This is a genomic window from Streptomyces sp. NPDC059832 (assembly GCF_042731715.1).
Lineage (GTDB): Bacteria > Actinomycetota > Actinomycetes > Streptomycetales > Streptomycetaceae > Streptomyces.
In genome coordinates this window covers 1-55315 of record NZ_JBHWIY010000029.1, presented here as the reverse complement: position 1 = coordinate 55315, position 55315 = coordinate 1, and the positions used below count along the sequence as shown (strand labels likewise).

Below are 55315 nucleotides of genomic sequence, written 5' to 3'. Positions count from 1 at the left end.
CAGTTCCGCGTCAACGTCGGGCGCTTCAGCGCCCCAGCCGCTCGGTGATGCGCCGTTTTCGGACATTGGCTCAGCCTAGGCCACGCCTGGTCACGACGGTGACCCGACGGCCGGGGCACACGGCGATCCGCGTGACCGCTTCCACCCCGCACCGAATCGGTCGCACACCAGTACCAGGTGTCGGCCGGTGCCACCCGGGCATGGGTGCTGCCCGGGTAGCGCCGACGATCGAGTGGACGACGGATATTTGCCGGGTTACGAGCGATTCAACCGTTGGATTGATAATGTCCGTAATACGAATTTTCAACCGATGTATTCGGGCTGAGGAACGTGGGACGCGGCACCACGGCCACCGGACGCAGGTCGGCAGATCCTGCGCCCCCTGCCGGACGCCCCATCCCTCTCCGAACCTTCCCGGGCACGGTACTGACGTGGACTCACGTGGACTCACCGGGGCCTTCGGCCCCCCTCCCGGATTACTCCCGGCGTGCGGCGCCCTGATGTCCGCAGGCACCGCACCGGGCACCTCGCGTCGTGCCGGCCCAGGGCCGAGGCACCCCTGCCCCCTGCGGGAAGGCCGGGACAACCTCTCCGCGTAAACCCTCCACTCCACTCGCACCCTAGGAGTCCCATGAGCACGACGGACGAGGCACCGACCGCCGGACAGGCCGCCAAGCTGACCGTTCCGACACTCACCGCGATGGTGGTCGGCTCCATGGTCGGGGCCGGTGTGTTCTCCCTGCCGCGCCGGTTCTCCGAGGAGACCGGAGTTGCCGGAGCCCTCATCGCCTGGGGGGTCGCGGGGACCGGCATGCTGATGCTCGCCTTCGTCTTCCAGGCACTCGCGGTCCGCAGACCGGACCTCGATGCCGGCGTGTACGCGTACGCCAAGGCCGGGTTCGGCGAGTACCTCGGATTCTTCTCGGCCGTCGGCTACTGGGCCAGCGCCTGCGTCGGGAACGTCACCTACTGGGTGCTCATCATGTCGACGATCGGCTCCGTCGCGCCCGCTCTCGGAGAGGGTGACACTGCGCTGGCGATCGTGCTGTCGACGGCCGGCCTGTGGGCGTTCTTCTTTCTCATCCGACGTGGGGTCAAGGAGGCCACGGCGATCAACAGGATCGTCACTGTCGCGAAGATCGTCCCGATCCTCGTCTTCATCATCCTTGCTCTCTTCTGCCTCAAGCCCGACGTCTTCGCCGAGAATTTCGCGGGCGCCGACTATGCCGGATCCCTCTTCCACCAGGTCCGCGGCACCATGCTGGCGACCGTCTTCGTCTTCCTCGGCGTGGAAGGCGCCAGCGTCTACTCCCGCCACGCCAAACGACGCGAGGATGTCGGTCGCGCCACCCTGCTCGGCTTCATCAGCGTCTTCTGCGTCTTCGCCTCCGTCACCGTCGTCTCCTACGGCATCCTGCCCATGCACGAGATCGCCGAACTCCGACAGCCGTCGATGGCCGGCGTCCTCGAGGCAGCCGTCGGCACCTGGGGCCGGGTCTTCGTCAGCGTCGGGCTCATCGTGTCCGTGCTCGGCGCCTATCTCGCCTGGACCCTCATGGCGGCCGAAGTGCTGTTCGTCGCCGCCAAGGACGACGACATGCCGCGCTTCCTGCGCCGGTCCAACCGGGCCGATGTGCCGGTTCCTGCCCTGCTGATGACCACGGTCCTGTCCCAGGTCGTCCTGGTGGTCACGGCCTTCTCCGAGGACGCCTTCAACTTCGCCCTCGACCTGACCAGCGCGCTCAGCCTCATCCCGTTCCTTCTCGCCGCCGGCTACGCGGTCAAGGTGGCGGTCGGCCGGGGCGGCGCGGACCGATCGCCCCGCCCCGGGCGCGAGCTGACCATCAGCATCCTCGCCACCGTCTACACCGCATTCCTGATCTACGCCGCCGGCCTGAAGTACCTCCTGGTGTCGCTCATCATCTACGCCCCGTCCTCCGCGCTGTTCGTGATGGCCCGCCGCGAGCAGGGCCGCAGGCCCTTCTCTCCGGGAGAGGTCGTCATCCTCGCCGTCTCGGCAGCCGGCGCCGTCGTCGGCATCGTCGCCCTGGCGGCGGGATGGATCAGTATCTGATCCCAACTCGTCATGTCCGTAACCACCTTGAAGCGCCGTCACCGAAAGGGCAGCCATGACCAATCCCAGCGTCCACCCCGCCACCGCGTACGGCGTCCACTCCGAGGTCGGCCGACTGCGCAAGGTCCTGGTCTGCCGGCCCGGACTCGCCCATCGCCGCCTGACCCCCACCAACGCCGACGACCTGCTCTTCGACGACGTGATGTGGGTGGAGAACGCCCAGCGTGATCACGCCGACTTCGTCAACAAACTGCGCGGACGCGGCGTGGCGGTCGTCGAACTGCACGACCTCCTGGCCGAGACCATGGCGCTCCCCGACGCCCGGTCATGGCTCCTGGACCGCAAGGTGATCCCCAACGAAGTCGGCCTGGGCCTCATCGACGGCACTCGTGCCTTCCTGGAGTCCCGCACCCCCCAGCAACTCGCGGAGTACCTGATCGGCGGCCTGGCCACCGACGACCTGCCTGAGGAGTACCGCTCCGGGTACCTGGCCCTGGCCCGATCCTCCGCCGACGCCCGCGAGTACCTCATGCCGCCGCTGCCCAACACCCTCTACACACGGGACACCACATGCTGGCTGTACGGCGGACTCACCCTCAACCCGCTGTACTGGCCCGCCCGGCACGACGAGACGCTGCTGATGAAGGCGCTCTACACCTTCCACCCGGACTACAAGGGATCGGACGTGTGGTGGGGTGATCCCGAACAGGACTGGGGACAGGCCACGTTCGAGGGCGGCGACATCATGCCGATCGGCAATGGCGTCGTCCTGATGGGCATGAGCGAACGGACGTCCCGGCAGGCCATCACCCAGGTCGCCGCAGCCCTGTTCGCCGCGGGCGCGGCCCAGCACGTCATCGTCGCCGGGATGCCCAGGCTGCGGTCCGCGATGCACCTCGACACCGTCTTCACCTTCGCCGACCGAGACATCGTCACGCTCTACCCGGCCATCGTCGACGCCATCCACACCTTCTCCCTCCACCCGGCCGACAGAGCACTCGGAGTGGAGGTCGTCGACGAGGGGAAGGGCACGTTCGTCAAGGTGGTCGCCAAGGCACTGGGACTGCCCGGCCTCCAGGTCGTCGAGACCGGGGGCGACGCCTACGCCTCGGAGCGCCAACAGTGGGACAGCGGCAACAATGCCGTCGCCGTCGAACCCGGCGTGGTCTTCACCTACGACCGCAACACCCAGACCAACACCCAACTGCGCAAGGCGGGCGTGGAGGTCATCACCATCGTCGGCGCCGAACTGGGCCGCGGTCGCGGCGGCGGCCACTGCATGACCTGCCCGATCATCCGCGAACCCGTGGAGTACTGAACCCGGGCAGCCGGCGGGAGATGTTCCGGAGGCCAGGCCGCCGCACAGAGTTCCGGGCCCGCGGTCGCCCGTGCGTACGCTCCGGCATGGGCCCGGCTGCCGGCACGGCGAGCATGGCGAGCACGGCCTGGAACTGCTCGCGTGCCTCGCGGAGGCGGGCCGCCTTGAAGTGGGTCTGGTCCGGTCGGCAGCGCAGGTCCGTCTCCCGCCGGTCGTGCCGCGGTTCCGTGAGCGGGTCGAGAAGCCCGTACCGGGAGGAGCGCCTCATGGTGCAGGACGGCTTGTGTCGGCACACTCGCCACCGACCTGGCCCTCAACACACCGAAGAACGACCCCGTCCGGTCGGGAGGGGCCAGGCGGCCACCGGGGTTCCGTTCGTAGCGGTGATTCAGGCGGAGCCGAGGCCGCACGGGACAGATCGATCAGGCGCTGCCCTTCGAGGGACTGGATCACATACTGGTGCGCCCGACCCCAGAACCCGGCACGGGGCCGGGTGACGAGGCGGCGGTGCACGGTCGGGGTGGTGGGACAGCGGTTGGGACATGTCCGGGACGGGCCGAACCCCTGGTCACTCCCGCCGATGAACGTCCAGAGTGGGCGGCAGCCAAAAGGGCGCACCGGTACAACCGACGTTCCCCGGCTTGTTCAGGGTTGTTCCGTACTGTCAGAAGGAGACTTTCGCCATGCGCAAACGCACTGCCGTTCTTGGTGCCTTCGGCGCCGCCGCTCTCGCGCTGTCCGTCTCGACCAGCGCCCAGGCCGCCACATGGACGCCCACAGAAGCCACCAAATACGCCAACATCCGAGAGTGCTATCGCGCTACTTGCGCGCCGACAGGCGTCATCTTCCCGGAGATGCCCGTCTGGTGGTCGCACTATGCGTACAACGATGCGGGCAACAGGTGGTACTACGTCAAGAACGACAACGGCAATACGGGCTGGGTGTACTGCGAGAACGTCACCGCAGGCTGCTGAGGGCCCGCCGATGCCCTGGTGACGACGCGCATCGGTCCAACTGGCCGGCCGTCACTCAGACATCGGTGAGAGACGCTCGCCGCGCGTCGCACGGCGGGACCAGGACACCGGCAGCTTCGGTGCCGGGCAGGTAGGCCGGGGCGACTTCGGGCATCAGTTCCCCGAGCCGGCGGGTGCGGGCGGCGAGGCCGTCGACGACGCGGTGGGGAGCGGCCGGTGCCCTTCGTCCCAGTGAATGGACCAGCCGTACAGTCCGCACGCGAAAACCGGCGAACCCCACACAAGGGGGCGTCCGGTCCGGACGCCGCGCGATGAATCCGCCGCGTCGTGACGTCCGGTGCGCCCACGCTCTTCACGTACATCGAGCAGTCCCGGCGCACCGGACGTCATCCTTCGCAGGAGTACTCCGCTTGCCGGCAACCGTCACCGTCACGCCCACCAGTCGACGACGAGGAAGTGATCACCTGCACGGCAGACGCCGGCGCGCTCCTGGCGGCGTCTGCTGCGGCCGGACCTCACTCGCCACAAGTGCGTGTGCGCTGTTGATCCTGAATCATCACCAGCAGTCAACCGCCCGCAACCGCCGGGCCACTCACTGATCGTCACCAGGCCCACCACATACCAGAAGGGCCACCCCACTGATTCGGGTGGCCGGTCACGTTGCCGTGACGGTCCGGGGGAGCAGGGCCAGTTCGTCGGCGAAGCCGACCAGCAGTGCGCCACCGTCGACGGGAGTCACGCTGTGCACCCGGTAGGGGAAGCGCAAGGCACGGTGAATCCGGGTGTGGGTATGCAGGTCCCAGGCGCGCACGGTGGCGTCGTCGCCGCCGGTGACGGCGATGGTCCGGTCGTCGAGCGTGGTGAGGGCCAGGTCGGCGATCCGGTGGTGGTGGCCGTACAGCGGCTCGCCGCGCTCCCGGCCCGTCGTGAGGTCCCAGACCCTCGGGTGGGGGTCGTACCCGGCGGTGGTGACGGCGACGGGCGTACCGTCCACGAGGGCCGTCGCGACACGCTCCACCGCGCGGGCATGGCCGTGCAGCGGCCGACCGAGCGAGGCACGGTCGCTCAGGCGCCAGATCCGGACGGTGCGGTCGGCGTGACCGGTGACGAGGGTGGTGTCGCCGTCGACCGGAATGGCGCCGACCGCTCGTACCCCCTGGTCGTCACCGGTGGCCAGGGGCGGTCCGATCTCCTGCCGTCCGGCCAAGTCCCAGATCCGGACCGTTCCGGTCCGGGTGCCGACCAGGACGAGAGTCCGATCGTCGACGACGGCCGTCGCGAGGGCGGCCGGCTCCGTGTCCCGGCAGTCGAGCGGTGCCCCGCACGTCTCACGGGTCTCCAGGTCGGCGATCCGCACGAGCCCGTCCCGGCCCACGGTGAGCAGCAGGGTGCGCCCGTCCACGACTGCCTTGGCCATGCCCGCGGCCAGAACCGCGTCGGTGTGGCCGGGCAGGGGCTGGTTGGTGCGGGGACGCGCGAGGTCCCAGAGGTCGACCGTCCCGTCGTACCGGCCCGTGGCCACGAGCCGGCGGCAGCCCATGGTCGCCGTGGTCAGAGCCGCAGTCTCCCGGCCCGGACCGTCGACGGCATCGCCGCCGTGGCGGTGTCCGGTGAGGTGCCAAGTACGCAACAAGCCGTCGGAGGCGCGGGCGACCACGACCGGCCCCGTGTCCGAAGCAGTGACCCCCACCTCGCGCACCGGCTGGTCGTGGCCGGTGAATGCGTCGACAAGCTGCGCGCCGGTGAGCAGGTCCCATACCCGGACGGTGTCGTCCCAGCCGCCGGTGACGGCGAGGGCACGGCCGTCCACGCGGGCGGTGGTGACCGCGCTGACACGGTGGCCGTGGCCGGTGAGCGGGGCGCCGAGTTGCTCGCCGGTGGCCAGGTCCCAGACGCGCGCCGTGTGGTCCTCGCTCGCGGTGACCGCCAGGGCCCGGCCGCCCGCGTGGGTGGTGGCCACGGCCAGGACTGGTGCGGTGTGACCTGTCAGCGGCCGACCGATGGGGCGGCCACTGAGCAGGTCCCGGACCAGGACGTGATGGTCGTGCTCCCCCGCGGTGACGGCGACCGGGCGGCCCGCCACCCTCGCCGTCGCGACGGCGGTCACCCAGCCCTGATGTCCTCCGACGGGCTCGGTGACTTCCCGGCCGGTGGCCGGATCCCAGACCCGGACCAGCCCGTCCCAGCCACCGCTGACCAGGAGCACCCGGCCGTCCATCTGCCCGGCCGCCACCGTGGCGAGGCGGCCATGCGCCACGGAGAGCGGCTCGCCCACCGGCTCGCCGGTGCTCAGGTCCCAGGCCCGTACGGTGTCGTCGGGCCCCTGCCGGTCGGTGTTCCAGTGCCGGTCGCGTGCCTCGTGGCCGGTGAGGACGAGTATGCTTCCGCCCGCCTCGACCGATCCCACCAACCGGGCGTCCTGCGGGGCCTGGAAAAGGTCCGTCGAGGTGCCGTCGAGCACGTCCAGGGCCTTCACCTCGCCGAACGGACCGGCGTCCACGGCAACCAGGCGCCCGTTCCGTTCGGCGAGCACCGCGTGCACGCCGTCGCAACGCATCACCCGCACGGTCCGCTCGTCGGCCCGCCGTCCCGTGGCCCAGCCCACCTGCCAAGGCGCGGTCGGCTCCCCGGACGGTGCGGCCGCGGCGAACCGTTCCGCCAGGCCGGGCCATCCGAACCGGGCCGCCTCCAGGGACAACAGCTGGGCCCGGCCCACGCCGTCGGCCCGGCTGAGCCGCAGGGAAACCGAGCGGTACACGGCAGCGGTGCGCCGCTCGTCCTCGTCGGCCGGTGGCGGTGCCGTACGCAGTACCTCGCCCGGATCTGCGTGGACCAGGAAGGCCGTGTCGGTCCACATCAAACCGCTGCCCCTCCGTCACCTCGGATCCGCAGGTGGCCCCGCGCTCGGGGACGGGGCCGCGAACGGTCCCGGCGTCCACCGCGAGCATGGTACCGGGCGGTGCGCGTGCCGACGCGGACGATTCCGTCGGTGTAGGCGGGATCGGTGCCGGGCCGTCCAGCCTGTGCCACCACAGGACCACACTGGTGCCCGGACTGATCTCGAACAGGCCGCGCCCGTGCTGGGTGCTGACGAACCATCCGAGCGGGCCGCCGGGGCCGAAACGGCGTTTGTGGTTCGGCAGGCGCCACACGAGCGGTCCGTCGTCGCCGTCCGTCGCGGACGAGACCGCCGGGCGGACCCGGGACCAGGCACCGTCCGCGCCGCTCACGAGGTCGAACGTCTCCTGTCGCCCGTCCGCGCAATGGACCCGCACGCCATCCCGGCTCCGGTGATCCCCCGGTGCAGCGACCGCAGCCGCTCCAGCAGGGGCACGGCCGCATCCCGGTCTCCCACGTTCGCGGCCGTCACCGCGACGACCAGCAGCAGGCCGAGTGTGTCGGTCACAATGTGCCTCTTGCGGCCCGGCACCTTCTTCCCGCCGTCGTACCCGCTTGAGGCCGTGGGCACGGACGCGGAGGCCTTCACCGACTGCGCGTCGATGATCCCGGCCGTCGGTTCCGCCTCACGGCCCTCCCGCTCACGCACCCGTCCGCGCAGCCGGTTGTGGAACTCTGTGATCAGCCCATGCTCGCGCCAGCGGCGGAAGAAGGCGTAGACCCGGCCCCAATCAGGGAAGTCCGTGGGCATCGCCCGCCAGGAGATCCCGCCCGCGACCAGGTAGCGGATCGCGTCCAGCATCTGACGGTGGCAGTAGCCCTCGGGCTGTCCGCCCCGGCCTTGAAGCCTGGCCGGTACCGGTAGCAACGACCGCACAGCCGCCCATTCCGCGTCCGACATGTCCGAGGGATACCGGCGTTCCCGGCCCGGATGGTCGGCCGCGTTGCCGTACACATGCGCGAGGCAATCACACTATGGAGCAGCCGAGTTGAACTGAACGTGCTCGGACGCGTACAACAACGACACCAGGGCCTCCCGGTCTTGCTCGGTCAGATTCGCATCCCCGAGCTACCGAGAGGCCCTGCCCTCATGCGCCGACCGGCCGTAGATCACCCGCGCGGGAACCCTGTTCGACCCACACGTTCCAAGACCGGTTGAGATACGGCTTCTCACCGCAGGCCAGGCAGGTGACGCGTCAGCATCCGAGGCGGTCATGGCGAGGATTCGGGTTCCGCGCACCGGGTTGGGGAGGCCCGGAACCCGACCGGCGTCCATCCTCGCGGATCTCACCTACTCGTCCCCCGCAATCCATGTGCATCTGTGCCGACGAGGCGCTCGGGCAGATAATCCGCAGCCCGCCGATCAGGTCGGCCACCGTCTGCGGCGAGGCCGCGCGGGAGGTCACCACCCAGCTTCGATGTTGAGGCCTACAAGCAACGCAACACTGTGGAGCGGTGCATCAATCGACTCGAACAGCGGCGCGGTCCGGCCATGCGAACCGACAAGCTCGCCATCTCCTGCCAAGCCGCACTCCACTTCGCCGCCCCACTCGTCTCGGCTCGGCGACAGCGCCGATTTGTCGCCGGATGGCCATGACAGCATGAGGCTATGGCGTCGTCCGCCTTCACCGGCGAGGTGGATTTTGCTGGTCGGGCTGCCCCGGGAGCACCCGAGCCCCTCGTCGCGGCGGTGCTGCCGGGGCGTGCGAGCCGGCGGGCCCCGGCGGTGCGCCTGACGGGGGTCTGCTGCCTCCACGGTCATGAGGTGCGGACTGCAGCCGCCAGGCCAGTCGGGCTGAAGGCAGCGACGCAATCGCCCTCGTCAGGCGTCGAAGCGGCGGCGGGCGGCCTCGATGTGACCGAGGTACTGGCGGGTCCAGCCACACATCCCCTCAGCTGTCGCCCGTAGGGCTCGACCCGACTCGGTGAGGGTGTACTCGACCCGCGGCGGCACAGTGGGGTGCACGGTCCGGTCGACCAGGCCGTTGCGCTCCAGCATGCGCAGGTTCTGGGTGAGCATCTTGTGACTGATGCCCTCGATCCCGTTGCGCAGCTCGCTGAAGCGCAGGGTGCCGTCACCGAGAGTCTCGATGATCAGGAGCGCCCACTTGTTGGCGATGTCCGAGAAGATCTCCCGCGCCAGGGAGTCCGCGCGCGTCAAGTCCGCTTCGTCGGGCAGTCCCTTGAACTGCTTGGTAACCATGAAGTTCCCCGGTCACTGAAAAGTGCGTTCTTCCATGTCAGCGGTCACTCTCCTACGGTTTCCGAGTAACCACAAGAGACCGAAACGATTGCGGTTCGGTGCAAGCGAACCTTCGGGCTCTCATGACAAGGAGGCGGGCAGCATGGCCATCACCCTGGTGAACCCCGACGGACTGCCGGAGATCGATGCCTATCGGCAGGTATCGATCGCGACTGGTTCGAAACTGGTCTTCGTCGCCGGGCAGGTCGCCTGTGATGCCGACGGGGCCACGGTCGGCGAGGGTGACCTCGCCGCTCAGGTCGAGCAGAGCTATCTCAACATCGGCACCGGCCTGACCGCGGTCGGTGCTTCCTTCGAGGACGTGGCGAAGCTGACTGTGTACGTCGTCGACTGGGCCCCCGACAAGATGCCCCTGTTCCTGGAAGGGGTCTCCCGGGCGGCCGCGAAGTTGGGGGGCACCCCGGTCGCGCCGGGCACGCTGCTGGGTGTTGCGGCACTGGCCGCACCCGATTACCTGGTCGAGGTGGAAGCCACCGCGATCATCGACGGCTGATGTCCTGCCGCAGCGCAGTCGGCAAGCGCACGCTACTCACCTGAGCTGTTGCCGCGCTGCTGGAGAGGTTGGGCTCGCTGTTCTCACACGACATGGCATTCACGGAGGAGGCGTACAGAGGTCCTTCCTTACCGGCTTCGACCGACGAGGGAATCGCCGAGCCGAACGCTCAGCTGGGCACCCAGCTCCCGGAACCCCAGCGCCACAGCCACACGCCGCGAAGAATAGGGCCGTGCTCTCCACTGCGGCAGCAACGCGGCGCCAAGGGCATGGGCCACTGCCGCGGACGCCACGGCCCGCGCCAGCCGTCGGCCTCGACAGTCCGGGGCAACCAGCACACTCAGTTGGGCCACCGACCGCGGCCAGGACCGGTACCCGGCCGCGGCCACCACTTCGTCACCCCGCCGAATACAGAAGGCAGGAGAGGATATGTCCTCCAGACCGCTCTCACCGGCCTCTTCCTCCCCGGCCAGGGTCAGCAGCGCGGCCAGGCTGCCGTCACCGATCGGCAACTGCTCGACCCCGGTGCCTTCATACGCAGGAAGAAAGCCCTCCCGGTCCAGATAGAAGAGCGAAGCCGGTCCGAGGACATCGAGCACAGGTAGCACCGCTCGCAGACAGGCAATGTCGAAAAGCTCTTCCTGGGACATCGTCCGCACTGCGTCGGCCACCATCCCTGCAACCCGCACACTCGGAGCAGCGACGATGGCTGCGCCACCGATCCGTACGATCCCGGTCCACGACGGCGGACACAATCGAGATCCGGGCGCGACCACAACTTGCGCCCCTCCCGACGGACGGAACTCGACCGGTGTGCCCGCCAGCTCCACCCACAACTCCCTGGCGCGAAGGAACAAGAGATCGTCAGTCATGAGCCGCATCCTTTCGGCTCCGCGTCCGGAGCGCGACAGGATTCCTCCCGGACGGACGGCGCACACCGCAGAACTCAACCCGCCCTGATCCATGAGAGGCCGTCATATCTGGTGAAATACCTTGAGAATCTGTCGACTTGGACGAGGCAGGATGTCTGAAGTGACGTGTGCGCGAGCAATTCGAAAACTCTTGGAATCCTGTTCCGAGGCAGCGGGGGCGACCACGGCTTGGTAGTGGCGGGTTCGCTTGTCGTGGCGAGAACGGAGCCTGTGCCGGTGCGCGGCTACTACTCCGGCCGCACATGGGTTCCGGGTCGACGACAAGGACCTGATAGCGACCACCAGGGACTATGCGGTGAGCGCGGCGGGTTCGCGCAGGTGAGCAGCCGCTGTCCGCCACGCGTTGGTCACCGCGGTACGGGCCTGCGCCGTCCGGACGGCGCGGTCGCCGGTCAGCTCCAGTGGCGTGCCCATGTGCACGTGGAGGTCCGGTCGGCGCAGAGGCGCCGTGACCAGGCCGACGAGCTGCTTGGCGGTGCTGCCCGAGGTAATCCGACGGGCCCCGGCCTGGCCCATGGGTATGACGGGGGCGCCGGTGCGCTCGGAGAGCCGGGCCAGGCCGCTGCGGAAGGTTCCGGGTGCCGCTTCCGCAGCGTCCCTGCGGCGGGGCAGACCCCCCTCGGCATAGATGAGGACCAGCCGTCCGCGTTCCAGCGCTTCTGCTGCGATGTCCAGCGCGGCCGCGGCGCGCCGATCTCCGCGGACGACGGGGATGTGTCCTTCACGGGCGAGCGCGCGACCGAGGAGCGGTACGTGCCACAGCCCTGCGGCCGCCATGATGACCGGACGGGCGCCGAAGCGGTGCAGTGCGGCAACCACGATCGCAGGATCGGCCAACGACGTGTGGTTCGCGGCGACAATACTGCCAGGCGCAAGTTCGGCGCCGGGGTCGGCTGTCACCGACAGGCGGCCGACGGTGGGCACCAAGGCGTCGGCGACGCGACTGAGCATGAGCGGTCTCCCGGTCTCGACGATGTTGATCTTCATCGTCGGGGGCAGGCGCCGACTGCGCGTGAGCTTTCATACTCATCTTCTCGGCAGATTTTCCCAATACTGCGCCGAAGCCCTGTGCTGGTGGGTGTCTTCAATGGGGCCTGATCCAGAGCAGCAGTGAAGTGAGGGTGACTGGCACCTGGCAGGACTCGGGGTGTTGCCGTATCCGGTGGTCACGGCTCGGCACCGGTCGGGTAGCCGGGTCATGTTGCCATGATCCTGTTGGCGAAATCGGCACCAGCGCGTGACGTCGGCTTCCGCGATCAGGTTGTGATCGCGGAAGCCGACGTTGTGTCTGGGGAGCGCATAGGTGTCGCTGCGTGGTGAGGGATTGGACAGGGTGCCGGCGGAGACTGTGGAAGTTGCGCGGGCTGCATTCCCGCAGGGGAGCCTGGCGACCAGAATCCGGGACGAGCTGGAACTTCTGTTCCGGGACGAGGACTTCGCCAAGTTGTACCCGGCCCGCGGTCGACCCGCGTGGACCCCTGGGCGACTGGCACTGGTTCTGGTTCTGGTGATGCAGTTCGTCGAAGGGCTCACGGATCGACAGGCAGCGGAGATGGTGCGGGCCCGGATCGACTGGAAGTACGCCCTCAGCCTCAAGCTGACGGACCCGGGGTTCCACTACTCGGTTCTGTCCGAGTTTCGCGACCGTCTCACCACGACGGAGGCTGGCCAAGAGGTGTTCGACCGCATCTTGGCTGCGACCCAAGACAGGGGCTTGCTCAAGAAGCGGGGGAAGGCCCGTACGGACTCGACCCACGTGCTGTCCGTAGCACGGCAGCTGACCCGGCCAGCCATGCTCGGGGAGACCCTCCGTGCTGCGTTGCATGCCGTAGCCGCTGTGGCACCCACATGGCTGGAGCGGATCGCGTCTCCGGAGGTGCTCGTCGCGATCTTCAGTCCGTGGCCGGTCAGGACCTTGCAGATCGGCTCGACTCCGAACACCTGCCGGTGGGCGTCGATGAACGCTACGAGCGCTTCGACGGCCGGTCGAGCTCGGCCGCGAAGAAAGCCGAGGCCGCCTTGAGGATCTCGTTGGCCCGGCGCAGCTCGGCGTTCTCGGCTCGCAGCCGCTTGATCTCCGCGGCCTCCTCCGAAGTCACCCCGGGACGCCGGCCAGCGTCGACCTCGGCCTTGCGGACCCACGTCCGCACCGTCTCAGCGGCACCGATGCTCAGCTTCGCAGCGACCGCCTTCATCGCGGCCCACTCGGTCGGGTAGTTGGGGCGGACCTCCGCGACCATGCGCACCGCACGCTCACGAAGCTCGGCAGGATGGGGGGACGGACGGGCCATGACTCGATCCTCTCAGGGAATCGAGCCTCCATCAGACCCGGAGCGCTTCAGCGACCACGCCCGCCGTTGTATCAAACGCATCATTGTTGCGTCCGTATCGAGCTGCGCTAGTTGTTCTGTCCACGGAGGTTGGTGACAGGGTTCACGGCTGATTGATCTTGAAATGGGTGAGGGCCTTCTGGCCTGGTGTGGATTGCGACATCTGCACCGGCGACCAGAAAGGCCCTCGTGCTCCACCGTAATGCACCCCTGACCGAGACCGGACGGCTACGTCTGGCCCGCTGCGTGGTCGAGGACGGCCGGCCCCTGCGGAGGGCCGCCGAACGCTTCCAGGTCTCCCCGACCACGGCCAGGCGGTGGGCCGACCGCTACCGCGAGCTGGGCCAGGCGGACATGAGTGACCGCTCCAGCCGCCCGCACCACAGCCGGCGCCGGACCCCGACCCGCACCGAGCGCAGGATCATCAAGGTCCGCGTCCTGCGCCGCTGGGGACCGGCCCGCATCGCCTACCTCCTGGGCCTGAACCCGGCCACCGTCCACCGGGCCCTGACCCGCTGCCACCTGGCCCGCCTGACCCACCTGGACCACGCCACCGGCCGCGTCATACGCCGCTACGAACGCAACCGGCCCGGCGCACTCGTACACATCGACATCAAAAAGCCCGGCAACATCCCCGACGGCGGCGGACACAAAGCCCCCGGGCGCCAGGCGGGCCGCAAGACCCGCTCCGGCACCGGCTACAGCCACCTCCACAACGCCGTCGACGACCACTCCCGCCTCGCTCACAGCGAGATCCTCGCCGACGAGAAGAACGAGACCGCCGTCGCCTTCTGGCAGCGGGCCCACGCCTTCCTCACCCAGGCCGGGATCACCGTCGAACGCGTCCTGACCGACAACGGCTCCTGCTACAAGAGTCACCTGTGGCGCAACTCCCTCACCGCTCAGGGCATTGCACACAAGCGAACTCGCCCCTACCGGCCCCAGACCAACGGGAAGATCGAGAGGTTCAATCGCACCCTCCTGGACGAATGGACCTACGCACACCCCTACCGGACCGAGGCCGACAGACGCGCCGCCCACCCGGCCTGGCTGCACACCTACAATCACCACCGCGGACACACCGCGCTCAAGGGCCAACCACCCCCCAGCCGCGTCCCCAACCTCACGGGTCAGTACACCTAGTCAGTCGTGTGCGGGAGCTCCGGGCGTTCCCTCATCAGGGTCTCCGATCAGCCAGGACGTTCATGGTGAGGCTCTACGAACCGTTGCAACCAAAGCAATTCATCCTGTTTCGTACCATCACCCAGCCGCGCCGTCCTGACGGATAGCTCGCGCCGCCACGCTTCGCGACGATTCCCTCGATGCCCTGCTTGTTTGCGCGGTCGGGCTGTCCCTGCTGGTCATGTCTCTTATGGCGAAGTGCTGCTGGCGGGGCGTGTCGGTCTGACTGCGGAAAGTGTCGCGTTGCGAGGGGGATGAAAGTTCGCTCCGGGGATCTTCGGTGCTGGTGGCAGCCGTGTCAGTCGGGTCGGGGAGGGCTGATGATGCGGCAGATGTTGTCGGCGTCGCTGCAGGACTGCGGGACGGTCTCGGCGGCTCGCTGGGCCAGGTCGCGGAGTGCGGTGCGGGTCTTGCGGAGCTCGGCCATGCGGCGGTTGATCTCGTCAAGGTGCTGGTTGATGAGGTCGGTGACGTGGCTGCAGGGGGCTTCGCCGCTGTCGCGGAGGGTGAGGATGCCGCGGATTTCGGCGAGGGTGAGACCGGCGTGCCGGGCGTCGCGGATGAACGCCAGACGGGCCTCGGCGGTGGGCAGGTAGTCGCGGTAACCGTTGATGGTCCGGGGCGGCGGGGGCATCAGGCCGGCCTGCTCGTAGTAGCGGATGGTCTTGGTCGTCAGGCCGCTGGCGATAGCGAGGTCTCCGATGCGCATGCTCTGAGGCTAGCTCTTGACCTTCCAGCGCACTGGAAGGTCTAACGTCGGCATCAGAAAGCTATGAGCAGGGAGGATGACGCTATGCGGATCACGGTGCTGACTGTTCCGGGCTGCCCCAACGGCCCGGTCGTGCAGGAGCGGATCATCGCCGCTCTGGCCGGGCGGCAGGCCGAGGTGGAGCTGGTCGAGGTGTCCGACCAGGAGGAGGCCGAGCGTGTGGGGATGACCGGCTCGCCGACCGTTCTCCTGAACGGTCTCGATCCGTTCGCGCAGGCAGGGGCGGCGCCGAGCGTGTCGTGCCGGATCTACCGGGAAGCTGAGGGCAAGACGGGCGGGGCGCCGAGCGTGAAAGCTCTGGGCGAGGCCCTGGCCGTGGCGGGGCTGACCGGGGCGGCGGACGAGGGCTGCTACGGATTGGACGCCTTCGACCTGGTGGGCCGGGACGGGCGGGGCCGTGTCGCGCCGGTGGACGGCGGGCTGCGGGCAGTGCATCAGGCGGTGCTGCGGCACTTCGCTGCCACTGGCTGTGCTCCCGCGCCGGATGTGCTGGAGCCGGTCGCGGCCGATGTCGGCCGGAGGGCGGCGGACGTGCTGGCCGACTTGGCCAGGGAGGACTTCCTGACCACCGACCAGGACGGCTGGATCCATGCGGCGTATCCGTTCTCCGCGGTGGCGACGCCGCATCGGGTCACGCTCGCGGGCGGCGTCCGGGTGTGGTCGATGTGCGCGATCGACGCGGTCGGCATCCCCGCGATGCTGGGTGCGGACGCGGTGATCTCCTCGGTGGATCCGGTCAACGGCGAGAGCGTCGGCGTCACCAGCGAGAACGGGCAGATGGTGTGGGAGCCCGCTTCGGCTGTGGTGTTCGTCGGCCGCCGGGGCTGCACGGGCCCCGCGGCCGAGGTGTGCTGCGACACCTTGAACTTCTTCACCAGCCCTTCGTCCGCCGAGACGTGGATCAAGCAGCATCCCGAGGTGACCGGCGCGGTCGTGGACCAGGCCCGTGCCGAGGAGATCGGCAGGCGCACCTTCGGTCCGCTGCTGCAGGCCAACTGACCGGCTTCTCCGGCCCGTTCAGACCAGGGCCCGTTTGTCCGGGTGCTGCGCAACGTCCCAGCAGATACAGGAGGCCGGATACCGGCCCGCAAGGGCGCGGGACCGGGTCACTGACTGCGCCGCCGCGAAGTCCGGCCGACCGTCCCGCCAGATCACGGCCGCCCCGTCCAGCACGGTGCCGGGGCGCAGTTCCATGTTCTCTTGGGGTCGGACTGTTGCGCAGGTTCGGCAGGGGTAGGTCTGCACAGATCAGCGCTGTTTCCATCCACCGTATCGAGTGCAACAGGTGTGCTGTCCCTGGTTCGGGTGGTGCTGGCGCCTGACAGGGGTCGCGATGTCCTCGCTGGCAGGATGACGAAGCCGAAAGCTGCCGCGGTGTTTTACAACGGCGTTGCGCCGGCGGAACGCCGCTCGGCGCAGAATTCTGCATGCTCTCGGCCCGGCCGTGCGAGGATCCCCCGATGCCCTCGCCTCTGGACGTCGCCCTTCCCGCATCCGCCGAGATCGAGGCCCTGCTCACGGCCTCCGTCGGGGCCCGGACCACCATCGAGCGCATCGAGCCGCTGCACCATCCCTGGGTGCTGCGCGCCCACCTGGCGGAGGCGCCCGGACTCCCCGAAACGGTCATCGTGAAATGCCTCCGCCCCGAGGGATACGGCCTCCGCTCCGCTGAGGAGCTGACGCGGTGCGAGCACGCCGCGCTCGCCTTCATCGCCGACGACCTCCGCCTCGATCTCGCACCAGGCCTGCACGCCGCCTCACCGGACTCCCGCCTGCTCGTGCTGGAGGACCTGTACCCGCGCACCGAACTGGCCGAAACTGCTGCGCCGCGACGGCCACACCCCGGCCCTGGACGCCGAACCGACCGCCTTCGCCTCCTCGATGGGCGAGCTGGCCGCCGCATCCGCTGGTCGCGCCGCGTTGTTCAACGCCCGCCGCACGGCACTGGGCACCGGCGCTGACCGGCTGGGCGACTGGGAACACGCCCACACCAGCCTCTGGCGGAATGGGCTCGCACGGGCCGCCGCCTTCGGCGTCCCGCTGCCCGCCGCTGCGGAGCGCGATCTGGAAGCGGCCGTGGCCGAACTGACAGATCCCGGCCCATTCCTGGCCCTGACCAACGGCGACACCGAGTCACACAACTTCCTGACCGGGCCGAGCGGCGGCGGCCGGCTGATCGACTTCGAGGGGGCGGGCTTCCGCCATGCCCTCACCGCCGCGACCAGCTTCGCAGTCCCCGGCCCGAACTGGTTGGGAGTATCGGGGCCGGGCCAGGTCGAGGCGTTCCGCCGAGCTCTTGCCCGGACGGTCCCCGAGGCCGAGGACGACCAGCGGTTCGGCTTCGGCCTGGCTTCGGCTTCCATGGTCTGGGTGATGATCCGCACCGGCCGGCTCAAGACGCTGGACGCACGCAGCCCCGGCAACGACTCCCGCACCCAGATGGTGGCCCTGCTGGAATCCGGAGCCCGCACCGCCGAGGCGCACCGGGTACTCCCCCACCTGGCGGCCTGGTGCCGGTCCACGGCGGCCCTGCTGCGCCGCCGCTGGCCCGACACCGACATCGACACCGCCGCCGTCGCCCCCTACACCTGGCGTGAACGGTAGCGCGGAGAGCCGGGCGGTGACCGCCGTGGAGGTACCGATCATCCGCAGTGGTTCAGGGATCGGGTGAGTTCGCGGGGCGTCCCGCAGCCGGGACCGGCTCGGATACAGGTAGGGGCGGGCCGACTCAGGATGCTTCTGGCCCAGCAGGGCCTGGACCTCGTCCAGCTTGCCTCCGGCATCCGCGACATTGCCGGCCATAGCGTGACGGCACATGCGCGAAGTGATCAGCCGCCGAGACCGGGCCGCCGGGACAACGACTCGCACATCTCCCCGAGCGCACCCGTTGTGACGGGGGTGCCGAGGGACGGCTGGAAAAGGTCGACGAGGAGAAAGTCACTGCCCGCCGGCCCCCAGCAACTCGTTGCGCTCCAGGACGCATTGGTCGAATGCCTGCACCACCAGGAAGTCCACCGGCATGACCCACGACTTCCTCGACTTCGACCAGGCACCGTTCTCGTTCTGCCGACGGGCGACATGCATGTGGGCGCCCTCGATATCGCAGCCCAGCGAGCGCGAATCCATCATCAGATGCGGATCGGTCCGACGAAGCCCCGCTGCCTGACCCGGCCGGAGCCCGACATGGGACAGCAGAAGCAGCGTCAGCCGGTCCCGGGCCGACCGGCAGGCCAGGAACATCGCGATGATCTCCTCATCGCTCGCCCGGTCGATATCGGTCTCGGGCTCCTGAAGCCGATGACGTGCCCGCAGCCGGTAACGCATCCCGCCGCTCTCACCCCGCGCTTCGAGCGGCAGATCGCGGCCGTCCCCGACCTCGTAGAGCTGTTCCACCACCCAGCCCGGCTCCGTCCACGGACATGCTGTAGGCGCCGCCCGGCGGCCCTGCGACCGCTCACCGTCGCCGTCGGGCTCGACCGCGCCCCCCAAGGCGGGCTCGGCTCACGGTCCGCGCCAGAGGTTGGCGAAGGCCGCGTTCTCGATGGTCCGCCTCTGGCGTACGGCCTCCAGCTCCATCACCGCGTCGTGGACGGCGGCCACCACGGTCGTCACCGCCTCGTCATCGAGGCCGGTCTCATCATCGGATCGTTCGTCGTCGATGCCCACGACCGAGGCGAGGGCGGCCAGGACGGGTTCCTTCTCTTTCCAGCGGTCGGCTGCACGACGGCGCGCGGGCGTATCGACCGGTTCCACGCGTTCGGAGCCGAAGGACAACCGGCCGCCTCGCTGCGGCTTCAGCTCACCGTTCTCCTCCAGGGCGGCCTGGTACGCGGCCGAGAGGTCTCGGCCCCGGCGCCACAGCCAGTCCTCGATCCGCTCGTAGGGTGCCTGCCGAGTGAGCCCTGCCGCAGCCTCGCCCATGAGCCGATCGTCCAGCGTCGGCGGTGCATTCGGCACGATGCGGTCGCCGTCCACGGCGACCGCCCCCGCACCGATGAGATCGATCAGCTCGGCTCCCGCGAGTGCGAGGGACAGGTCGCCCTGTCCCACGGAATGCTTCGGGTCCATGGCGATGATGAACAGGTCTTTCGCCGTGGTCATGAACGGCTCCTCTCGGAGACATCGACAAAGGTGCGTCCCCCACCGACCGGGCCCGCGCCCGAGGCCGGCCCGGCGGCGGGGCGACTGTCACGATCAGTATCGCCCCGCCCACGCGGCCGAAGCACTTTCGCAAGGCGGCGGGAGTCTCTGCCGACGACGTCACAACGGCGGGTCCTCGCTGTGCTGGATCCCCGAGCCGCTTCGTCCGCCTGTCCGCCGAGCGGCTGCGAACGGTCGAAGGGAACAAGATCATCAGGCCCGTGACGGCTCCGCACGAGTCCTCCCACATGGAGGGATGAGACATGTTGAAGCATCTGGAGAACCATCGAACTCAAGGCTCGTACCACCAGCCCGGTCCGTCGGGCAGCGTCGGAACCGCCTGGGCCAGCGCCACCCTGGTCTGGAACTCCACAGACCGATCCTGCGAGCCCGGCGCCCCCGAAGCGCGCCGGGCGGTCCATACGGCCTACGCCTGCTTGTGACCGAAGTAGGTCCTCGCACTCACGATGGGTTCTCGTCACCGGCGAGCCGCATGCTGATCGCCGTCTCGAGCTCAGTCATCGTGCGGCAGAAAACGGTCTCCAGATCGACGTCAAAGCGGCGAGCCAGGATGAGCACCGACCACAGACAGTCCGCGAGCTCGTGCTCCAGCGCCGCTCGCCCACCCGGCATGTCCCGAGCTCCCTCTTCGGCCATGACCAGCTTGGCCAGATCGCCGACATCACCCATGAAGCCGAGCATGAACTCTTCCCGTGTCCAGACCCGGCCCCGTTCACGCCAATTCAACTGGTCGTACAGACCATGTACTCGCATCGCCTGCTGCAGCAGCCCATCCAGGCTCATCCATGCCTCCCGCCGGTCTACTCGGAACCGCACTCCGCCAAGCCGGGGCGCTCAGCCGCACTGCTCCAGCCCCGTCCCGGGCTTGCAGATCCGGCACGGCTCGATGTCCGCCTCCGCCAGGGCGATCAGTGTCTCTTCGCGGTTGATGTACCCGAGCTCGCTCTTGTACATGCTGCACCCGCCGCAGTGCAGCATCGCGGTGTCCCCGGACCGTTTCGGCCGGACCTTCCAGGACTGCTCTGCCCTGGCCGCTGCCGGGCGCGCAGCTCCTGGCCCTCCTCGATCTCCAGCTCCCGGATCCGGTTCCGGACCTGACGCAGGGGAACGCCCAGGCGTACATACTGATCGCCGAGTGGATCACCACGGAGGCCGAGGAGGCCCAGAGCGTCGCCGCCCCGAGGGCACAGGCCCGGCAGACCCCCTACGCCCGTGCCATCGACGCGTCCGGCCGCGACGGCAACGCCGTTCTGGCCCGCCGCGTCGGGAAGTGCGAGCCCACGGTGAAGGTCATCGCCGACCGCGGCCGCGCAGTCCTGGACACGCAGTCCAAGGAGAAGTTCTCCGTCTCGCTGAACGAGGTCAAGGCAGGCGGCCTGTACCTGTAGAGGGCCGACGACACCGCCTTCCGGGCCACGGGTGCCGGCGCGGAACAGACCTGCGGCCCGTTCACCGAGGACGTGACGGCCTGGCGGGCCCCCGACTGGGAGCCCAACGAGAACGAAGGCCGAACCCCGATCTACGGCATGAACCTTGCTCCTCCTGCGAAGAGCGGTCGACGGGCCGGACGACCTGCCCTCAAGCCGACCACAAAGCCGCCTACACCGGAAAGCCCGCGGCCTGGCCCGATGACCGCCGAATCAGCGATCAGACACCCGTACCCGCGGCTTCCTCAATGAGGTCGGTGTCCGGGTCCGGCCGAGAGGCCAAAGAAGCATGGCCGGCATCCAGTTCGAGGGTCCTGCGCGGGTTCATACGCTCAGCCATGCGACGCTCGTTATCGGGGTGGACATGCGGTCGCTGGTGGAAATCTGGTATCGGCTCGGCTTCGCGCGCCAGGCCGGCGCGGTGACGTTGTCGCCGAACGTCGATGCCAGCGGCGCCTTCTGCGTGACGGCCATGACCAGCGCCTCCTCCGCCGACAGGTCCTGGGCGAAGCTCTCGTGGAACTTGTCCTGCTTGACCCACAGGTAGCCGTCGGAGTCCGGAGCAAGGTTCTCGAACGCCGCCGGAGGCTTCTCCTGGCTGATCTGGCCCGGACTCTCGCCGGCGTCCGGAGCGAACGCGGCGATGTAGACCAGACCTGTGACGTTGGGCAGGTCACCCGCCTCGGTGATGACCGCGCCCCCGTAGGAATGCCCGACCAGCACCACCGGACCGTCGATCTGCTTGACCATCTTGCGGGTGCGTTCGGCGTCGTCCGCGAGCGAGGTCAGCGGATTCTCCACCGCGTGCAGCGACCCAAATCCGCGATGGTGCAGCTCGGTGATGACCTTACCCCAGTGGGCAGCGCCGCCGCAGAAGCCGTGGACCAGCACGATTGCGGGCTTCTCAGCCATGAGGTCTGCCTTTCACGAGCCGGGAAGAATCTGCCTCTCCAAGAAGACCGCAGCCCTGTAGCCACCGCACGCCGAACTCATCCCGCAGGTGGATGACCCAACGTGCGCACAGCCGGGTTGGAGAGCACTCACTAAAGCAACCGCATTGGCCCGGCCTCCGGTCCGATGCAACGGGCTGGCCACCGCGGCCCGGGGGGAGAGTGCCTGCGGTGAGCACGACGTCGCGATGGAGGAGCACCGAACGGACCGACGCTCGCGTCTCAAAGATCATTTCGTTAGAACTCCCAAAGAGGTCATCCCTTTGGCGAGCACTCTGCGGCCGTACGTGACGCAGGGCCAGGCGGCTTCGAGCGTTGGCCCGGCATGCCGGAGACGGGCTGCAGGGTCTTCACTTGTGGTCGCGCAGGAAGGCGGGGATCTCGTCGCGGGCCGGGTAGTTCGGCAGGGGTGCGGGCTTGTCCTGAAGGAATGCGGTGATGACGGCGGCGGCTCGGTCGTTGTTGTCGTCAAGGCCGTTCCACATGTGATGTCCGACTCCAGGCATGTACTGCGTGCGCTGGATGGCGGAATCATCGGCAAGGACGGCGGTCGCCCATTGACGGACCTGGGAGGAGCACTCGGCGATCATCAGCATCGCGGGGGTCTGGGAGCGCTTCAGTTGCGGAGCGATGGAGGGTGAGTCCTTGACCGTCTGCTGGACGCGGAGGCTGGCGGCGGGGCTGAAGGAGAAGTTCTGTGCCGTGTCCTCAATCGGGATGCGGTGCGCGTCGCGCGCGCAGTAGCCGGATGCGGTGTCGCTGCCGAGGTCGGCGGCGGTGAACGCGTTGTCGCCTTCGGCCTGTCCGATCAGCCCGGTGTCGGGGGTGAGGAGTCCGAGTCGCATGAGGCCGAATGCGGCGGCGTACCGCGGGATGCGCGTCGAGCGCGGTCCGGTCACGGCCGGCGCGAGGCCGCGCGCGGATAGCTGGCCCTTGTGCCCGGTGATGTGCGCGGTGGGGCCGTCCATCGGGCCGGGCTCGGCGATGATCGTCCGGTGCAAGCGTGCAGCGACGCGCGGGTCGGCCAGGGCTCGTGTGAGCACGACTGCGCCTGAGGAGAATCCGAGGATGTCGACCCTGCCCTTGTCCAGGCGGTCGACGAAAGCGGCAAGGTCGCGCACCGACCTGGAGATCGTGTACTGGTCCATGGGGAGCAGGTCGCTTCGTCCACCGCCGGCCTGTTCGTAGGCGTAGACGTCGTAGCCCTGTCGCGCCAGGAACTGCAGGAACCGGTGGTCGAGAACCGAGATGCCGCGAACTGGTCCGCCGTTGAGGTACACGAACGGAATGGGGTGTCGGGTGCCGGCGTTCGCAGGCGGGTAGTGATACACCGCGACCTGGCTGCCTGTGGCCAGGCTCCAGTGCTGTGTGGCCACGAATGGCAGGGCAGGCGGGTAACGCCGGGCCGTGGGCACGGTCGGGATGCAGACCGACGCTGTCAACACCGCCGCGACGACCACTGGCAGGAACGGCACGAGCCGCGCCGCCCGAGTACGACGCCGGCCCCGCCACAGTGCGGCGACAGCCCCGGCTCCAAGGGTCGTCAACCATGCGCCGAACCCCGAGCCCGCCCCGTCCGTGAGGACGATCGTAACGAGAAAGACGACGACCAGCGTCGCGACGGCGGCCAGGGCCGGCACCAAGCGTCCGGTGAAGTGAGCAAGGCGTATGGCGAACGTGGGCACGACGGCCTCCAAAGTTTCAGAACACTGTTTCAAAACGACGTTACCAAATGAGGTAGGCTTCTCGTCATGGGTAGGCCGAGAACAAACGACGCGACCGTCAAAGAGCGACTCGTGAAGTGCGCGACCGAGCTGCTCGCCACCCGTCCGCAGGAGTCGGTCACAGTCCGCGCCGTGGCCACTGCCGCCGAGACGTCAACGGCGGCGGTGTACTCCCTGTTCGGCGATAAGGAAGGACTGATCGCAGCAGTACGCGACAGAGCCGTCGCCGGCCTGTTCCAGGCCCTGACGGCGGTGCCGACCTCCGAGGATCCCCTCGCCGACATCTACGCACTGGCCGCCGCATATCGACGCTGGGGACGCGAACACAGCCACCTGTACTCAGTGCTGTTCGGTGGAGTGCAATCCTTCAAGCCGTCAGGAGCGGTCGGTGCCGGTGACCCCGTCCGGCCGCTCATCGCGGCGATCGGGCGCGCCGTGACTGAGTCCGTCCTCGACGGCGAAGCGACGGCGATCGCCGTCTCGCTCTGGGTGAGCCTGCATGGGCTTGTGACACTCGAACTCGCCGGGGCCTTCGACGCCCCCACAGCAGAATCCGCATTCCGATCGACGATCCTCGCCACGCTGCGTGGCTGGACGGCCCCCGCGGCCTTCGGCACGACGAGCCCGCCTTCTGGCGGAGAGCGCAACCGACCCTCCGTTCAGAGGGTTGAGAAGCGCCTCGCACGGGAGAGGCGCCGGCAATGAGTCACGGGGTCGTTCTGACTGGCGAGAAGCAGCATGCTCGATTCCTTCAGGACGGCCGGTCACGCACGGACTCGCCCCGAGAACCTGATCCAGGTCGATGCCGTCGGAGTCGTCGCACCCTCCAGCGAGGAACGCCTCCACATCCGCAGCGGCGGCGAGCCGGGCCCGCCAGGCATCCACGACAGCGTGCAGCGGGGCGAGGCTGTAACTGTGCCTGGCGTCGTCCAGGGCACGCGCCCAGTCCTGCTCGAACGCGGCACCCGTGCACCGGCGCGGCGGTCGGTCAGCAACTGAGCGAGCAGTTGGGCGGCGACGGCCGGGGGCCGGCGGGGCGGGGCTTCTTCGGGCTGCGCGCTCATCGGCGCCTCCTGGCGGGTCGTACGGCTACCGTACGTGCGCTGCGGGACGGTTGGGGACGGGCATGAGGCAATCCCTTCTGCCAGCTCGCGGTGACAGCGGCCTCGGGACTCGTGAGGTCTCATGTTGATGCGTCGCGTATACGTCAGTGGAGGCGGGTTCTTGTCCTGAGGGTGTGACAGATCGTGATCCTTGGAAACCTTGCCTCCGCTGTTCGACCGCGCATCGTGACCGCGAGTTCCGCTTACTCAAGGTAGAGAGCTGCCAAGCGTGGCAGACGGCGAGTCATTTCGCCTCGGTCGTCGAAGTCGAAGCCCCAAGCGAGGTCCAGCTCCGGGTATCGGATGGTGAACGCGTCGTCAGGGAGTTGCTTGCCGGTCGCTGTGATGTGTGCGTCCCAGACGATGCTCAGCGTCTCCTCACAATCGAGATCGATTCCGTCGGCTGCTGAAGCTCGCACGACAGGAACTTCCGCGAGGGCATCGGGGTCAGCGACCATGCGCTCGAAGACCTCGCGTCCCTGCACGATCAACCAACCGCGGAAGTAGTCGAAGCCGTCGTCGGAGCATCCGCCGTTGATCACGTACGCAGCGGCCCACAGAGGATTCGTGTAGGAGTCGGCCATCAGGTCCCACAACACCTGCTGAGCGGCAACGATCTCCTCGGCCGGTTGTGCGGCCAGCAGCGAGGTTGCCCGGCGGGCAACCTTCTCTCCTTCCTTCGGGTTGGACACCTGGTTGCGAGCTGCCTCGACGAGCTGCCAGAACTGCTGTTTGTTCATGGCGCCAGAGCATGCCACCCGGTACTGACACCGCGCCGATCCCGGGAGGTCGGCCCGTCAGAGCACCGCCTCGCCCCGCTCAGCGTGTGTGGTCGCCGGGGGCATATCGGCTCCAAGTTCCGCTGGCTTCGGTGACCAACCGGTAGCCGTCTTGTCGTGATGGCCGAGGGCCTTCGCAATGACGAGTGCCGGGGCCCGAAGGACGAGCTGGCGGATCATGGAGGTCCTGCCGCGCTGCGGAGGGAAGCCGACCTCTCGCAATCGGCGTGGTCCTCACCTGTATGCCCGTGCAGCACTCGGGATCACCACCCGGCTTCATGTCGGCCAGCGCCCGACGTGAAGCCGGGCGGGGTACGCCCACGCTCTGCTCTGCCTCGCGAAGGGCGAGGCCGAAGAGCTCAGATCCACAAGTTTTGACAACTTCTCGTCACCATCCGGGGCATGCCCATCAGCCGTGAGACGCGCGCTCACTCTTCGCGGACCTGACGCGGAGCGCCCCGGCCACGCTGGATCCTGACGAGCTCGGCGTGCCCGTTGCAGTGCCCGGTCGGCTGTCCGCAGACATGCTGGCGACGGCCCACCGGTTGGCCGCAGGAGGGCGCTCTTCGGCTTGAACGGTACGGCCGAGGTGGGCAGGGCCAAGGCGCGGGCGACGGCGAAGGTAACGGAGGCGGCGTGACGCCGGGCGAGCCCGTGCAGCCGTTCACGCAGGGTATGGCCGAGCGGGAGTGCCCAGCCGTAGGCGAGGCAGCGGACCGCCCCCGGTGCATGCCGCAGCGGGCCTTCTTGACCTTGCGCCGGGCGCGGCCCGGGGTGCGAGTCGGCCCCGGCCGTACTGCGTCCCTCTTGGGTTCTATCGATTGTCGGAGCGGGTGCTCCCAAGGACGAGCGGAGCCTCGACCGCCCATGGGACACGATCCGAGGGACCGGGCCTCACGCCCTGCAAAGTCATTCACCGGCGACCAGTTCGCCGAGCGAAGGCGTGCCGACATCGGCTGCGGGACGCGCGAGATGCAGTGCGGTGTGGAAGTGGCCCGCCGATTCCTTGCCGTCCGGGTCCTGCCCATGGGCGGTCACCGCGTCGATGGCGTACTGCTGCTCGGCAGCGCCGGTGAAGCGGCGTTGGACGAAGGTGCGCCCGGCGTACGCCTCGGTGGTCAGGCCGTGACCGGCCAGGTGCTCGGCGATGGGCGCGTAGGAACCGGTACGCAGGACGAAGGCGGCAACCCACGGCAGTGTGCGGGCGCTGTCCAGGAGTGGCTGGAATGTGGCCCGGGACAGGAAACTGGCACCACCAGTGACGGTGATGAGTCGGATTCTCCGGGCCGCGTCCAGCAGGTCCCGGGTCGGCCGGGCGGTCTCCAGGTTCTCGGCGAACCCGGCGTCGAGCAAGCCGACCGCTCGTGCGTAGGCGATGGCGTTGGGCGCTATGTCGAGGCCGATCACCGGGACGGCGTCCCGTCTGCGACGGGCGCGGAAGAAGGACCTGTCGTGCTCGGCCAGTTCCTCCGCGGTCATGGCCACCGCCTGCGGCGACGTGTAGTGGGCGTACAAGTCGTCCAGGGTCAGCTCGTGGTTGAGCAGGGCTGCGTTGATGCCGTACGAACAGCACAGGTCCAGCACCGCTTCGCCCGGGGCCCGCAGCCGTAGTGCTGCCAGGCGGCGGAAAATGCGCTGGGCGTGATGCGGTGTCCGGTAGCCGAACGCGCCAAGTTCGCGGAAGAAGGCGCGGGGATCGGCCTGGTCGTAGATGTCGTCGAACGGGGTCATCGTGCGCTGCGCGGGCTCCCCCGCGTCGTCTTCCCGTACCTCGGCCATCACATGCTCCGTTCTGCCGGCCGGGCCGCCGTCCGTGGTCGCCACAGCCTCCCGCACGGAGCGGGCCGGGGAAACAGGCCGCTGACGGATCCGGCCATGCCCGGCCGAACGGCGGTGGGTAGACCTCGGGCTGTTCCGCGGTCACGGTCTTGGTGTCCTCGCTCGGCGCTCGGACGGCGTTCGGCCTTGACGGCGAGCGCGTTGCGCTCGACGACTGACGACGTGACGGTCTTCTGACGTTGTGCCATTCCCCGTCCAGGGGTCCTGGGATGTCGCTGGCCATCGGCGGTCAGTCGGGGTTGGCAGCTCTGGAGCTCACGAGGGTGTCGAGTCGGACGGCGAGGTCGGGGTGGACTCATCGAGTGCGGGCCGCTGCCCGCCCGGCGCGGGACACACGAGCCCTTCAAGGAACTCATCACGGGCCTTGAAACCCCCTCGCCCTGAACGCAGACCGGCCCGGTACCCTCTCCCCCGCCACGCCGCCTGTCTCCATCAGCGCGCCGCGGGCCGGATCGGGATCCTGACCCGGCTGATCCGCCAAGCCGCGATCACCGCGATCCTCGGCGCCACCGAAAGAACTACCCAGACCCTCCTCAACAGCGTCCGGCTCGACCACCTCGCCGAACAGCACCACCGCCCCACCCCGATGAACTCGGCCACGTCCGCGCGGGCCGCGCCGTTTGGAGCGATGTTGTCGAAGAAACACTCCGCCGTGACGCTCCCATCGCGGACCTGCCGATGCGGTACCCCATCGACGACATCGCTCTCCCCGACGGCACCGTCATCACCACCGGTGACCCGATCCTCGCCTGCTACAGCGCGGTCGGCCGTCACCCCGGAGGGTACATGCCGGACGCCGGCCGGTTCCTCCTGCTGCGCGTGAAGAGAGAGCACCTCGCCTTCGGATACGGCGCCCACATGTGCCTCGGGGCACCCGTGGCGCGCGTCGAGGGCGAGATCGCCCTCGCCAAGCTCTTCGTCCGCTACCCCCGCGCACGTCCTGTCGGCAGCGACAGCCGCGCCCCGGTGCGCAGCTTCGTCCCCAACACCACCACGCGCCTGGACATCGTCCTGGAGCCCCTCCCCGGGGAGGCTCACGATGGGCACGCTCACCTCGGCTGTCACGGCACGTGGTCGGGCTCCTGTCACCGCACCGTCCGTCGCAAAGCTCACGGACTGGCTGCTCGGCGGCAGGCACCACCTCCCCGCGGATCGGCAGCTGGGCAGGCTCGTCCTCCTCGAAGCACCCTGGTTCGAGGACGCCGTACAGATCAACCGCCTGTACGCACACGAGACGGCAGCGATGCTCGCCCACGACTTCGGTATCACGCAGTTCATCGACCCGGGCCGCAGGTCGACTGTCGCAGTTACCGTTTTCGTGGTTCCGCAATAGGGCCTCCGGCCCTCGGGTCCGGCATGACCTCTACCCCGGCGAGGCCAAGACGGACGCAGAGGACGCGTTCATCATCGCGGCTGCGTCCCGCGCGATGCCCCCGCACGCTGCAGGCCAAGCTGCTGGCCGGGCGGATCGAGGAACTCCCGGAGGCCCATCCTCTTCCGAAGGTCCTGGCGTCCATGCCGGGAGTCGGCTCAGGACCGGAGCCAGGATCCTGATCGAGGTCGGCGACGCCAGCACGCCACCGTCCTGCGGGTGTTCAGGAATGTCTGACGAGGGCTTCCGGGGTCAACGTGCGGCCCATAGGGATCCCGGTCTGCTGGTACCAGCACTCGGCCGCCTCGGCCTCACCGAGGGCGGCGCCGATCCGCCACGGTGTGCGCCGCGGTTCGCGAAGCCGGCCGACCGCCCCGTACCGCCCGACCTCGCGGATCAGGCACCGGCAACTCGTCACGCGTCAGCCGGCAGGCTTCTGGAGAGGGGTCGGTTTGGTGGTGAGCAGCGTGGTGATCTCCTGGGCAAGCTCCGGGCCGAGTTCGCCCCAGCCGTCCTTGTAGCCATAGACGCTCGCCAGGGTGCGGGCGTCGTAGTCGCCGTTCATGATCTCGATGTCGTTGGTGGTGATGAGTGCCGGGTGGGCGACGCCGACAGCTCCCGAGACCTTCAGCAGTTCCCTACGCAGGGTGCGCAGGTAGACAGCGGCCCGAATGGCCTTCGAGGGCGCATCGACGCCGCGCACCAGCCACGGGTCCTGGGTGGCGATGCCGGTGGGGCACTTGTCGGTGTGGCATTTCTGCGCCTGGATGCAGCCGATGGACAGCATTGCCTCGCGGGCGACGTTGATCATGTCGACACCCAGGGCGAAGGCGACGGCGGCGTTCTCGGGCAGGCCGAGCTTGCCGGAGCCGATGAAGGTGAGGTCGTCGGTCAGACCTCGCTCGGCGAACGTGCTGTAGACGCGGGAGAAGCCCATCCGGAACGGCAGCGACACCGAGTCGGTGAAGATCAGGGGAGCCGCCCCGGTGCCACCCTCGCCTCCGTCGATGGTCACGAAGTCGACCCCGCGATCACCACGAGCCATCAGCGTGGCCAGCTCCTGCCAGAAGCTCATCTCCCCCACAGCGCTCTTGATCCCGACCGGCAGACCCGTCTCGGCAGCGAGCAGCTCCACGAAGTCGAGCATCGAGTCGACGTCGTGGAACGCGGTGTGCCGGGAAGGGGAGGCGCAGTCCTTGCCGGCCGGGATGCCGCGGATCCTGGCGATCTCGGGGGTCACCTTCGCGCCCGGCAGCATCCCGCCGAGCCCCGGCTTGGCGCCCTGGGAGAGCTTGATCTCTATTGCCTTGACCGGGGCGCCTGTGACCACGTCCTTGAGCTTGTCGAGGTTGAAGGTGCCGTCCTCGTTGCGGCAACCGAAGTACGACGTCCCGATCTGGAGGACGAGGTCACCGCCGTTGCGGTGGTACTGCGAGAGGCCGCCCTCACCCGTGTTCTGCATCGCGCCGGCCAGCGCCGCGCCCTTGTTGAGCGCCGTGACGGCCGCGCCGGACAGCGATCCGAAACTCATCGCCGAGATGTTCACGACGCTTGCCGGCCGGAACGCCTTGGCGCGCCCGCGCGGGCCGCCCAGCACCTTGGCCGAGGGCAGCGGGGCCTGCGGGTCGTGCAGATCGGGCAGCGTGCCGGCGAACGTCCGCTGCTTCACGTACGCGTGCCCTTGCACGTGCTCGACGTCTACGTCGGTTCCGAACCCGAAGTAGTTGTTCTCTTCCTTCGCCGACGCATAGATCCAGGTGCGCTGGTCACGGCTGAACGGGCGCTCTTCCTCGTTGGACGTCACTACGTACTGGCGCAGTTCCGGCCCGATCGTCTCCAACAGGTACCGGGCGTGCCCGATCACGGGGAAGTTTCTGAGCAGTGCGTGCTTCTTCTGGACGAGGTCGCGGGCAGCCACCAGCGCCAATGCTGTTGCGGCGGCTGCGCCGATGCTCCGAGCGCGCATGAACGTTCCTCTCCTCGGCTGCTTGATACCCGACTCCATCGCTGTGCGGCGGACGTCGTGGGCGTTGGGCGGCGGACACGGCCAGGCAGGCATCGGCGTCCGACGACGAAACGCCACATGATGTTAGAGGTCTCGCGAATGGGCGGACGGGGCAGGGTGCGTGAGACCGGCCGCGCCACCGGCATCCTCGAGTAGGGCTTTGCTGCTGAGGTTCTCTCTTTGTCGTCGGGTGGTGACTGTTGGTGATCCCTGCGGCATGCCGGTGAGATGCGGCATGCGGAGAGTGGGGGCCTGACTGCTGAGCGGCGGGCGTTTCATGAACAGGTGCGGCTGGAAGCCGGCGCGCGGTTCGCGGCGGGTGGGAAGACCGCGGTGATCGCGAAAGAGTTGCGGGTGAGCGAGCGTTCGGTGGAACGCCGGCGCCGGGCTCGGCGGGAGGGTGGTCCGGAGGCCCTGCGTTCCGCTGGGTCGGCGAAGGTGCCGAGGATCTCGGTTGCCCAGTCTGCAGTGCTGGAGGAGGAACTGGGCAGGGGCCCGGCCGCCCATGGCTTCGAAGATCAGCGGAAGATCAGCGGTGGACCCTGGGCCGGGTTCAGGTGGTGATCGCCCGCCGTTTCCAGGTGAACGCGATGGCTCGACACCCTGCGCCGGACGGACGGACCCGCCCTGACCGCATCCGAAGGAGACCGTGAACCGTGAGGATATTCGTCTGGCGCTGCGGGCTCGGTGTGCTCGCCATCCTGATGGCGGCGTTCACCCCGCACGTGTTCCGTGCCGAATCGACGTGGCAGGCCATCGCCTGGTCGGTCGTGCTCATCGGCACGGTCACCTTCGTCGCCACGCTCATCCGTGCCGAACTGCTGCTGCGCCGCCTGGGGCCGGCAGGCGGACAGCGACACCTCCGAGACCTGATCCTCATGGCTTCTCCGGGGGAACACGGCGCCCCGGACCGAACGCGAGGAGAGCATGACCCTGCCCACCGGGTGAAATGGTCACCGCATGTCAGTGGCCCGGCCCTGGGTCAGATCGTTTGATAGGGGACAGCGTTCGTGCCCCCCCCCTGAGGCCTTGTGGGCCAAGGGGGTTGGAGACGGTGGACAAGGCCCGCCTGTACCAGCACGGCACAATCGGTGAGAAGGCCTTCGCGCACGAGATCGACGACTCGCCGACGGCGGCGACCGGTTCGGCGTGAACGTCTCCACGGTGCTGCAGCTGCTTCCCCCACTGATCAACAGCGCGGTCGTCATCTCCCGGTTCCTGCAGAAACACGACTACGACGCCGACGTGGTCACCCAGCTCAAAGTACGCCGCCCCGGTGAGGCCGAGGCGATGGGCTGGGATGAGTTCTGCCACGGCCCCGCGTCCGGCGACCATGCCCACCTGCACGCGCGTCTGACCACCGGGGCAAAGCCCCCTGCGGGACGCCCTCGAACAGGCCCACGGCGAGAACCTCGACCTCCGACGCGAACTCGCCCGTCGCGGCGGACCCACGCCGACCCCTCAGAGACGGCCCACCTGACCAGCCATCCAATCCGCGTGCTGACGGATTCGGACCACGTCATCGGGACAGCAGCTCTCCCAGCCCTCGTCCAAACGCATCCAGGCCGCCGGCTGCCCGGCCTCCGCGACAAGCGGGGTGGCCACATCAACGACTGCGGCATACGACAACCCCAACGTGACCGGCCAATCCGGGTGAAACGAACGAACCGCGACTGCCGCCGGCTCAGACAGCAACTCCGGCTGAAGGCCCACTTCTTCGAAGAGTTCCCGGCTCGCGCCCTCTCGCGGCGTCTCTCCGGCCTCGACCTTCCCACCCGGCGGAACCCAGCCCCGCCAACGGTGCTTCACCAACACCACCCGAGCAAGGTCCTCGTCAAACAGCCAGACCTCGGCTGCAAGCGGCTCCATCGGCCCCTGCCTGGCAGAGGCCAGCCACTGCCGGGCTCCGTCGAACTCCGCCACCGCCCGCCGGCTATCAACGACTGCCGCCTCGACGGCCAGCTTGTCGACCACTTTCCGTATCACCGGGACAAGATAAGGGGACGCGCTGACATCGCCGTGGCTCTCGCGGTCGCGGCCTGCCGGGCCGGCTGTTCTACTTCACCAGCCTCGACGAGGTGGTCCGCGACCTCAGCACCACCAAATCCGCAGGGCGCCTGACCAGCAGACTCGGCAGCCACCTCCGGCCGGCCGTCCTCGTTCTGAACGAGGTCGGCTACCAGCCCCTCGCCCTGGGCGAGTGCCAACCCGGTCTTCCAGGTGATCTCGAAGCGCCACAAAAGGGGCTCGATCATTCTGACTTCGAGCAAAACTTTCGGTGAGTGGGGGCAGGCGTTCGGGGACGAGGTCCTCGCCACCGCAATCCTCGACCGTCTCCTCCACCACCGCGGAGTCATCTCCGTCAACGGCCCCAGCTACCGCCTCAAGAACCGACTCGCCGCCATCGAACAAGACCGGGACGACACAGCCTGAACCAGGCATTTCAACCCTGTCCGGTGACCGGCAGAGGGCCGGCTGCCGCCGGAACTCAGAACAGCCCGAACGCCCTCATCCCAGTGGTTGCAAGGAAGATGACACCGGGTACCCCAAAGACGCCTCGCATGATGCCTGGCGAGAACCTTGGATCGACCACGCCACCAGGTGACCGCTGGGCTATCAGAGGGCGGACTGTAAGTCTTTGTCCGGTTCTCCGTTGTGTGTGGATGAGGCGCAGTGATCAGTGGTTTGGGGCGTGGCCGATACCGGGTGCCGAGCGACGTAACTCAGTGGGCAGGAACCGGCTCCGACGACGGCCGCCACTCCCGCCTGATCAGCCCGTAGACCCACGAGTCGGAGACCTCGCCGTTGACTACGCAGTCCTCCCGCAACGTCCCTTCACGCGCGAAGCCGAGCTTCTCCAGCACGCGGGCAGATGCCACGTTGCGCGTATCGGTCTCAGCCTGGACGCGATTCAGCTCCAGCGTGTCGAATGCCCACCGCAGCAAAGCGCGCGCGGCCTCGGTCGCGTAGCCGTGGCCCCACGCTGCATCGTCGAAGCAGTAGCCAAGCGAAGCGCTGCGGTAGTCCGGATTCCACCTGTTCAGGCTGCACCAGCCGATGAACGCCCCGTCGGAGACACGATCCACGGCCAGCCGCGCCCCGGTGCCCTCCTGTGCCATCTGCCGGCAAGCCGTGATGAACTTCTCGGCGCGCACGCGTTCGCTCCACGGTGGCGCGTCCCAGTAGCGCAGCACGTAGGCGCTGCTGTGCAGTGCGAAGAGGTCGTTCGCATCCGCGTCTTCGAATGCACGCAGTCGAAGGCGAGCGGTGTGCAACGAGGAGATGGGCAGCGACATACTCATGTTCCCTTCTCTGATCGGTGGCCGATCATCAGACATCCGATGCGGGTCACTCGCAATGGGTTTTCTCGGCGGGCTGGCAGAACGACGTGTCCGCTCATCGGCGCGACCGAGCGTCTCTCCGTGTGGTTGGGAGCGGACCGCGACCGCGTACCCGAGTTCGAGGGTGCGGCAGGTGCGCCGCAGGTGGCGGGTGCCGTAGACCTCGTCGGCCGCGAAGAACGCGGCCCGTTTCCCGCCGGCCACCGCCCGCGTGAGCAGGGCCGCGGCGAGTTCGGGCTTGGTGGCGAGGCACACCTCCTCGGGAGCGCCGGCCGGCTCACGGCGTTGCTCGTCCCCGGCACAGTCCCTGGGCAGGTACAGAGCCCGGCCGGTCACCATGGGGCCGCGGTCGGTGGCGAAGGTGAGGTGGACGGCGACCTGGCACACCCCGACCCCGCCCAGCGCGCCGGAGTACTGCGGGCCGGCGCCGACCGCGTCCGCGGAAGACTTCTCGTCCCCGGTCTCCTCCGCGATCGGCACACCGTCACCGTCGTCCAGCACTTCCACGGCCCAGGCCGCCGTCCGCTCCAAGACGCGCTCCTGGTCCCAGACCGCGCGGGAGAGCAGGTCCTGCAACCGGTGCGGACCCCGATGCCCGATCGCCTCGGCCGGCGTCCAGCAGTTCACGTCCTCCAACGCCATCAGCAGGCCCTGGGCCATCTCCCGGAACGTCCCGCGGCTCTCCCGCCGCGGGAAGCAGTCGGCCACCCGGCCCATCAGGCCCTCGCACCGCTCCAGGTACTGCCCGCCGCGCTACTGTGACAGCGGCCGCCACTCTCCGATGGGTCATGCCTCGTCATGATCGCGACAGCCATCATCATCTCCGAACCCGGCCCCCACCTCGCCAACCAGCGCCACCCAGATCACGAACTACAGCTGCCGTGAGAACACGGAAACCCTGCTCAGCAACCAGAAAGCGCTGCTCGTGCCGACGCCGTAGGCGAGGTGGGTGGTCAGATCATCACGCAGCGTCTTGGCGTCGTATGTCCAGATGGGTTTGTAGAGTCCCGCGATCGGAAGCAACACGTATCCGCTGAGCCACACGAGCGCACCGTACGGGAGCCCGTAGAGGACGTGGGGCTTGCGCAGCGAGGCGCTGACGACGCCGTAGAAGGCCGCGTTGCCCACTCCATAGGCCCAGTGCATGAACGTGCTGACGGGGAACGCCGCGCTGTCCGGCAGCTCGCGCCGGGTGAAGGCCTCGGCCAGGCGCTTTCCGAGCTGCCCGGGATCCGGCGCCTCCTGCCAGGTGCGGACCGGGGCGAACTCCCAGTGCAGGGCGTTGTGTTCGCCGCCGGCCCGGCGCTGGCGCAGGAACCGCACGGTGTCCATGCAGACGGTGCCGATCACTCCCGCCGCCAGACCCGCACCGACAGCGCCGAGCGGAGTCAGCTGCTTGCGAGTGCGCATAGGTCGATCACTCCCGATCCCGGTACTTTCAGAAGCCGGCGCTCTGGCCGCCGTCGACGTGCAGGATCTCGCCGGTGACGAACGAGGCCTGTTCGAGGTACATGATCGCCTCGACGACGTCGTCGATCTCGCCCATCCGCCCGAGCGGGTGCAGCGCGGCGAGCGTGCCGCCCGGGTCGTCCGGGTGCATCGGAGTGCGGATGACGCCGAGTGAGACGGCGTTGGCGCGGATGCGGCGCGCCGCGTATTCGATGGCCAGCTCCTTCGTCGCCGCGACCAGGCCGCCTTTGGTCAGCGAGGCGAGCGCCGCGGGTATGCGCGCGTTGGCGCGGTCGACCAGCGACGTCGACACGCACAGCACGTGCCCGCCGTCGCCGCCCGCGAGCATCACGGGGATGGCGCTGCGCGTGACGTCGAAGAAGCCGCGCAGGTTGACGCCGGTCACCAGGTCGTAGTCGGCGTCGGTGTAGTCGGTGAATGGTTTCTCCCGGTAGACGCCGGCGTTGTTCACCAGCGTGTCGATCCGGCCGAAGCGGTCCAGCGCCTGCTCGACGATCTGCGCACCGGTACCGGGCCGGCTCAGGTCGCCGGGCACGGCGAGTACGTCCGGATCGTGCGACGAGGGAATGGACCGGGAGGTCACGACGACGGCGTACCCGCGCCTGCGGTACGCGTCGGCGACGGCCGCGCCGATGCCTTGTGAAGCACCGGTGACGATTGCCACCTTCTTCTCCGAGCTCATGGGTATGTCCAAGCTGAGGTTCTCGCGCTGGAGGTCTCCGGCTCACGGCGGGCCACACGCGGCAACGGCGCCCACCGACTCTCACTCTACGTGTCGCCGAGCCCCGGCGCCGCGTAGAGCTCTTCGGGTGCGGTCGGCGGCCGACCGTACGACGCTGGAGACACCGGCCTGTCGAGCGCGGGAGGAACACAGGTCATGGACGCTCTGATCGCCGTGAACGTCGGCATGCCCAAGGACGTCCCCTGGCACGGCATGACCACCCACACTGGCATCTGGAAGCGCCCCGCCGCCGGGCCCGTGATGGCGCGCCGCCTCAACCTGGACGGCGACGGGCAGGGTGACCTCGCCGGGCACGGCGGCGAGCAGCGTGCCGTGCTGGTCTACCAGTTGAGCTCCTATCGCCATTGGCAGGAGTACCTGAAGCGGGACGACTTCACGTACGGCCAGTTCGGCGAGAACCTCACTGTGGACGGACTCGCCGACGACGAGGTGTGCATCGGTGACCGCTACGAGATCGGCGGTGCGGTCTTCGAGGTCACCCAACCCCGCGTGACCTGCTATCGCGTGGGGTTGCGGCTCGGCGAGCCGCAGATGGCCGCCCTGCTGGTGTCCCATCGCCGTCCGGGCTTCTACATGCGGGTGCTGACTGAGGGACGGGTACGGGCCGGGGACGAGATCGCGAAGATCGCCTCGGGCCCCGAGGAGATGACCGTCGCGGAGATCGACGCGCTGCTCTACCTGCCCGGCCACGCCCGGCCGCAGCTCGAACGGGCCCTGCGCATCCCCGCGTTGAGCCCCGGTTGGCAGACGTCGCTGCGAGCCCTGCTCGACGACGCGGATCGCGGCTCCGGCGCCGTGGGTGGAAACCGCGGGCTGACCACCAGCAGCCCGCCGCCGGCCTGGCCCGGGTTCCGTCGGCTCGAGGTCGCCCGCATCGAGCCGGAGAGCGCGAGCATCTTCTCGATCACTCTGGCGGCAGTTGACGGTGAGCCGCCGCTCACAGCCGCTCTGCCGGGGCAGTTCCTCACGGTCCGCCTGCGGCCGGGCCCACAGGCCTCCCCGGTCATCCGCAACTACTCGCTCTCCGGCCGACCGGGCGCCGAGACGTACCGCATCAGTGTCAAGCAGGAGCCACACGGCGTCGCCAGCACCTACCTGCGTCAGCACGTGAAGGTGGGTGACGTTCTCGATGTCGCCGCTCCCCGCGGCACGTTCCTGCTCGCGGACGCGGACACTCCGGTCCTGCTGCTGTCCGCCGGTGTCGGTGCCACCCCGGTCCTGGCCATGCTGCACGTTCTGGCCGCGGAGCGCTCGCAGCGCGCGGTGTGGTGGCTGCACGCGGCCCGGGACGGCGAGAACCACCCGTTCGCCGGCGAAGTGCGCGCACTGCTGTCCCAGCTGCCCGCAGGCCGGTCGTTCGTCTCCTACAGCCGTCCGTCCGGCGTCGACCGCCCAGGTGTCGACTACACGGTCAGCGGGCGGTTCAGTCCCGAGCGGATCCGCAGCCTGGAGCCGCCTCCGGACGCCGACGCCTACATCTGCGGGCCGAGCGCGTTCATGCGGGACATGACCGGAGCCCTGGAGGCCTGCGGCCTGCCGTCCTCCCGGATCCACACCGAGGTCTTCGGGGCCACGTCCGCCGTCACCCCCGGTGTGGTGACCGGATCCGCCCGGACACCGCACCAGCCGGCCGCTCCTCCCGGCGGCCGCCCGGGGCCGTCCGTAGCCTTCGCGCGCAGCGGGCTGATCGTCCCCTGGCACCCCGACTACGGGACGCTGCTCGGACTCGCCGAGGCGTGCGACGTGCCCGTGCGCTGGTCCTGCCGCACCGGAATCTGTCACACCTGCGAGACCGCGCTTCTCTCCGGCCACGTCGAGTACGCCCCGCAGCCCCTGGAGCCCCCCGCCGGAGGAAGCGCGCTCATCTGCTGTTCGACGCCCCCGGCCGACGTGGTCCTGGACATGTGACCGGATGCGTCCGTGGCCGAGGGCGCCACCGCCGACGGCGCGATACGCGTCCGAGGCCGCCGACGGAGCACCGGGTTGCGCGCGGTCGGCGCAGCTGCCTAGCGTGGTTGCGTGGGCAGGGGGAGAAAACCGGCGGGGCGGGTCGGTTTCGTGGGGCGTCCCGCCGAACCCGCTCCTGGCATGCGTCCGAGAGGGGATTGCTCCCATGGCAAAGGTGCTTTTCATCGTCAGCGGAGCCACCTACTGGGTGTTGAAGGACGGCACACGGCACGCGACCGGCTACTGGGCCGAGGAGTTCGCGAACCCGTACAAGATCCTCACGGACGCCGGTCACGAGGTCGTCGTCGCGACGCCGAACGGTGTGACGCCGACCGTCGACATGATGAGCCTGCGCCCCGAGATGGTCGGTGGAAACGACAGCGCCCTGGAGCTGGAGGCCATCATCCGTTCCGCGGAGGTGATGCGTCGACCGCTGCAGCTGTCGGACGTGCGCCTGGAGGACTACGACGCGGTCTACCTGCCGGGCGGTCACGGTCCGATGGCGGACCTGGCGTGGGACGCCGACGTGGGGAGGCTGCTGACCCAGCAGTTGGCCTCGGGCAACCCGCTGTTCATCGTCTGTCACGGTCCCGCCGCAATGCTGGCCACCAGGATCCACGGTGAGTCGCCGTTCAAGGGCTACAACATCACCTGCTTCACCGACGAGGAGGAGGACGGCGTCGGACTGGCCTCCAGGGCGCCGTGGCTGCTGGAGACCGACGTGAAGGCGAAGGTCGGGGTCAACTTCAGCCGTGGTCCGATCTGGGAGCCCTACATGGTCGAGGACCGCAACCTGGTGACCGGACAGAACCCGGCCTCGGCCGCGGTCCTCGGGAACCGGATGCTGGAGATCCTCAAGTGACCTGTCCTGGAGCGATCCGGCCCAGGCACGCGCCGGCGTCGCAGGACGTCGGGCGCGTGGTGCACCGAGCCAAAGGGCCATAGCGACGGTTGCCCAGGCTCTGCTGGATCGGCCCATGGCTGCTGCTGCGGCTACTCGTCCTGCCACCGCCCCGGCGCGCCGCAGAGCACGTCCTGCACTGGTCCAGCTGGCGCCGACACCACCAGCACCGAGCCCGAACCTGCCATCTCGCCTGGCACGCCTACGCCGACACAACGCCCTGACCAGCGACAGCACCACCCAGATCACGAACTACAGCTGCCGTGCTTCAAGCACCGTTTTCAGAGGGCGGTACCTGAGGTGATGCCCGGTTTGGCCTTTCGGTTGGGCTGGGCAGGCTGGTTGCGGCCCGCCGGTGGGGCCACGGACGTGGCAGGGTGAACAGCCCTTGCTCGGTCTCGGCCAGGATCCCCCGCTCGGCGAGCCGCTTGAGCTTGAGACGGACGTTGTCGATATTGCTGGGAGCGATCTCCAAGTCCATGGCCTCACACACCGCCCGTGCCCGCAGCGGGGCATCGGCCGCGGCGTATACCGGCATGATCTGCTGGTAGGCCGGACGGTCCGGCAGCTTCGCGGCCGTCGGCACGGGTGGTGGCGGATCGGGCAGCTCCAGCAGCGTCTTGCGAGTGATCCGGATCTCCTCGGCGGCGGTGTCGAACCCGTCCAGCAGCGCGGTCAGCTCCGCGATCCTCCCCCGGGCCGCCTCGGCCTGCGCGCCGATCTCCCGCTCCCGCTCCTGCAGCCGCGCCAGTACCGCCCCCAACGTCGGCTCCCCGCCGCCAGGCGATCCACAGCTCCTCGCGCAACTCCCCCAGGGGCAAACCCGTCGCAGCGGCTCCACGCGGGACAGCCAACGCTCCAGCGGCCGGACAGTGTAACGGAGAGGTGTGGCACCCTCCGGGCCTCTGCGCCGCTTGTAGTAGCTCAGCGGGATCGTCGGATCAGCGGCCCATTCGATGTCACCCAGCCCCAGGTCCGCGATCCTGTCCGGGACGGTACCGCTATACATGCCGGACAGCAGCAGGACAAGAAGGTGCTTGTCGGGAAGCTGCTGCTCGACAACTACGCCCGTGACGCGTGCGCCTATCACGTACCCGACCGCGCCGCCGTGGAGCGCATGCACGCCGCTCTCGTACGCCAGCACCACGCCCGCCGGTTCGGCGCGGGCTCCTGATGGCCGCTCACATCGCCGAGGACTGCATCAACTGCGGTGCCTGCGAACCCGAGTGTCCCAATGAGGCCATCGCTGAAGGCGATGAAGTCTATGTCATCAACCCCGCCCAATGCAGCGAATGCGTCGGCTTCTACGACCACTTCGCCTGCCAAGCGGTGTGCCCGGTAGAAGCCTGCCTGCCAGATCCGGCGCAACGGGAGTCGGAGCAAACGCTCTACGACCGCACCGTCGAGCTTCATCCCGACACGACGTTTCCACCGCTGTCCAACAGCACTCCGTCCCACTTCAGGAAGTAGCGCCTGGCCTCGATGGCGGTCCGCGCAATCTCATCGCGCGGGCCGCTGGAAGCCCGGCCGCCCCTCGGCATCCCGGAACGCGCCGCCGCCGCGGCCGGGTGGCGCGCTTCGCCGCATGCGGCGCAGGCGGAGTGCTGGCCTATCGCGCCGCTGCACGCCGCCGTCGGCGCGCCGAGGCATCCCCGTCGTTGACTTGTGGTGCGTGCCCGACCGCTCGCCGGTGGTGCAGGCGCACCGCTTCGGGCCGGATCTACGCCGGCCGGCTGCGGATCGAGCAACTCCAGCAGCGTGTTGCGGGCGATCCGGACCTCCGCGGCGGGCCAGAGCTCGTCCGGCCGCGCGGTCAGCTGCGCGATCCGCTCCCTCATCGTCTCGGCCTGCGCGGCGATCTCATCGCCGAGCACCACCAGGTCCCGCTCGCGCCCTCGCACTGCGGTTCCCCTGCGGACGTGTGAGCGGAGCTGCGGGCCGTTGCCGGGGGACGCAGCTGTACGCATCGGCCTGTCCATCGCATGCCTCAACAACCCGGTGTTCCCGCAGACCGGCAAGGCCGTCGTCGCCCTTCCGGAGCGGCTCGGTCACGACATCGGCTTCCCGCAAGCCCGGACGTGCTGCAGGCAGATGCGCTTCTTCACCGGCTACCGGCCTGAAGCCTTGCCCATGGTGAGCCGCTTCGCAGAGGCCTTTGCCCGGATACGACACCGTCGTCACGCCCTCCGGATCCTGCGCCGGCCTGACCTGTCACCATGCTCCGTCGCAGCACTGCCGATCGGGACGCGTGATGCCCGACGACGCCCGGACCAGGGAAGTCCTGCGGGAGGCGACCCCAGTCCGCTGCCGACATTGTCGACCGGCCCAGCCGCGTACACGTCGCGCCGGCTACTCCACGACCGAGGCGAGGGGCTGCTCGCTCCAGATGGTCTTGCCCCGCTGGCCGTAGCGACTGCCCCAGCGGGTGGTGAGCTGAGCCACGAGGTAGAGACCGCGGCCTCCCTCGTCGGTCCAGCGGGCCCGGCACAGCCGTGGCTGGGTGTTGCTGGGATCGGACACCTCGCAGATCAGCACGTTGTCGCGAATGAGCCGTAGAACGATCGGGCCGCCCGCGTAGCGGATGGCATTGGTGACAAGTTCGCTGACGATGAGTTCTGTGGTGAATACGAGGTGGTCCAGACCCCAGGCAGCCAATTGCCCTGTGGCGGCCTCCCGGGCCTCGGCCACGATGGCCGGGTCGGCGGAAAACTGCCAGGCAGCGGTCGAGTCGTCCGGCAGCGCCCTGGTGCGCGCGAGCAGCAGGGCCACGTCGTCGCGGGACGGCACCTCGGTTGCCCGGGAGAGCAGGGACCGGCCGACCTCGTCCAGGGACGGCACCCCGTCGCCATCACACAGCGTCGCGAGACTTTCGACCAGCTGTGACATACCGTCTTCGATGTCCTGCCCGTTGAGGGTGACGAGCCCGTTCGTGTACAGGGCGAGGATGCTGCCTGGTTCCAGTCGGAGGTGCGTGACCTCGAACGGCATGCCGCCCACCCCGAGGGGTGGGCCGGGGGCGATCTCGATCACCTGGGCCGTGCCGTCGGGGTGGAGCAGAACGGGTGGCGGATGGCCGGCGCTGGCCAGCGCGCACTGGCGGCTGACCGGGTCGTACAGCGCGTACAGGCAGGTCGCGCCCGCGACACTCGGCTGGGCGGGGTCGGCTTCCTCGGCGAGTTGCTGGACCAGGTCGTCGACGTGAGTGAGTAGCTCGTCGGGATCCAGTTCGAGATCCGCGAGGGTCTGCACCGCCGTACGCAACCGCCCCATGGTCGCGGTGGCGTGCAGACCGTGGCCGACGACATCCCCTACAACAAGCGCCACGCGGAACGACGGCAGCGGGATCACGTCGAACCAGTCACCACCGATGTCGGCCCCGCCTCCGGCGGGCACATAGTTGCCCGCCGCCTCGACCGCAGGAATGTCGCTGGTGGTACGGGGCAGCAGGCGCCGTTGCAGTGCCACGGAGGCGCGGTGCTCCCGGGTGTACCGGCGGGCGTTGTCCACGCTCAGCGCGGCACGGGAGGCGATCTCCGCCAGGAGTCTCCGGTCCTCCTCGACAAAGGGGTCGGGCCGGTCGGTTCGCCAGACCACGGCGGCGCCGAGCAACAGGCCGCGCGCGAACAGAGGAGCATAGAGGACCGAGTGACCGCGCTCGGGGACGAACAAGGGAGCCAATTCAGGTCCCAATTGCTCGCTCGCCTCCTGTACGGAGGCCAGGACGGTCTCTCCGCACCGCAGCCTCCGCAGAACGGGTGGGTCGGGCAGCGGGGGGACCGCCCTGCCCGGTTGCAGGAGGCCGCTGGGGACGGATCCGGTCGCCGAGACCACCACGGCGCGGCGCAGGTGCCACAGTCCGGCGCCGACCAGCTTGGGGGGATCGTCGCCCTGGAACACGGCCTCCGCGAGTTCCACCCAGGCCATGTCACCGAGAGCCGGGACGAGGACTTCGGCCAGATCCTGGGAGGTGCGGAGGACGTTCAGTGAGGTGCCGATCCGCTCGGATGCCTCGTGAAGCAGATCCAGGTGGTTGAGGTCCCGCTGCTGGGCGGCGGAGGGGGTGAGCATGGTGGCGACACCCGTCGGCTGTCCCTGGGCGTCCTCCAGCCGGAAGGCGGACAAGGCCCCCTGTCGGCCGCGAACCTGTGGGGGCCCCACCCACTGCTCCCACCCGATCAGCGGCACCCCCGTGTCCAGGACCCGGCGCAGCACCGATTCGACCTCCTCCGCGTCCTGGGGGGACAGCGCCTCCCCCAGGAGGCCGCCCACGAGCGCGGCGGAACCGTCGGACGTCCCGGAGGCGGCATTGGTGCGCACCGTGCCCAGGTCCAGGCCGTGGATGCCGATCTCGATCTGGTTTTGGGCGAACAGTGCCCGCGCAAGGGCGGTGTTCTGGTTCCACAGGTCCAGGTGCTGGGCGGGGAGGGCCAGGACGAGGCTCTCCGACGAGCCTTCCAGCCGCACCACGCGATAGACGACCTCGACCTGGTCACCGGAGGGGCGACGGAGCACCGCGCGGCCCGCCAACGGGATCCCGGACCGTTGGGAGCCGTCCTGGCACCGCCTGTGGGAGGGGTCGGCGAGGAAGCTCCACACCGGGGAGCCGCAGGCGTCCTCGGCTGTGTGCTCCAGCAGGTCTGCGGCCGCCCGGGACCAGCGCAGCACCATGCCCTGATCGTCGAGCACCGCCGTCGCGATGTCGTCGAACGAGAACGACCGATCCCAAGCGTCATCAGTGGATGCGCCCATCGCGCTGTCCTTAGCCTCTACGGAGATACCTCAAGTTAAGTACATTGCGGATAATTCCGGCGCGCATTGTTCCGCCATCGGGAGCCACGGCACTCGTTGCAGCTCCCGGCCGGCGGAGACGCATCGATGACCGGCGACAACCGGACGTGAAGCCCTCCGAAAATACTGTCGCGCGCGTGAGACGGCTCGGCTCCCCGGGCGCATCCACGGCGCGCGTCCGGGGACGCGGGCTGTCCGAGCGCGGAACCGAGTGCTGCGAGTTCCCGGTAGGCGGTGGCACTGTCCGCCCCGGACCGGGACCGCAGAACCGTGGGCCCGTCGCTCGGCAGATACGCCATGGACCGCTGCCCGTCCTGCTTGGCCTCCCATGCGGTGGCCGTTCTCTGCTGGAGGGCCTGGGGCCGGACGGGGACCGGTGGTCGATGCCAGCGGCGGTCGTCGGGCACACGGGGCGCCGACGCCGGAGATGACCCGGGCTGCGGGGCTGGAGGGGGTAATCGCGGAGCAGCTTGCGCCCGTGCACGGACCCGGGATCCGCTCCCGCTCGTGCTCAAGGTCCCACACCCGATGCGATCGTGGGCGGGTGGATGCCCGGCCGCGTCCGGCTCACCGGCCTGCCCGGTGCGCCGCTGGTGGGAGAGGCACATGACGGCGGCCTGCGGGACGTGGTCAGTGTCGGCACTGGATGGAGCGACACCGAACGCACCGCACTCGCCGCCGTGCTCGAATTCGCGGGGATCGACGACTGTCTCTTCGAGCAGGCGCCGGGGGTGACCGGAGCGCGGTGGCTACTGCCCCGCATGGTCGGCGAGGTCCGTCACACCGCCAGGACCCGCGCGGAACTGCTGCAACACACCTCCCTGCCATCGACTGCGCCCCGACCTCGCACTGAACGACATCGTCTGACCCGGCGCGCCAAGGGTTCCTGACCGGCGTGGGTGTTGTGCCCGGTCAGGACAGGTCGGCGCGAAGGGCGTTGACGCGCGCGGCGCCCGCGTCGAAGGCGGTTCCGTCGAGAGTTCCGGCCACCAGGGCCTCACTCAGTGCGGTCACGGCTTCCTCCCCCTGGGCGGCGTCGCGGGCCGAGCACAGAATCAGGTCCATGCCGGCCGCGGCAGCCAGTACGGCGCGTGCCGCCGTGCTGCCATAGGCCCGAAGAGCCCCGGCCTCCAAGGCGTCGGTGACCGTCACGCCCGAGAATCCGAGCCGGTTCCGCAGCTCGCCGACCACGCTCGGGGACAGGCCGGCGGGCCGGTCGGCGTCCAACGCCCGGTAGATGGCCCAGGACAGCATGACCAGCTTGGTCCCGGCCGAGACAGCCGCTCGGTACGGCACCTCGTCGATGCTGCGCAGCGTGGACGCGGACGTGGTGAGGGTGACGGGCCCCAGGTCGGTGTTCTGGTTCGCGGAGGCGGGGCCGAGGCCGGGGAAGTGCTTCGCGGTGGCCGCCACCCCGGTGTTCTGCTGCGCGGTGATGAAGGCCGAGCCGCAGGTGCCGACCGCCTTCTGGTCCTTGCTGTACGACCGCTTGTACTGGTCGGTGAAGTCGCCGGCCGTGCGGTACACGTCGAGTACCGGCGCCAGGTTGACGTTCATGCCGACGCCCGCGAGGTTCATGCCCGCACCGCTGCCGGTGAACTCCGCCTGTGTCTCCGGGTCCGTGGAGGCGCCGACGTCCTTCGCGGACATTACGGGCTCGCCGGGCAGGCGGCGCACCATGCCACCCTCCTGGTCGGTCATCAGGAGCAGCGGGGTCTGCACGGGGGCGGAGGCGTTCGCCTCGTTCATCGCCCGTATGACGCCCTCGATCTGGCTCAGGCTCTTGATGTTCTCCGCGAAGAAGATCACCCCGGCCGTACGGCCCTCCCTGATCGCATCCATCAGCCGGGCCGGAGGTGTGAGTCCCGGGTAGGAGTGGATGACGCACTGGCCGGGGTCAGGGCGGGCAAGCGGGGGCGCGACCTCTCGGGAATTCGTACGGCCGCGTCCGTACTGCCCGCCAGCCCCAGCCCGCCGGCCAGGGCCGCCGTTCCGGCGAACAGAGCGCCGCGCCTGCTGAGGGGCTGTGGGGTAGGGTTCATGACTTGCTCCTTCGCGAACTGTCATTGTGCCCGGCCGGACTTTCGGCCGGAACTCCCGGTCGGAGCAGGTAAGTTGACCTGCTCCGACCGCAGTACCGATCACGCCGGGGTCACACCCCCCGGAGGTGGTCACCCTGTATTGGCGCCCGCTGTCACGGGGTGTTGTTGGCCAGGGCCAGCAGGCGAGAGCGGTCGCCACTGAAACGGTCGCGGTCGACGTTCCCGGAGATGCCGCTCACCGAGCCAGTGGACGTGTACTGCCAGACGGTCCAGAACGGGAAGCCCTGCGGGATGCTGGGGCTGCCTGCGGAGGTCCAGTGGGCCACCCACAGCGGGCTCCTGGTGGACATGCCGGTCCAGCCGCCGGTGCAGGAGTTCCACCAGCTCGCGCTGGTGTAGATCACGACGTCGCGGCCGGTGCGGGCCTTGTACGTGTTGTAGAAGTCGAGGATCCAGGACTGCATCGCCGCGGGCGTCTTGCCGTAGCAACTGCCCTCGATGTCCATCACCCCGGGGAGCGTCAGGTTGTCGCGGGACCAGGCGCCACCGTTGCTGGCGAAGAAGTTTGCCTGCGCCGCACCCCCGGACACGTCGGGCCGCGCGAAGTGGTACGCACCCCGGATCACGCCGGCGTTGTAGGCGCCCAGGTAGTTGGCGCTGAACGTGGGGTCCTTGTACGAGGTGCCCTCGGTCGCCTTCATCCAGGCGAACTCGATGCCCGCGCTGCGGACCGCACCCCAGTTGATGCTGCCCTGCCAGCTGGAGACGTCCACACCCACGGGGTTCGCCAGGAGGTTCGCATCCGGCGTCGCGTCAAGGTGCAGCTGCCGGGTGTCCGGCTTGAAGCCCTTGCTGTCCTGGACGTAGCCCACGCCCATGTAGCCCTTGCCCGGCGGGACGCCGCCGTCCGACGGCAGCGGTGCCGAGGAGGCGGTGCCCGACATCAGGCCGAGGGTCAGTGCGGCGCTCATGCCGATAACACCGGCCGCAGTGAGTCTTTGCCGTGTGGATTTGAGGGAAGGGCTCCGAGGGAACAAGACTTCCTCCTGCTTGGTGGGGGGAGTGAAATGCAGTGGTGCCGAGCGGTCCTTCGGTGCGGTGGATCTCGGCGCACCGGTGTGAGAGCGGCGCGGCAGACAGAGAGGTCGGTGTGCGTCCGGTCAGGAGGAGTCGGCCGCGCGCTTCCCGCAGAGGGATCCCGCACACCCGATTGACGCGGACACGACATAGTGAGCCACAGGAGCGTGCGCGCGGTAAACAGTTTTCCGGTTCGTTAGCGGTCTAGACCAATCTGCACTCCGGTGAGCTGCGGAAACGGATCGGCATCGGCAGAACTTTTTTCAAGTGGCGGGATCGACAAAGGAGTTGGCGGCACGTGACAGCGAGCCGATCGGAGCCACAACCGCACGGGACCCGGTTCGGGACAGCCTTTACTGATCGCTTCAGACGAGGTTCGGAGGCGTCGCAAGCAGATGATGCTGCAGGCGAGTCGGAGTTGGCCGAGGTGGAGGTCGGCGCGTATCTCGTGGCGGATCCGGAGCCGCAGACGCAAGAGCCCGGATCCGATGTGGATCCGGGCCCCGCTCGCGTCTGCTCGCGCCGTGCGCACCGCGACGCGGATTGGTGCGCATCGTGCGTGCCATCGGCTGCCCTGCCATGAGGCCGGCGCCGCACATCGGCCTGATCTGCGGTCAGGAGCAGGCCAGAGTCGCGCAGGACGGTGCCAGGTTCGGCCGGATCAGGTTCAGACCACCCGGCTCGGCGGTGGACTCCGAGATCCCGAAGCACGGTGGCAGAGCCCGCCAGGCACACCCGCTCACCAGCACGAAGAAGATGGCCGCGAAGAGCGTCTCACCAGACGTGCCCTGCGTCCCGCCGCCCTGCAGACGCACCCTCGACAGCGAGATCAGCGGCTTCGCGATCTCCCGCAGCCCGTCCGGAACAATCCAACTCCAAGTGCCCCGCCTCGTGGACAGCACAACGCGAACGATTCGCTACCTAGGACACCATCTTGCTCGTCCATGAATTCCTGATGCTGCGCCGGTTCATCCGGTCAGGGTGTAGTGCTGCAGATAGAGGAAGATCGACTTCCAGCCCGATCCCACGTTGACGATGTGCAGCTGACCGCCCGATGGGCCGAAGTCCCAGGCGGCGATCCCCTGAACCTCATCTCCGGACTCCACGTCCTGAGGGAACTCGTAGGCAACCTGACCGGAGCTGATGTCGATCGAGTGAACCGACTTCGCCGAGTCGTCCACGGAGGCATAGAGTCTCCCCTGCCACATCGCGGCACCCTGGATCCTACTCAGGGGCTGTGACAGCGTCACGGTCCTCACCACAGGAAGCGTCGAGCCGGCCGGAAGATTCAGCAGGTCGTTCAGGCTATAGGCGACCAGTTTGTTCGTGCCCTGCGCGGCATCCTGATCCCAGGGCGAGGTGTAGACCAGTCCCGCAGCAGCGTCCACCGCGACCCACGGCACCCCGCCCGGCATCTGCGCAAGGGGCAGTTGCACATAGCGACCCGTGTAGCTCAGGTCACTCGCGTTGTACAGCGCCAGCAGCGGATGCTGGTAGTCACTGCCACCGTCCTCGATCGGCGCGATCACATAGCCGCCGTAGTACTCCACGTCCCCTATGTGATCGCTGCCGTACGTCCTGCTCAGCTCCCAGGGAATCGGGGCCACCGATGATGCGACCTCCGAGTCGTTGGCGACGGTGGCCTTCACCATCCCGCCGGGCCCGGCATAGTAGAAATACGACCCGTCCGTCGCCACACCCTGCCCGCGCTCCAGCGCATTGAGCCCTGTCCAGCGCTGATAGTCCGCCGTCCGTGTCCAGGTCGCGGCCATTGCGGGAGACGCCGCACTCCCGATGAATGTTGCGGCCGCGATTAACGCGACCGCCGAGTTCCTGCCCAGCTTCATCTGATTCCACCCTCCCTTTGTTCTGCAATGCGGAACATCGTTTTTCAGGGGCGAGTGGATTACAGCAGCGGCGGACGACCACCGTCAATGAGCCCTGGATGAACGTCGGTTCAGCTACGAAGCGGGGCAGCGACTCGAGCCGCCCCATTAGGTTCTTCGCAGTCCTGCAAGGGATGTGCTCGATGCAGTGGTAACGACGGCGGCGCTGGGCGGGCAGCCAGCGGCCGCCCGCCGGTAGGGAAGACAGATCGGTTCCGAGCCGCCGAGCTCTTCGTAAGACAGAGGCCCCGGCGGTGCGCTGGTGCCGCGAACGGCTGGTGAGATGGCGGACCGAAGAGTCCTCGGATTAGGGCGCCGCGTGGCCCGCACAGGCTCACCACCTGCGCAAACGGAACCACCACGACGTGGCGCTGGTCGACGACACCGGACACCTGCTGGCCAAGCGCCGCATCAACGACGACGACGCTGGCTACCAGCTGCTACTGAACCTGCTCACCGAGTACGGAGATACCGCGGAAACGCCGATTCCGGTGGCCATCGAGACCGGACGCGGCCTGCTCGCCGCCGCCCTGAACACCGGAACACGACCGATCTACGCGATCAATCCCCTCGCAGCGGCCCGCTACCGCGACCGTCACAGCGTCTCGCGCAAGAAGTCCGACCCCGGCGATGCCCTGGTCCTGGCGAACATCCTGCAACCCGACAGACACGCGCACCACCAGCTGCCCGCCGACACCGACCTCGCGCGGGCGATCACTGTCCTCGCCCGTACCCAGCAAGACGCGGTCTGGGCGCGTCAACAGCTGGTCAACCAGGTCCGCTCGCTGTTGCGGGAGTTCTTCCCTGCCGCCTTGGACGCCTCTCTGGGCGAGCGGTACGGCCTGGCCCGCCCCGAGGCTCGCGCGGTGCTGATCTCGGCACCGACGCCGGCCAGGGCCGCCAGACTCACCCAGGCCCAGCTGCGGGCCGCGCTCAAGCGTGCGGGCCGCACCCGAGGCATTGATGCCGAGGCCGATCGCCTGCGAACCATCTTCAGGGCTGACTACGCCCACCAGCCGCAGGCCACCGAGGACGCCATGGGTCATCAACTTGTGGCACTGATAGGCCAGCAGGCTGCGCACCTGGGAGTCGACGAGATCCTGGCGGCCGGCGGTATGCGCGGCCGTGATGCCCTGGCGGTCCATGACCTGCGTGTACAGCAGGGCCGGGATGAGCTGGACGATACGGGCCAGGTGTTTGCCGTACGCGGCCTGGGCCGCCCTGCTGGTCGTCCAGCCGGGCCACGGTTCAGCGGGGGAAACCCGGGGTGCGCTCATGCAACCGGACGCTACCCAGAGACCTATTGCAGTGGGACTGGAACGGATCAACCCAGCCACCGGCAGCGGGGTGCCTACGACGACACCATTGCCGCGCTCAACGCCGCCGATCCGCACGGCCGGTGAGGGACAAAACCTGCCCGATGACGCGCCCATCCACATCAGCGTGGCAGGCGATCCCGGCGACTTCGACGGATACCGGGACTTCGTCGTAGTGGACGCGCATCAGGTGGAGAACTGGTGGCCGGCCACCTCCACGGCGCCGAAGCCTACCGAGCGGAGGCACTCTCTGTTCGCCGGCTGAGAGCCGGGCCCCTACGACCGTCTGGACTGAGTCGGCACCCACCGCGGCACCTCCCCCGAGGAGACGGGTGGAGTTGGGCCGAGACGCCCTGCCTGCGGCGCTGCTCGATCGGGGCCGACGCATCGTCCGCGACGATGTCGGGTTCGGGGAACGCACGGCGGGACAGCGTGACGGGAGTCACGGCTGGATTCACCACCTCCGACCTGGACGATCTGCTGGCCGGGCTCGACCGGCACACCGCCGATCACCAAGAAGAACCCTCCGTCGCCCCGGCAGCATGCCGCCCGCTGGAAGAAAACCAGGCGCCTCGCCTTTCCAGCAGGCGCTGACAGGCTAATACCGACACGTGCCAAGGTGGCGTTAGGCGGGCTGCGGGGCGAGCGCCGTCGGAGCGGCCGCGACCTTGCGGGTCTCGCGCATTATCAGTAGGCCGTTGACCACCATCAGTGTCGCGGTCAGGCAGTGGACGCCGAGCGCGGTGGCCACGGAGCCGTGGTGGGCCAGTACGGTGGTCATGTCGCCGTACGCGGCGAGGGCCTCCACCAGCAGCGCCCAGCCCAGCGCCCGGCGGTGGCCCGTCACCAGCAGGATGCCTAGGACCAGGGCCAAGACGACGTCGCGGATTCCCTTGATGATCAGGAAGCCGTCGCCGTCGCCGGACGGCCAGCTCGGCAGGCCGAAGCCCTGCGCCGTCGTCTCCGGGCTCAGGATGAACTCCGCCCCGAACCAGAGGATGAAGAGGATGAAGGCTGCGGCCAGGACGGTGTTGATCTTCTTCAGCGACATTGTTCTTCTCCTTGCGAGTCTTCGTCAGCTTGGTGTGCTTCGTGGGGCTTGCTGAGTCGTGTGGAGCCTGATCAGGTCGCGCGGACGCGGCTGATCGAGGGGCGTAGTTTGTCGGGATCGCCGTTGTGGGATCTGAGCGCCAGCCGCATTCCCGGATGTCGGGATTTCGGTGGCCCGCTGCCGCCCGGGGAGTGGGGATTGTGCGCCACTGGCGCGGTGTCGGCCCGCGGGCTCAGGTGAGGGCGGCGACCAGCAGGGCGAAGGCGGCGATGATGACGGCTACACGGACGTAGTGAAAGCGGTCCCAGCGGTTCATCTGCTCCTTCCAGTCCTCGGGCCGGTTCTCGGGGGTCCACGTCTTGCCCCGGTTGTTGATCGGGACGAGCAGCAGAAGCGACATGACCACGCTGACGGCCAGCAGCGCGCCGGCGGTGACGACGAGGCCGGTGCCGTGGTGATGCCATCCGCCGATGGCCCAGACCGCGACGAGGACGAGCGAGGTGATATACCAGACCGGCATCACGGCGCCAAGCATCCGGCCCCCGTGGGCGCGGCCGAGTTGGCCACTGTCCTCAGGGAGTGCGTTGAGGATCGGGTTCATGACGAAGGCGACGGAGAACTCCACCCCCACCATCACGCCGACGACCACGGTGGTGAACACCTCGAGTGCGTTGAGCATGATGCCCCCTGACATCTAGTGTTGCTAGGTGATGAGGCAACGCTAGTGCTACTCCCGCTTGATTGTCTAGCGGTGCTAGGATCGAGTCATGTCGGTACAGGAACGCAAGCAGCGCGAACGGGCGGAGCGCGAACGCCTCATCGTGGCAACGGCCCGCGAACTCGCCGAGCAGCAGGGCTGGGACGCGGTCACCACCCGCCGGCTCGCCGAGCGCATCGAATACAGCCAGCCCGTCCTCTACAGCCACTTCCGCGGCAAGCGCGAGATCATCGGCGCCGTCGCCCTCGAAGGTGCCGCGGAGATGGCCGCGGCGGTGCGTGCTGCGACCTCCGCCGCGGACGGACCTCGCACCCGGGTCACCGCCCTCGCCCGCACCTACCTCGAATTCGCCGCACGCAACCCGGCGGTCTACGACGCCTTGTTCCAGCTCGACGGCGGCCTGACGTACGCGCAGGAGGACACCCCGGAACCTCTCAAGGACGCCTTCGCCGCGCTGCTGGAGAGCCTGGGCGAGGTCGCCGGGGACGGCGTCCACCCGGGGCTGTTCACCGAGGTGTTCTGGGCGGCCCTGCACGGCCTTGCAACCCTGACCCGGGCGGGACGGCTGCTGCCGGAGGACGCCGCGCAGAGGGTGGAGTTGCTGGTGGACCGGCTCGCCGTGGTCTGACACACCGTCCCGGCGGGCACGCGGCCGGGGCCCTCGGGCCCCCGCCGCTGCCTGCCTACCTGCCTACCTGCCTACCTGCCTGCCTGCCTGCGGCAACGCTTCCGGTCGCTCGCGTCCACACGGCGCAGCCGCAGATCGCCGGGCCTTGTACCCCAGGCGGGCACCCGCCCCGGAAGCTGCGATGCTCATTGATCGCGACCCGATACTCGCCCTAACGCCGCGTCATTCGCCGGTGCCCTTGTCGTCCACGTCGAGGTGGACGGTCGCTGGGTCACGCAGTGGGCGCAGGCCCTCGCGTGGCGGGCGGGCGGGCGGGCGGGCGGGCGGGCGGGCGGGCGGGCGGGCGGCGAAGCTGTAGCGGCCCAGGCAGTTGAGGTTGGTGTGCTTCAGCGGGGAGACCCGGGCCACGTCCTCGTCCAGGACAACGTTCTGCCGTCCTCATCGAGCTTCGCCACGAGCGGCATCTCCATCGCGGTCCAATCAGCCCTGCTGCAGGCCAGACGCGCACGCACCAGCGCCCGCAAAGTCAAATGCCCGACCTCACGCTATCCGGCGAACCCGACCAGCGAGCACCCTCTGACCAGCCAAAACGTCACAGCCTCGCTGTCGAGATCCGCACCCAGCCCACATCGTCCGCAGGGCACGGCCGCAGCGGTCGACGCAACCAAGTCCTCCAGCACATGCGAACCTCACCTCATCGGTCCTGGCACGCACGCGAGCTGGCCACAGCCCTCAACCTCACCCACTACGACAGCTTCTGCGTCCAGCTGGGCCGCTGGACCAGGGAACGTCTCCTCAAAAAGATCGCGAACGCAACCTACAAGCTCGCCCCCGAATGCCTACTGCCTCAACCAGCGCCCACTGATAGCCAAGGCCACGAAGTTAAGGGCGCGGGGAAACTGCAACTCGCCTGACGGCTGGGGACCTTGGGGATGCGAGAACGGGACCTCTGGTAGAAGCGGGAGACCGACCAAAGTCTTCCTGCCACGAGAGGTCCCGTTGTCCGACCAGTCTGCCACCACGACGCTCACCCGTACCATCACGGTTGCGGATGGTGTCTTCGCTCCTGGCCACCTGGGCGAGCTGACCCAGTACCTACCCTTCGAGCTCGTCGATGACGTGCTGGAACAGACGCGAGCCGTTCAGCGCCGGCTGCGACAGCTGCCGTCCCGGGTGGGTGTGTACTTCGTGCTGGCCTTGGGGCTGTTTCCCGGTCTCGGGTACGCGCGGGTGTGGGACAAGCTGGTCGCTGGCCTGCACGGACTACCACTGCCGGCCCCGTCGGAGAAGGCCCTGCGCGATCTACGCCGACGGCTGGGGCCCCCTCCGTTGAAAGCACTGTTCGAGGTCATGGCCGGGCCCCTGGCTCAGCCCGCGACACCGGGGGTGTGCTATCGGCGATGGCGGGACGGTCGCTTTCGACGGCTGCAGCTCCATCGAAGCACCTGACCAGCCCCGTATCCGCGCTCTTCTGGGCAAGTTCCGGCGTACCCGTGGCGGCCTGGAGGGCTATCCACACCTGCGGCTGATGGCCCTGTGCGAGACGGGCACCTGCGGACTGCTCGGTGCGGTGTTCGGCCCGACCAACACCGGAGAGACGATCTACGCCCGTCGGCTGCTGCCGCTGTTGAACCCGGGCATGCTACTGCTCGCCGACCGGGCCTTCGACGGCAGCGGCCTCCTCACCGCGGTGGGCGACACCGGAGCCCAGATGCTGATCCGCCTGAAATCCACACGCTGCCCTGTCATCTGGGCCGCACTGCCCGACGGCTCTTTCCTCACCCGCATCGACGGCCGGACCTTCCGCATCATCGACGCAGACGTGACCGTCATGTGTGGCGACGGGCACCGCATCCGCGACCGTTACCGGCTCGCCACCACCTTGCTGGACCACCGGGCCGACCCGGCCGCGCGCCTCGTGCACCTGTACCACGAACGCTGGGAGGTCGAGTCCTCCTTCCTGGCCTTGCGCCACACACTGTTCGCCGGCCGAGTCCTGCGCTCGGCCGACCCCTTCGGCCTGGAGCAAGAACTCTGGGCCCAGCTCGCCCTCTACCAGACGTTGCGCCGCGCCATGGTCAATGCCGTGGAGTCCGCACCGGGGACCGACCCCGACCGCGCTGGCTTCACCGTGGCCCTCCAGGCCACCCGCGACCAGGTCATCACCGCCAGCGGCATCATCCCGGCCACCGCCACCCCTCGGGCCGAAGCCATCGGTAAAGCCATCCTGAACAACCTCCTGCCGCCTCGCCGCGCCCGCCTCAGCGCCCGGAAAGTGAAGTGCCCTGTCTCGCGCTACCCCGTCGAACAGAACGAAAAGCGCCCCGCACGCAGCCAGAACATCGTGTCCATCGCCGTCGACGTCCTTGCCCGTGCCGCCTCACGACCCTCCCCGCAACTGCCAGAGACCATGAACGCCCGCTCCGGGACGAGCCGCTGGGACCGGGCCCTCCAGCTCCTGCGCACCGAGCCAGACCGGTCCTGGCGGACCATCGAACTCGCCGCCGCTCCAGAGATCAGCCACTACCGCAGCTTCTGTGCCCAGTTGGGACAGTGGACCAAAGCAGGGATACTGCAACGCCTCGGACGCGGGCGCTACACACTCGCTGCGGAGTTGATCGCTCCCACCTCGCCCCAAGGCCCCCAGCCGTCAGGCGAGTTGCAGTTTCCCTCGCGCCCTTAACCTCGCGCTTTCATGAAGCTAACTGTCCGACGGGTAGTCAGGTATGCGAAAGCGCCTCTGACCAGCAAGAATGAGGATTATCGAGGTCCTTGTTCCTGCCGCCGTCGGAGGCACTTCCCAGGTGAAGAAGCG

At 68.8% G+C, this 55315-nt stretch carries 49 protein-coding genes and 14 pseudogenes (1 of these 63 cut by a window edge); 27 read left to right on the top strand and 36 right to left on the bottom strand.

What is annotated here, in order from left to right; genetic code table 11:
- On the bottom strand, positions 1-66 hold the beginning of the coding sequence (locus ACFV8T_RS34915; protein ID WP_385335427.1) for a hypothetical protein. Its footprint begins 450 nt before the window's first position; 66 of the gene's 516 nt are visible here — the first part of the coding sequence; the start codon lies at positions 64-66; the stop codon falls past the left edge of the window.
- Between the two features lie 565 nt (positions 67-631).
- Here ACFV8T_RS34915 and ACFV8T_RS34910 point away from each other — a divergent pair.
- The 3 genes from ACFV8T_RS34910 to ACFV8T_RS34900 all read left to right on the top strand — a co-directional run bounded on the left by ACFV8T_RS34910 (position 632) and on the right by ACFV8T_RS34900 (position 4366).
- Positions 632-2074, top strand: coding sequence for a basic amino acid/polyamine antiporter (locus tag ACFV8T_RS34910; RefSeq protein WP_385335425.1), 1443 nt, complete (start codon positions 632-634; stop codon positions 2072-2074).
- Positions 2075-2129: 55 nt separating this feature from the next.
- Positions 2130-3392, top strand: a complete 1263-nt coding sequence (locus ACFV8T_RS34905; RefSeq protein WP_385335423.1) for an arginine deiminase — start codon at positions 2130-2132, stop codon at positions 3390-3392.
- Between the two features lie 683 nt (positions 3393-4075).
- A complete protein-coding gene (locus ACFV8T_RS34900; RefSeq protein WP_385335421.1) occupies positions 4076-4366 on the top strand; it encodes a hypothetical protein in 291 nt (96 codons plus the stop codon).
- A 55-nt stretch (positions 4367-4421) separates the two neighbouring features.
- Here ACFV8T_RS34900 and ACFV8T_RS34895 read toward each other — a convergent pair whose 3' ends face one another.
- The 3 genes from ACFV8T_RS34895 to ACFV8T_RS34885 form a co-directional block, all read right to left on the bottom strand.
- Positions 4422-4625: a hypothetical protein gene (locus tag ACFV8T_RS34895; RefSeq protein WP_385335419.1), complete on the bottom strand. Its 204-nt coding sequence runs from the start codon at positions 4623-4625 to the stop codon at positions 4422-4424.
- 396 nt (positions 4626-5021) lie between these two features.
- Positions 5022-7223, bottom strand: coding sequence for a WD40 repeat domain-containing protein (locus tag ACFV8T_RS34890; protein WP_385335417.1), 2202 nt, complete (start codon positions 7221-7223; stop codon positions 5022-5024).
- A gap of 369 nt (positions 7224-7592) precedes the next feature.
- Positions 7593-8165, bottom strand: a complete 573-nt coding sequence (locus ACFV8T_RS34885) for an IS5 family transposase (protein WP_385335415.1) — start codon at positions 8163-8165, stop codon at positions 7593-7595.
- Between the two features lie 268 nt (positions 8166-8433).
- Here ACFV8T_RS34885 and ACFV8T_RS34880 point away from each other — a divergent pair.
- Positions 8434-8861, top strand: a pseudogene (locus ACFV8T_RS34880) (IS5/IS1182 family transposase); the annotation flags it as partial.
- Positions 8862-9086: 225 nt separating this feature from the next.
- Here the strand turns inward: ACFV8T_RS34880 and ACFV8T_RS34875 are convergent.
- Positions 9087-9467, bottom strand: a complete 381-nt coding sequence (locus ACFV8T_RS34875) for a winged helix-turn-helix transcriptional regulator (protein WP_385335413.1) — start codon at positions 9465-9467, stop codon at positions 9087-9089.
- 142 nt (positions 9468-9609) lie between these two features.
- On the opposite strand from ACFV8T_RS34875, the gene ACFV8T_RS34870 reads away from it, so the two are divergent.
- Positions 9610-10020, top strand: a complete 411-nt coding sequence (locus ACFV8T_RS34870; RefSeq protein ID WP_385335411.1) for a RidA family protein — start codon at positions 9610-9612, stop codon at positions 10018-10020.
- A gap of 128 nt (positions 10021-10148) precedes the next feature.
- On the opposite strand, the gene ACFV8T_RS34865 is transcribed toward ACFV8T_RS34870, so the two are convergent.
- Together ACFV8T_RS34865 and ACFV8T_RS34860 are read right to left on the bottom strand one after the other, a co-directional pair.
- Positions 10149-10892, bottom strand: a complete 744-nt coding sequence (locus ACFV8T_RS34865; RefSeq protein WP_385335409.1) for a GNAT family N-acetyltransferase — start codon at positions 10890-10892, stop codon at positions 10149-10151.
- A 348-nt stretch (positions 10893-11240) separates the two neighbouring features.
- Positions 11241-11903 carry a lysophospholipid acyltransferase family protein gene (locus ACFV8T_RS34860; protein WP_385335407.1) on the bottom strand — a complete coding sequence of 221 codons (663 nt, stop codon included), beginning with the start codon at positions 11901-11903 and terminating at the stop codon, positions 11241-11243.
- 352 nt (positions 11904-12255) lie between these two features.
- Here ACFV8T_RS34860 and ACFV8T_RS34855 point away from each other — a divergent pair.
- Positions 12256-12828: pseudogene (locus tag ACFV8T_RS34855) on the top strand (transposase); the annotation flags it as partial.
- On the opposite strand, the pseudogene ACFV8T_RS34850 reads toward ACFV8T_RS34855, so the two are convergent.
- Positions 12828-13243: pseudogene (locus ACFV8T_RS34850) on the bottom strand (IS3 family transposase); the annotation flags it as partial. The pseudogenes ACFV8T_RS34855 and ACFV8T_RS34850 overlap by 1 nt on opposite strands.
- A gap of 228 nt (positions 13244-13471) precedes the next feature.
- Here ACFV8T_RS34850 and ACFV8T_RS34845 point away from each other — a divergent pair.
- Positions 13472-14425 carry an IS481 family transposase gene (locus tag ACFV8T_RS34845; RefSeq protein ID WP_385335405.1) on the top strand — a complete coding sequence of 318 codons (954 nt, stop codon included), beginning with the start codon at positions 13472-13474 and terminating at the stop codon, positions 14423-14425.
- Between the two features lie 337 nt (positions 14426-14762).
- On the opposite strand, the gene ACFV8T_RS34840 is transcribed toward ACFV8T_RS34845, so the two are convergent.
- A complete protein-coding gene (locus tag ACFV8T_RS34840; RefSeq protein ID WP_385335403.1) occupies positions 14763-15173 on the bottom strand; it encodes a heavy metal-responsive transcriptional regulator in 411 nt (136 codons plus the stop codon).
- A gap of 84 nt (positions 15174-15257) precedes the next feature.
- On the opposite strand from ACFV8T_RS34840, the gene merB reads away from it, so the two are divergent.
- Entirely contained in the window at positions 15258-16232 is a 975-nt protein-coding gene (merB, locus tag ACFV8T_RS34835; RefSeq protein ID WP_385335401.1) for an organomercurial lyase, read from the top strand.
- An 18-nt stretch (positions 16233-16250) separates the two neighbouring features.
- Here merB and ACFV8T_RS34830 read toward each other — a convergent pair whose 3' ends face one another.
- Positions 16251-16427 carry a hypothetical protein gene (locus tag ACFV8T_RS34830; RefSeq protein WP_385335399.1) on the bottom strand — a complete coding sequence of 59 codons (177 nt, stop codon included), beginning with the start codon at positions 16425-16427 and terminating at the stop codon, positions 16251-16253.
- Positions 16428-16693: 266 nt separating this feature from the next.
- On the opposite strand from ACFV8T_RS34830, the gene ACFV8T_RS34825 reads away from it, so the two are divergent.
- Positions 16694-17194 carry a hypothetical protein gene (locus ACFV8T_RS34825; RefSeq protein WP_385335397.1) on the top strand — a complete coding sequence of 167 codons (501 nt, stop codon included), beginning with the start codon at positions 16694-16696 and terminating at the stop codon, positions 17192-17194.
- Positions 17115-17837 (top strand): hypothetical protein, encoded by a 723-nt coding sequence (locus tag ACFV8T_RS34820; protein WP_385335395.1) that lies wholly within the window; start codon positions 17115-17117, stop codon positions 17835-17837. Before ACFV8T_RS34825 ends, ACFV8T_RS34820 begins: the two co-directional genes overlap by 80 nt.
- A gap of 333 nt (positions 17838-18170) precedes the next feature.
- On the opposite strand, the gene ACFV8T_RS34815 is transcribed toward ACFV8T_RS34820, so the two are convergent.
- The 6 genes and pseudogenes from ACFV8T_RS34815 to ACFV8T_RS34790 all read right to left on the bottom strand — a co-directional run bounded on the left by ACFV8T_RS34815 (position 18171) and on the right by ACFV8T_RS34790 (position 23468).
- On the bottom strand, positions 18171-18629 hold the full coding sequence (locus ACFV8T_RS34815; protein WP_385335393.1) for a hypothetical protein: 459 nt from the start codon (positions 18627-18629) through the stop codon (positions 18171-18173).
- Between the two features lie 105 nt (positions 18630-18734).
- Positions 18735-19334: a GPP34 family phosphoprotein gene (locus ACFV8T_RS34810; protein WP_385335391.1), complete on the bottom strand. Its 600-nt coding sequence runs from the start codon at positions 19332-19334 to the stop codon at positions 18735-18737.
- A 501-nt stretch (positions 19335-19835) separates the two neighbouring features.
- Positions 19836-20177, bottom strand: a complete 342-nt coding sequence (locus ACFV8T_RS34805; protein ID WP_385335389.1) for a MazG nucleotide pyrophosphohydrolase domain-containing protein — start codon at positions 20175-20177, stop codon at positions 19836-19838.
- A gap of 51 nt (positions 20178-20228) precedes the next feature.
- A pseudogene (locus ACFV8T_RS34800) lies at positions 20229-20396 on the bottom strand (DUF6233 domain-containing protein); the annotation flags it as partial.
- A 749-nt stretch (positions 20397-21145) separates the two neighbouring features.
- On the bottom strand, positions 21146-21733 hold the full coding sequence (locus ACFV8T_RS34795) for an alpha/beta hydrolase (RefSeq protein WP_385335387.1): 588 nt from the start codon (positions 21731-21733) through the stop codon (positions 21146-21148).
- A gap of 388 nt (positions 21734-22121) precedes the next feature.
- On the bottom strand, positions 22122-23468 hold the full coding sequence (locus tag ACFV8T_RS34790; protein ID WP_385335385.1) for an alpha/beta hydrolase: 1347 nt from the start codon (positions 23466-23468) through the stop codon (positions 22122-22124).
- Between the two features lie 54 nt (positions 23469-23522).
- Here ACFV8T_RS34790 and ACFV8T_RS34785 point away from each other — a divergent pair, with 54 nt between their 5' ends.
- Entirely contained in the window at positions 23523-24200 is a 678-nt protein-coding gene (locus ACFV8T_RS34785) for a TetR-like C-terminal domain-containing protein (protein WP_385335383.1), read from the top strand.
- A gap of 141 nt (positions 24201-24341) precedes the next feature.
- Here the strand turns inward: ACFV8T_RS34785 and ACFV8T_RS34780 are convergent.
- The 3 genes and pseudogenes from ACFV8T_RS34780 to ACFV8T_RS34770 all read right to left on the bottom strand — a co-directional run.
- A pseudogene (locus ACFV8T_RS34780) lies at positions 24342-24428 on the bottom strand (DUF6247 family protein); the annotation flags it as partial.
- A gap of 373 nt (positions 24429-24801) precedes the next feature.
- Positions 24802-25338, bottom strand: coding sequence for a DUF4240 domain-containing protein (locus tag ACFV8T_RS34775; protein ID WP_385335381.1), 537 nt, complete (start codon positions 25336-25338; stop codon positions 24802-24804).
- Between the two features lie 948 nt (positions 25339-26286).
- Complete coding sequence (locus ACFV8T_RS34770; RefSeq protein ID WP_385335379.1) at positions 26287-27156, bottom strand: hypothetical protein; 870 nt, start codon at positions 27154-27156, stop codon at positions 26287-26289.
- A 738-nt stretch (positions 27157-27894) separates the two neighbouring features.
- On the opposite strand from ACFV8T_RS34770, the pseudogene ACFV8T_RS34765 reads away from it, so the two are divergent.
- Positions 27895-28083, top strand: a pseudogene (locus ACFV8T_RS34765) (cytochrome P450); the annotation flags it as partial.
- Positions 28084-28255: 172 nt separating this feature from the next.
- The gene (locus tag ACFV8T_RS34760; RefSeq protein ID WP_385335377.1) at positions 28256-28549 is read left to right on the top strand and encodes an SAM-dependent methyltransferase; all 294 of its coding nucleotides are present in this window, start codon (positions 28256-28258) and stop codon (positions 28547-28549) included.
- A 460-nt stretch (positions 28550-29009) separates the two neighbouring features.
- On the opposite strand, the gene ACFV8T_RS34755 is transcribed toward ACFV8T_RS34760, so the two are convergent.
- Positions 29010-30554, bottom strand: coding sequence for an FMN-binding glutamate synthase family protein (locus tag ACFV8T_RS34755; RefSeq protein WP_385335375.1), 1545 nt, complete (start codon positions 30552-30554; stop codon positions 29010-29012).
- A gap of 267 nt (positions 30555-30821) precedes the next feature.
- On the opposite strand from ACFV8T_RS34755, the gene ACFV8T_RS34750 reads away from it, so the two are divergent.
- Both ACFV8T_RS34750 and ACFV8T_RS34745 read left to right on the top strand, forming a co-directional pair.
- Positions 30822-31157: a helix-turn-helix domain-containing protein gene (locus ACFV8T_RS34750; protein WP_385335373.1), complete on the top strand. Its 336-nt coding sequence runs from the start codon at positions 30822-30824 to the stop codon at positions 31155-31157.
- Between the two features lie 92 nt (positions 31158-31249).
- Complete coding sequence (locus ACFV8T_RS34745) at positions 31250-31588, top strand: hypothetical protein (protein WP_385335371.1); 339 nt, start codon at positions 31250-31252, stop codon at positions 31586-31588.
- Between the two features lie 466 nt (positions 31589-32054).
- On the opposite strand, the gene ACFV8T_RS34740 is transcribed toward ACFV8T_RS34745, so the two are convergent.
- Positions 32055-32567: an NUDIX domain-containing protein gene (locus ACFV8T_RS34740; RefSeq protein ID WP_385335369.1), complete on the bottom strand. Its 513-nt coding sequence runs from the start codon at positions 32565-32567 to the stop codon at positions 32055-32057.
- 27 nt (positions 32568-32594) lie between these two features.
- Here ACFV8T_RS34740 and ACFV8T_RS34735 point away from each other — a divergent pair.
- A pseudogene (locus ACFV8T_RS34735) lies at positions 32595-33026 on the top strand (ATP-binding protein); the annotation flags it as partial.
- 290 nt (positions 33027-33316) lie between these two features.
- Here ACFV8T_RS34735 and ACFV8T_RS34730 read toward each other — a convergent pair.
- The 4 genes and pseudogenes from ACFV8T_RS34730 to ACFV8T_RS34715 all read right to left on the bottom strand — a co-directional run bounded on the left by ACFV8T_RS34730 (position 33317) and on the right by ACFV8T_RS34715 (position 36086).
- Entirely contained in the window at positions 33317-33889 is a 573-nt protein-coding gene (locus ACFV8T_RS34730) for a GNAT family N-acetyltransferase (protein WP_385335510.1), read from the bottom strand.
- A 105-nt stretch (positions 33890-33994) separates the two neighbouring features.
- Positions 33995-34594 (bottom strand): annotated as a pseudogene (locus ACFV8T_RS34725) (transposase); the annotation flags it as partial.
- A 210-nt stretch (positions 34595-34804) separates the two neighbouring features.
- Complete coding sequence (locus ACFV8T_RS34720) at positions 34805-35344, bottom strand: hypothetical protein (RefSeq protein ID WP_385335367.1); 540 nt, start codon at positions 35342-35344, stop codon at positions 34805-34807.
- Positions 35345-35372: 28 nt separating this feature from the next.
- On the bottom strand, positions 35373-36086 hold the full coding sequence (locus ACFV8T_RS34715) for an SDR family NAD(P)-dependent oxidoreductase (protein WP_385335365.1): 714 nt from the start codon (positions 36084-36086) through the stop codon (positions 35373-35375).
- A gap of 195 nt (positions 36087-36281) precedes the next feature.
- Here ACFV8T_RS34715 and ACFV8T_RS34710 point away from each other — a divergent pair, with 195 nt between their 5' ends.
- Both ACFV8T_RS34710 and ACFV8T_RS34705 read left to right on the top strand, forming a co-directional pair.
- Entirely contained in the window at positions 36282-38054 is a 1773-nt protein-coding gene (locus ACFV8T_RS34710; RefSeq protein ID WP_385335363.1) for an MOSC domain-containing protein, read from the top strand.
- 205 nt (positions 38055-38259) lie between these two features.
- A complete protein-coding gene (locus ACFV8T_RS34705) occupies positions 38260-38955 on the top strand; it encodes a type 1 glutamine amidotransferase domain-containing protein (protein ID WP_266744792.1) in 696 nt (231 codons plus the stop codon).
- A 307-nt stretch (positions 38956-39262) separates the two neighbouring features.
- On the opposite strand, the gene ACFV8T_RS34700 is transcribed toward ACFV8T_RS34705, so the two are convergent.
- Complete coding sequence (locus ACFV8T_RS34700; protein ID WP_385335361.1) at positions 39263-39757, bottom strand: hypothetical protein; 495 nt, start codon at positions 39755-39757, stop codon at positions 39263-39265.
- A gap of 270 nt (positions 39758-40027) precedes the next feature.
- On the opposite strand from ACFV8T_RS34700, the gene ACFV8T_RS34695 reads away from it, so the two are divergent.
- Positions 40028-40168 (top strand): hypothetical protein, encoded by a 141-nt coding sequence (locus tag ACFV8T_RS34695; protein ID WP_385335359.1) that lies wholly within the window; start codon positions 40028-40030, stop codon positions 40166-40168.
- Positions 40168-40464 carry a YfhL family 4Fe-4S dicluster ferredoxin gene (locus ACFV8T_RS34690; protein ID WP_385335357.1) on the top strand — a complete coding sequence of 99 codons (297 nt, stop codon included), beginning with the start codon at positions 40168-40170 and terminating at the stop codon, positions 40462-40464. The genes ACFV8T_RS34695 and ACFV8T_RS34690 overlap by 1 nt, the downstream gene beginning before the upstream one ends.
- Here the strand turns inward: ACFV8T_RS34690 and ACFV8T_RS34685 are convergent.
- Entirely contained in the window at positions 40404-40961 is a 558-nt protein-coding gene (locus ACFV8T_RS34685) for a hypothetical protein (RefSeq protein ID WP_385335355.1), read from the bottom strand. The genes ACFV8T_RS34690 and ACFV8T_RS34685 overlap by 61 nt on opposite strands.
- Before the next feature lie 31 nt (positions 40962-40992).
- On the opposite strand from ACFV8T_RS34685, the pseudogene ACFV8T_RS34680 reads away from it, so the two are divergent.
- A pseudogene (locus ACFV8T_RS34680) lies at positions 40993-41094 on the top strand ((Fe-S)-binding protein); the annotation flags it as partial.
- A gap of 249 nt (positions 41095-41343) precedes the next feature.
- Here ACFV8T_RS34680 and ACFV8T_RS34675 read toward each other — a convergent pair.
- On the bottom strand, positions 41344-43743 hold the full coding sequence (locus ACFV8T_RS34675) for a SpoIIE family protein phosphatase (RefSeq protein WP_385335354.1): 2400 nt from the start codon (positions 43741-43743) through the stop codon (positions 41344-41346).
- 587 nt (positions 43744-44330) lie between these two features.
- Between ACFV8T_RS34675 and ACFV8T_RS34670 the strand changes: the two genes are divergently transcribed.
- On the top strand, positions 44331-44672 hold the full coding sequence (locus ACFV8T_RS34670) for a hypothetical protein (protein ID WP_385335352.1): 342 nt from the start codon (positions 44331-44333) through the stop codon (positions 44670-44672).
- Positions 44673-44694: 22 nt separating this feature from the next.
- On the opposite strand, the gene ACFV8T_RS34665 is transcribed toward ACFV8T_RS34670, so the two are convergent.
- The 5 genes and pseudogenes from ACFV8T_RS34665 to ACFV8T_RS34645 form a co-directional block, all read right to left on the bottom strand.
- Positions 44695-45624 (bottom strand): glycoside hydrolase family 3 N-terminal domain-containing protein, encoded by a 930-nt coding sequence (locus tag ACFV8T_RS34665; RefSeq protein ID WP_385335350.1) that lies wholly within the window; start codon positions 45622-45624, stop codon positions 44695-44697.
- Between the two features lie 352 nt (positions 45625-45976).
- Entirely contained in the window at positions 45977-46795 is an 819-nt protein-coding gene (locus tag ACFV8T_RS34660) for a GH25 family lysozyme (RefSeq protein WP_385335348.1), read from the bottom strand.
- Positions 46796-47271: 476 nt separating this feature from the next.
- Positions 47272-47367: pseudogene (locus ACFV8T_RS34655) on the bottom strand (IS5/IS1182 family transposase); the annotation flags it as partial.
- A gap of 217 nt (positions 47368-47584) precedes the next feature.
- A pseudogene (locus tag ACFV8T_RS34650) lies at positions 47585-47800 on the bottom strand (transposase); the annotation flags it as partial.
- A gap of 69 nt (positions 47801-47869) precedes the next feature.
- Positions 47870-48748, bottom strand: a complete 879-nt coding sequence (locus ACFV8T_RS34645; RefSeq protein ID WP_385335346.1) for a hypothetical protein — start codon at positions 48746-48748, stop codon at positions 47870-47872.
- A gap of 380 nt (positions 48749-49128) precedes the next feature.
- Between ACFV8T_RS34645 and ACFV8T_RS34640 the strand changes: the two are divergent.
- The 3 genes and pseudogenes from ACFV8T_RS34640 to ACFV8T_RS34630 form a co-directional block, all read left to right on the top strand.
- A pseudogene (locus ACFV8T_RS34640) lies at positions 49129-49896 on the top strand (IS110 family transposase); the annotation flags it as partial.
- Between the two features lie 19 nt (positions 49897-49915).
- A complete protein-coding gene (locus tag ACFV8T_RS34635) occupies positions 49916-50368 on the top strand; it encodes a DUF6225 family protein (protein ID WP_385335344.1) in 453 nt (150 codons plus the stop codon).
- Between the two features lie 167 nt (positions 50369-50535).
- A complete protein-coding gene (locus tag ACFV8T_RS34630) occupies positions 50536-50697 on the top strand; it encodes a hypothetical protein (RefSeq protein ID WP_385335342.1) in 162 nt (53 codons plus the stop codon).
- Positions 50698-50728: 31 nt separating this feature from the next.
- On the opposite strand, the gene ACFV8T_RS34625 is transcribed toward ACFV8T_RS34630, so the two are convergent.
- Together ACFV8T_RS34625 and ACFV8T_RS34620 are read right to left on the bottom strand one after the other, a co-directional pair.
- Positions 50729-51154 (bottom strand): DUF4267 domain-containing protein, encoded by a 426-nt coding sequence (locus tag ACFV8T_RS34625; protein WP_385335340.1) that lies wholly within the window; start codon positions 51152-51154, stop codon positions 50729-50731.
- A 232-nt stretch (positions 51155-51386) separates the two neighbouring features.
- Entirely contained in the window at positions 51387-51833 is a 447-nt protein-coding gene (locus ACFV8T_RS34620; protein WP_385335338.1) for an anthrone oxygenase family protein, read from the bottom strand.
- 88 nt (positions 51834-51921) lie between these two features.
- Here ACFV8T_RS34620 and ACFV8T_RS34615 point away from each other — a divergent pair, with 88 nt between their 5' ends.
- On the top strand, positions 51922-52500 hold the full coding sequence (locus ACFV8T_RS34615; protein ID WP_385335336.1) for a TetR/AcrR family transcriptional regulator: 579 nt from the start codon (positions 51922-51924) through the stop codon (positions 52498-52500).
- Between the two features lie 222 nt (positions 52501-52722).
- On the opposite strand, the pseudogene ACFV8T_RS34610 reads toward ACFV8T_RS34615, so the two are convergent.
- Positions 52723-52923: pseudogene (locus tag ACFV8T_RS34610) on the bottom strand (hypothetical protein); the annotation flags it as partial.
- Between the two features lie 576 nt (positions 52924-53499).
- Here ACFV8T_RS34610 and ACFV8T_RS34605 point away from each other — a divergent pair.
- Positions 53500-55183, top strand: a pseudogene (locus ACFV8T_RS34605) (IS4 family transposase).
- Positions 55184-55315 lie beyond the last annotated feature (132 nt).

Coding starts and splice junctions, on each gene's coding strand:
- ACFV8T_RS34760 (WP_385335377.1), top strand. CDS start 28,256: ATGGGCACGCTCACCTCGGCTGTCACGGCACGTGGTCGGGCTCCTGTC.
- ACFV8T_RS34785 (WP_385335383.1), top strand. CDS start 23,523: ATGGGTAGGCCGAGAACAAACGACGCGACCGTCAAAGAGCGACTCGTG.
- ACFV8T_RS34825 (WP_385335397.1), top strand. CDS start 16,694: ATGCCCTCGCCTCTGGACGTCGCCCTTCCCGCATCCGCCGAGATCGAG.
- ACFV8T_RS34635 (WP_385335344.1), top strand. CDS start 49,916: ATGCCCTGGCGGTCCATGACCTGCGTGTACAGCAGGGCCGGGATGAGC.
- ACFV8T_RS34730 (WP_385335510.1), bottom strand. CDS start 33,889: ATGTCGCTGCCCATCTCCTCGTTGCACACCGCTCGCCTTCGACTGCGT.
- ACFV8T_RS34690 (WP_385335357.1), top strand. CDS start 40,168: ATGGCCGCTCACATCGCCGAGGACTGCATCAACTGCGGTGCCTGCGAA.
- ACFV8T_RS34710 (WP_385335363.1), top strand. CDS start 36,282: ATGGACGCTCTGATCGCCGTGAACGTCGGCATGCCCAAGGACGTCCCC.
- ACFV8T_RS34720 (WP_385335367.1), bottom strand. CDS start 35,344: ATGCGCACTCGCAAGCAGCTGACTCCGCTCGGCGCTGTCGGTGCGGGT.
- ACFV8T_RS34625 (WP_385335340.1), bottom strand. CDS start 51,154: ATGTCGCTGAAGAAGATCAACACCGTCCTGGCCGCAGCCTTCATCCTC.
- ACFV8T_RS34890 (WP_385335417.1), bottom strand. CDS start 7,223: ATGTGGACCGACACGGCCTTCCTGGTCCACGCAGATCCGGGCGAGGTA.
- ACFV8T_RS34865 (WP_385335409.1), bottom strand. CDS start 10,892: ATGACTGACGATCTCTTGTTCCTTCGCGCCAGGGAGTTGTGGGTGGAG.
- ACFV8T_RS34660 (WP_385335348.1), bottom strand. CDS start 46,795: ATGAGCGCCGCACTGACCCTCGGCCTGATGTCGGGCACCGCCTCCTCG.
- ACFV8T_RS34805 (WP_385335389.1), bottom strand. CDS start 20,177: ATGAGCCTGGATGGGCTGCTGCAGCAGGCGATGCGAGTACATGGTCTG.
- ACFV8T_RS34620 (WP_385335338.1), bottom strand. CDS start 51,833: ATGCTCAACGCACTCGAGGTGTTCACCACCGTGGTCGTCGGCGTGATG.
- ACFV8T_RS34820 (WP_385335395.1), top strand. CDS start 17,115: ATGGGCGAGCTGGCCGCCGCATCCGCTGGTCGCGCCGCGTTGTTCAAC.
- ACFV8T_RS34910 (WP_385335425.1), top strand. CDS start 632: ATGAGCACGACGGACGAGGCACCGACCGCCGGACAGGCCGCCAAGCTG.
- ACFV8T_RS34775 (WP_385335381.1), bottom strand. CDS start 25,338: ATGAACAAACAGCAGTTCTGGCAGCTCGTCGAGGCAGCTCGCAACCAG.
- ACFV8T_RS34670 (WP_385335352.1), top strand. CDS start 44,331: ATGCCCGGCCGCGTCCGGCTCACCGGCCTGCCCGGTGCGCCGCTGGTG.
- ACFV8T_RS34875 (WP_385335413.1), bottom strand. CDS start 9,467: ATGGTTACCAAGCAGTTCAAGGGACTGCCCGACGAAGCGGACTTGACG.
- ACFV8T_RS34870 (WP_385335411.1), top strand. CDS start 9,610: ATGGCCATCACCCTGGTGAACCCCGACGGACTGCCGGAGATCGATGCC.
- ACFV8T_RS34810 (WP_385335391.1), bottom strand. CDS start 19,334: ATGACCACGGCGAAAGACCTGTTCATCATCGCCATGGACCCGAAGCAT.
- ACFV8T_RS34645 (WP_385335346.1), bottom strand. CDS start 48,748: ATGAAGCTGGGCAGGAACTCGGCGGTCGCGTTAATCGCGGCCGCAACA.
- ACFV8T_RS34795 (WP_385335387.1), bottom strand. CDS start 21,733: ATGGCTGAGAAGCCCGCAATCGTGCTGGTCCACGGCTTCTGCGGCGGC.
- ACFV8T_RS34900 (WP_385335421.1), top strand. CDS start 4,076: ATGCGCAAACGCACTGCCGTTCTTGGTGCCTTCGGCGCCGCCGCTCTC.
- ACFV8T_RS34840 (WP_385335403.1), bottom strand. CDS start 15,173: ATGCGCATCGGAGACCTCGCTATCGCCAGCGGCCTGACGACCAAGACC.
- ACFV8T_RS34715 (WP_385335365.1), bottom strand. CDS start 36,086: ATGAGCTCGGAGAAGAAGGTGGCAATCGTCACCGGTGCTTCACAAGGC.
- ACFV8T_RS34905 (WP_385335423.1), top strand. CDS start 2,130: ATGACCAATCCCAGCGTCCACCCCGCCACCGCGTACGGCGTCCACTCC.
- ACFV8T_RS34665 (WP_385335350.1), bottom strand. CDS start 45,624: ATGGATGCGATCAGGGAGGGCCGTACGGCCGGGGTGATCTTCTTCGCG.
- ACFV8T_RS34615 (WP_385335336.1), top strand. CDS start 51,922: ATGTCGGTACAGGAACGCAAGCAGCGCGAACGGGCGGAGCGCGAACGC.
- merB (WP_385335401.1), top strand. CDS start 15,258: ATGCGGATCACGGTGCTGACTGTTCCGGGCTGCCCCAACGGCCCGGTC.
- ACFV8T_RS34675 (WP_385335354.1), bottom strand. CDS start 43,743: ATGGGCGCATCCACTGATGACGCTTGGGATCGGTCGTTCTCGTTCGAC.
- ACFV8T_RS34885 (WP_385335415.1), bottom strand. CDS start 8,165: ATGTCGGACGCGGAATGGGCGGCTGTGCGGTCGTTGCTACCGGTACCG.
- ACFV8T_RS34685 (WP_385335355.1), bottom strand. CDS start 40,961: ATGCGTACAGCTGCGTCCCCCGGCAACGGCCCGCAGCTCCGCTCACAC.
- ACFV8T_RS34750 (WP_385335373.1), top strand. CDS start 30,822: ATGCGGCATGCGGAGAGTGGGGGCCTGACTGCTGAGCGGCGGGCGTTT.
- ACFV8T_RS34860 (WP_385335407.1), bottom strand. CDS start 11,903: ATGCTCAGTCGCGTCGCCGACGCCTTGGTGCCCACCGTCGGCCGCCTG.
- ACFV8T_RS34830 (WP_385335399.1), bottom strand. CDS start 16,427: ATGGAACTGCGCCCCGGCACCGTGCTGGACGGGGCGGCCGTGATCTGG.
- ACFV8T_RS34770 (WP_385335379.1), bottom strand. CDS start 27,156: ATGGCCGAGGTACGGGAAGACGACGCGGGGGAGCCCGCGCAGCGCACG.
- ACFV8T_RS34755 (WP_385335375.1), bottom strand. CDS start 30,554: ATGCGCGCTCGGAGCATCGGCGCAGCCGCCGCAACAGCATTGGCGCTG.
- ACFV8T_RS34705 (WP_266744792.1), top strand. CDS start 38,260: ATGGCAAAGGTGCTTTTCATCGTCAGCGGAGCCACCTACTGGGTGTTG.